Origin of the sequence: Arabiibacter massiliensis (assembly GCF_902386925.1) — a bacterium.
GTDB classification, from domain to species: Bacteria; Actinomycetota; Coriobacteriia; order Coriobacteriales; family Eggerthellaceae; genus Arabiibacter; species Arabiibacter massiliensis.
Genome location: NZ_LR698996.1, coordinates 1,029,757 through 1,087,146, shown reverse-complemented (window position 1 = coordinate 1,087,146; position 57,390 = coordinate 1,029,757). Strand labels below are relative to the sequence as shown.

Annotated in this window: 45 protein-coding genes, 2 tRNA genes and 1 pseudogene (2 of these 48 cut by a window edge); 34 read left to right on the top strand and 14 right to left on the bottom strand. The window is 68.2% G+C overall.

The genetic code is table 11. From position 1 onward, the window contains the following. Positions 1–453, bottom strand: the 5' portion of a protein-coding gene (locus FX134_RS04730; RefSeq protein ID WP_080798346.1) for a hypothetical protein. The gene continues 201 nt to the left of window position 1, outside the view; 453 of the gene's 654 nt are visible here — the first part of the coding sequence; its start codon is at positions 451–453; its stop codon lies off the left edge, out of view. Between the two features lie 282 nt (positions 454–735). Here FX134_RS04730 and FX134_RS04725 point away from each other — a divergent pair, with 282 nt between their 5' ends. The 4 genes from FX134_RS04725 to FX134_RS04710 all read left to right on the top strand — a co-directional run bounded on the left by FX134_RS04725 (position 736) and on the right by FX134_RS04710 (position 5,226). Then, the gene (locus FX134_RS04725; protein WP_172623389.1) at positions 736–2,337 is read left to right on the top strand and encodes a molybdopterin-dependent oxidoreductase; all 1,602 of its coding nucleotides are present in this window, start codon (positions 736–738) and stop codon (positions 2,335–2,337) included. 13 nt (positions 2,338–2,350) lie between these two features. Beyond that, entirely contained in the window at positions 2,351–2,851 is a 501-nt protein-coding gene (locus FX134_RS04720; protein ID WP_080798340.1) for a molybdopterin-binding protein, read from the top strand. Positions 2,852–2,918: 67 nt separating this feature from the next. Next, positions 2,919–3,482, top strand: coding sequence for a molybdopterin-binding protein (locus FX134_RS14770; RefSeq protein WP_232050841.1), 564 nt, complete (start codon positions 2,919–2,921; stop codon positions 3,480–3,482). A 358-nt stretch (positions 3,483–3,840) separates the two neighbouring features. Continuing rightward, positions 3,841–5,226 carry a TrpB-like pyridoxal phosphate-dependent enzyme gene (locus FX134_RS04710; RefSeq protein ID WP_080798334.1) on the top strand — a complete coding sequence of 462 codons (1,386 nt, stop codon included), beginning with the start codon at positions 3,841–3,843 and terminating at the stop codon, positions 5,224–5,226. A gap of 602 nt (positions 5,227–5,828) precedes the next feature. Here the strand turns inward: FX134_RS04710 and FX134_RS04705 are convergent. Further along, the gene (locus FX134_RS04705) at positions 5,829–9,518 is read right to left on the bottom strand and encodes a S8 family serine peptidase (RefSeq protein WP_080798331.1); all 3,690 of its coding nucleotides are present in this window, start codon (positions 9,516–9,518) and stop codon (positions 5,829–5,831) included. Positions 9,519–9,725: 207 nt separating this feature from the next. Between FX134_RS04705 and FX134_RS04700 the strand changes: the two genes are divergently transcribed. Beyond that, entirely contained in the window at positions 9,726–10,571 is an 846-nt protein-coding gene (locus tag FX134_RS04700; RefSeq protein ID WP_080798329.1) for a LytTR family DNA-binding domain-containing protein, read from the top strand. A 454-nt stretch (positions 10,572–11,025) separates the two neighbouring features. Here FX134_RS04700 and FX134_RS04695 read toward each other — a convergent pair whose 3' ends face one another. Then, positions 11,026–12,204: an IS110 family RNA-guided transposase gene (locus FX134_RS04695; RefSeq protein WP_080798323.1), complete on the bottom strand. Its 1,179-nt coding sequence runs from the start codon at positions 12,202–12,204 to the stop codon at positions 11,026–11,028. A gap of 994 nt (positions 12,205–13,198) precedes the next feature. On the opposite strand from FX134_RS04695, the gene FX134_RS04690 reads away from it, so the two are divergent. Continuing rightward, positions 13,199–16,663, top strand: a complete 3,465-nt coding sequence (locus FX134_RS04690; protein WP_080798320.1) for a S8 family serine peptidase — start codon at positions 13,199–13,201, stop codon at positions 16,661–16,663. Next, complete coding sequence (locus FX134_RS04685; RefSeq protein ID WP_080798316.1) at positions 16,660–20,418, top strand: lectin like domain-containing protein; 3,759 nt, start codon at positions 16,660–16,662, stop codon at positions 20,416–20,418. Before FX134_RS04690 ends, FX134_RS04685 begins: the two co-directional genes overlap by 4 nt. Here FX134_RS04685 and FX134_RS04680 read toward each other — a convergent pair. Beyond that, positions 20,393–20,665 (bottom strand): hypothetical protein, encoded by a 273-nt coding sequence (locus FX134_RS04680; protein WP_143412136.1) that lies wholly within the window; start codon positions 20,663–20,665, stop codon positions 20,393–20,395. The two genes, FX134_RS04685 and FX134_RS04680, sit on opposite strands and share 26 nt — an antisense overlap. Next, on the bottom strand, positions 20,652–20,969 hold the full coding sequence (locus FX134_RS04675; protein WP_080798307.1) for a hypothetical protein: 318 nt from the start codon (positions 20,967–20,969) through the stop codon (positions 20,652–20,654). The genes FX134_RS04680 and FX134_RS04675 overlap by 14 nt, the downstream gene beginning before the upstream one ends. 133 nt (positions 20,970–21,102) lie before the next feature. On the opposite strand from FX134_RS04675, the gene FX134_RS04670 reads away from it, so the two are divergent. The 4 genes from FX134_RS04670 to FX134_RS04655 are packed head-to-tail and all read left to right on the top strand — an operon-like array spanning position 21,103 to position 24,127. Next, positions 21,103–21,798: an ABC transporter ATP-binding protein gene (locus tag FX134_RS04670; RefSeq protein ID WP_172623388.1), complete on the top strand. Its 696-nt coding sequence runs from the start codon at positions 21,103–21,105 to the stop codon at positions 21,796–21,798. Then, on the top strand, positions 21,795–22,601 hold the full coding sequence (locus FX134_RS04665; RefSeq protein ID WP_080798300.1) for an ABC transporter permease: 807 nt from the start codon (positions 21,795–21,797) through the stop codon (positions 22,599–22,601). Before FX134_RS04670 ends, FX134_RS04665 begins: the two co-directional genes overlap by 4 nt. A gap of 27 nt (positions 22,602–22,628) precedes the next feature. Further along, complete coding sequence (locus FX134_RS04660) at positions 22,629–22,955, top strand: hypothetical protein (protein ID WP_080798297.1); 327 nt, start codon at positions 22,629–22,631, stop codon at positions 22,953–22,955. Positions 22,956–22,987: 32 nt separating this feature from the next. Continuing rightward, a complete protein-coding gene (locus FX134_RS04655; protein WP_080798293.1) occupies positions 22,988–24,127 on the top strand; it encodes a histone-lysine N-methyltransferase in 1,140 nt (379 codons plus the stop codon). A gap of 61 nt (positions 24,128–24,188) precedes the next feature. On the opposite strand, the gene FX134_RS04650 is transcribed toward FX134_RS04655, so the two are convergent. Beyond that, positions 24,189–25,778, bottom strand: a complete 1,590-nt coding sequence (locus FX134_RS04650; protein ID WP_080798290.1) for an InlB B-repeat-containing protein — start codon at positions 25,776–25,778, stop codon at positions 24,189–24,191. A gap of 264 nt (positions 25,779–26,042) precedes the next feature. Here FX134_RS04650 and FX134_RS04645 point away from each other — a divergent pair, with 264 nt between their 5' ends. From FX134_RS04645 to FX134_RS04625, 5 genes are all read left to right on the top strand, one after another. Next, on the top strand, positions 26,043–26,678 hold the full coding sequence (locus tag FX134_RS04645) for a DAK2 domain-containing protein (RefSeq protein ID WP_080798286.1): 636 nt from the start codon (positions 26,043–26,045) through the stop codon (positions 26,676–26,678). A 78-nt stretch (positions 26,679–26,756) separates the two neighbouring features. Beyond that, on the top strand, positions 26,757–27,755 hold the full coding sequence (locus FX134_RS04640) for a dihydroxyacetone kinase subunit DhaK (RefSeq protein WP_080798282.1): 999 nt from the start codon (positions 26,757–26,759) through the stop codon (positions 27,753–27,755). Positions 27,756–27,874: 119 nt separating this feature from the next. After that, complete coding sequence (locus tag FX134_RS04635; RefSeq protein WP_080798279.1) at positions 27,875–28,720, top strand: class II fructose-bisphosphate aldolase; 846 nt, start codon at positions 27,875–27,877, stop codon at positions 28,718–28,720. Between the two features lie 207 nt (positions 28,721–28,927). Next, complete coding sequence (locus FX134_RS04630; RefSeq protein ID WP_080798276.1) at positions 28,928–29,251, top strand: VOC family protein; 324 nt, start codon at positions 28,928–28,930, stop codon at positions 29,249–29,251. A 266-nt stretch (positions 29,252–29,517) separates the two neighbouring features. After that, positions 29,518–30,804 carry a BspA family leucine-rich repeat surface protein gene (locus FX134_RS04625; RefSeq protein WP_172623387.1) on the top strand — a complete coding sequence of 429 codons (1,287 nt, stop codon included), beginning with the start codon at positions 29,518–29,520 and terminating at the stop codon, positions 30,802–30,804. A 9-nt stretch (positions 30,805–30,813) separates the two neighbouring features. Here FX134_RS04625 and FX134_RS04620 read toward each other — a convergent pair whose 3' ends face one another. Continuing rightward, positions 30,814–31,227, bottom strand: coding sequence for a YbaN family protein (locus FX134_RS04620; protein ID WP_080798270.1), 414 nt, complete (start codon positions 31,225–31,227; stop codon positions 30,814–30,816). Between the two features lie 11 nt (positions 31,228–31,238). Here FX134_RS04620 and FX134_RS04615 point away from each other — a divergent pair, with 11 nt between their 5' ends. The 5 genes from FX134_RS04615 (at position 31,239) to FX134_RS04595 (ending at position 34,329) form a co-directional block, all read left to right on the top strand. After that, positions 31,239–31,511, top strand: a complete 273-nt coding sequence (locus FX134_RS04615; protein ID WP_143412135.1) for a hypothetical protein — start codon at positions 31,239–31,241, stop codon at positions 31,509–31,511. Positions 31,512–31,824: 313 nt separating this feature from the next. After that, the gene (gene infC, locus FX134_RS04610) at positions 31,825–32,418 is read left to right on the top strand and encodes a translation initiation factor IF-3 (protein ID WP_172623386.1); all 594 of its coding nucleotides are present in this window, start codon (positions 31,825–31,827) and stop codon (positions 32,416–32,418) included. Beyond that, on the top strand, positions 32,411–32,608 hold the full coding sequence (rpmI, locus tag FX134_RS04605; protein WP_080798263.1) for a 50S ribosomal protein L35: 198 nt from the start codon (positions 32,411–32,413) through the stop codon (positions 32,606–32,608). The genes infC and rpmI overlap by 8 nt, the downstream gene beginning before the upstream one ends. Positions 32,609–32,632: 24 nt before the next feature. Next, positions 32,633–32,986, top strand: a complete 354-nt coding sequence (rplT, locus tag FX134_RS04600; protein ID WP_080798260.1) for a 50S ribosomal protein L20 — start codon at positions 32,633–32,635, stop codon at positions 32,984–32,986. A 155-nt stretch (positions 32,987–33,141) separates the two neighbouring features. Further along, the gene (locus tag FX134_RS04595) at positions 33,142–34,329 is read left to right on the top strand and encodes an IS110 family RNA-guided transposase (RefSeq protein ID WP_080798256.1); all 1,188 of its coding nucleotides are present in this window, start codon (positions 33,142–33,144) and stop codon (positions 34,327–34,329) included. Positions 34,330–34,750: 421 nt separating this feature from the next. Here the strand turns inward: FX134_RS04595 and FX134_RS04590 are convergent, their stop codons facing one another. After that, positions 34,751–35,107 (bottom strand): NifB/NifX family molybdenum-iron cluster-binding protein, encoded by a 357-nt coding sequence (locus FX134_RS04590; protein WP_080798253.1) that lies wholly within the window; start codon positions 35,105–35,107, stop codon positions 34,751–34,753. A 100-nt stretch (positions 35,108–35,207) separates the two neighbouring features. Between FX134_RS04590 and FX134_RS04585 the strand changes: the two genes are divergently transcribed. From FX134_RS04585 to FX134_RS04575, 3 genes are read left to right on the top strand one after another with little or no spacing between them, the layout of a single operon-like run. Continuing rightward, positions 35,208–38,150, top strand: a complete 2,943-nt coding sequence (locus FX134_RS04585; RefSeq protein WP_080798250.1) for an FAD-dependent oxidoreductase — start codon at positions 35,208–35,210, stop codon at positions 38,148–38,150. Next, positions 38,150–38,521, top strand: a complete 372-nt coding sequence (locus FX134_RS04580) for a DUF1667 domain-containing protein (RefSeq protein ID WP_080798247.1) — start codon at positions 38,150–38,152, stop codon at positions 38,519–38,521. Before FX134_RS04585 ends, FX134_RS04580 begins: the two co-directional genes overlap by 1 nt. A 29-nt stretch (positions 38,522–38,550) precedes the next feature. Continuing rightward, positions 38,551–38,793 carry a hypothetical protein gene (locus FX134_RS04575; RefSeq protein ID WP_080798244.1) on the top strand — a complete coding sequence of 81 codons (243 nt, stop codon included), beginning with the start codon at positions 38,551–38,553 and terminating at the stop codon, positions 38,791–38,793. A 140-nt stretch (positions 38,794–38,933) separates the two neighbouring features. Here the strand turns inward: FX134_RS04575 and FX134_RS04570 are convergent, their stop codons facing one another. The 3 genes from FX134_RS04570 to FX134_RS04560 form a co-directional block, all read right to left on the bottom strand. Beyond that, a complete protein-coding gene (locus FX134_RS04570) occupies positions 38,934–40,424 on the bottom strand; it encodes a DEAD/DEAH box helicase (protein ID WP_080798240.1) in 1,491 nt (496 codons plus the stop codon). Positions 40,425–40,684: 260 nt separating this feature from the next. Beyond that, entirely contained in the window at positions 40,685–42,220 is a 1,536-nt protein-coding gene (locus FX134_RS04565) for an FAD-dependent oxidoreductase (RefSeq protein WP_080798236.1), read from the bottom strand. Positions 42,221–42,266: 46 nt separating this feature from the next. Next, complete coding sequence (locus FX134_RS04560; RefSeq protein WP_172623384.1) at positions 42,267–42,692, bottom strand: cytochrome c3 family protein; 426 nt, start codon at positions 42,690–42,692, stop codon at positions 42,267–42,269. Positions 42,693–42,814: 122 nt separating this feature from the next. On the opposite strand from FX134_RS04560, the gene FX134_RS04555 reads away from it, so the two are divergent. Continuing rightward, positions 42,815–43,030 carry a helix-turn-helix domain-containing protein gene (locus tag FX134_RS04555; protein ID WP_172623383.1) on the top strand — a complete coding sequence of 72 codons (216 nt, stop codon included), beginning with the start codon at positions 42,815–42,817 and terminating at the stop codon, positions 43,028–43,030. 305 nt (positions 43,031–43,335) lie between these two features. Here FX134_RS04555 and FX134_RS04550 read toward each other — a convergent pair whose 3' ends face one another. Then, entirely contained in the window at positions 43,336–44,727 is a 1,392-nt protein-coding gene (locus FX134_RS04550) for an MGDG synthase family glycosyltransferase (RefSeq protein ID WP_080803745.1), read from the bottom strand. 134 nt (positions 44,728–44,861) lie between these two features. Here FX134_RS04550 and FX134_RS04545 point away from each other — a divergent pair. The 5 genes and pseudogenes from FX134_RS04545 (at position 44,862) to FX134_RS14765 (ending at position 52,303) form a co-directional block, all read left to right on the top strand. Beyond that, positions 44,862–44,936 (top strand) — tRNA-Glu (locus FX134_RS04545). Between the two features lie 191 nt (positions 44,937–45,127). After that, complete coding sequence (locus tag FX134_RS04540; RefSeq protein WP_080798226.1) at positions 45,128–46,042, top strand: LysR family transcriptional regulator; 915 nt, start codon at positions 45,128–45,130, stop codon at positions 46,040–46,042. An 81-nt stretch (positions 46,043–46,123) separates the two neighbouring features. Beyond that, positions 46,124–48,979, top strand: a complete 2,856-nt coding sequence (locus FX134_RS04535; RefSeq protein ID WP_232050839.1) for a PD-(D/E)XK nuclease family protein — start codon at positions 46,124–46,126, stop codon at positions 48,977–48,979. Further along, a pseudogene (locus FX134_RS04530) lies at positions 48,976–51,504 on the top strand (UvrD-helicase domain-containing protein); the annotation flags it as partial. The gene FX134_RS04535 and the pseudogene FX134_RS04530, both read left to right, overlap by 4 nt. After that, complete coding sequence (locus FX134_RS14765) at positions 51,395–52,303, top strand: PD-(D/E)XK nuclease family protein (protein ID WP_232050987.1); 909 nt, start codon at positions 51,395–51,397, stop codon at positions 52,301–52,303. The pseudogene FX134_RS04530 and the gene FX134_RS14765, both read left to right, overlap by 110 nt. Before the next feature lie 455 nt (positions 52,304–52,758). Here FX134_RS14765 and FX134_RS04520 read toward each other — a convergent pair whose 3' ends face one another. Further along, a complete protein-coding gene (locus FX134_RS04520) occupies positions 52,759–53,730 on the bottom strand; it encodes a glycosyltransferase family 2 protein (RefSeq protein ID WP_080798220.1) in 972 nt (323 codons plus the stop codon). A 186-nt stretch (positions 53,731–53,916) separates the two neighbouring features. Between FX134_RS04520 and FX134_RS14555 the strand changes: the two genes are divergently transcribed. The 3 genes from FX134_RS14555 to FX134_RS04505 are packed head-to-tail and all read left to right on the top strand — an operon-like array spanning position 53,917 to position 56,788. Continuing rightward, positions 53,917–54,564 carry a hypothetical protein gene (locus FX134_RS14555; RefSeq protein ID WP_172623382.1) on the top strand — a complete coding sequence of 216 codons (648 nt, stop codon included), beginning with the start codon at positions 53,917–53,919 and terminating at the stop codon, positions 54,562–54,564. Continuing rightward, on the top strand, positions 54,561–56,372 hold the full coding sequence (locus tag FX134_RS04510) for an ATP-binding protein (RefSeq protein ID WP_232050838.1): 1,812 nt from the start codon (positions 54,561–54,563) through the stop codon (positions 56,370–56,372). Before FX134_RS14555 ends, FX134_RS04510 begins: the two co-directional genes overlap by 4 nt. After that, a complete protein-coding gene (locus FX134_RS04505; RefSeq protein ID WP_080798218.1) occupies positions 56,369–56,788 on the top strand; it encodes a GtrA family protein in 420 nt (139 codons plus the stop codon). The genes FX134_RS04510 and FX134_RS04505 overlap by 4 nt, the downstream gene beginning before the upstream one ends. A gap of 154 nt (positions 56,789–56,942) precedes the next feature. On the opposite strand, the gene FX134_RS04500 is transcribed toward FX134_RS04505, so the two are convergent. Then, positions 56,943–57,018 (bottom strand) — tRNA-Arg (locus tag FX134_RS04500). A 69-nt stretch (positions 57,019–57,087) separates the two neighbouring features. Here FX134_RS04500 and rlmD point away from each other — a divergent pair. Then, a protein-coding gene (gene rlmD, locus FX134_RS04495; protein WP_172623381.1) for a 23S rRNA (uracil(1939)-C(5))-methyltransferase RlmD crosses the window boundary here: on the top strand, positions 57,088–57,390 show its beginning. It continues 1,041 nt past the right edge of the window; the window shows 303 of its 1,344 coding nt (coding positions 1–303); its start codon is at positions 57,088–57,090; its stop codon lies beyond the right edge, outside the window.

Sequence of the window (57,390 nt, the reverse complement as noted above, 5' to 3'; positions counted from 1 at the left end):
TTGGCTTCGGAGCTCGGGATGCTCATCAAGTATGTTGAGGTAGGCTTTGTCGGCGTCGACGCGCACCATCGAGGGCACGTCCTTCGGTGCCTCCTCCCAATCGTCCTCGTTCCAGGTGGTGGCACCATAAATGCTTGCGGTCGCTTTCGTGCTGTAGTTGAACACTGTATAGAACTTCGCGTATCGTTGCGACGCGAACAGGTAGGACCACGAGGGCACATTGCCGCCGGGCACCGCGTACGAGTTCATAACGGTGGAGACAGGGAACGCGTCAACGTCCTTTTCTGCAATAGCCGCCATGGTTTGCTCGTGCACTGCCCCCGAAAACGCCGGTTGCGGTCCGTCGGACCCTTGCATGTTCCCGGCGCATCCTCCGAGCACCACTGTTGCGGCAAGGGCGATGGCGACCCCGGCTGTGAGCTTCGATCTGAGCGTTTGTGCGAGTGTGAGCATGATCCCCCCGATCCTCTCCGGTGTCCTCCCATGCTACCGACTCCTCGGTTTTTGGCATCAACAATCACGGTCTAATAACTGACTAAACGATTTTTGACGAGAAGTGATGACGGCTTGATGAGGGGAGGTTTCATGTCCTTGAAAGACCGCCTCAAACCGTCGATGCGCTCAACTTCGCTTTCCTTTAGGGTGCGGCTATCCCCGCTTAACGAGAAAGGGGGTGCAAAATCGCAAGGGGACGGTAGCAAACGTACGAGTTGGATATGGAGAGGAGAGGACGATATGCAAACCGAGGAAACGGCCGAGACGCGCCGCCCATCGAAGAGGATGCTGATCGCCGCGCTGTGCATCGCAGCGATGATCGCGGCCACGCTGGCCGCAGTCGGATGCGCGCCGCAACAGCCGGCTTCGCAGCAGCCGGATGCTTCCGGCGATGCTGCGACGGAGCAGAATTCCACTGAGACGGTCGCCTTAGAGGGCACCAACATAAAGCTGAACGACTTCCAGCAGCGCGATGCGGGGGCGCTGCCTGACGACTACAATATTTCGGCTAAGGTCAACTGGGGGAGTCGAGGGTGCGATGCGTGCCACGAGGATCTTCAAGCGACGATCAAGGACATCGCGCCTACGGTGCACATCATGACAACTGGTGCCATCTTCGGCAAGACGGTTGATTGGAACGATTGCGAGTCGTGCCATTCGATGCATGATACACGCGGCGGCGTGTATCTAGGTGATTACATGCATGCGACGCACTTCAGCAGCGCGACGTTCACGGATGCCGACAACGGCAACTGCTGGAGCTGCCATGCTACTAAGAAGAACGGCGAGATCGTCATGTGGGACGAGTATTGCTACGAAGAGCAGCTGAGCGGCTACACGGCGAACACGCCCGCTTCGGAAGCCTTCTTCCACATGCGCGGCTACGATGCCGATACTTCCATCGGCATATCGACGCTGGCATCGGACGAAGTCGATCTCAAGGTTGAGCTCGACCAGGAGATGACCGACGAATCCCAGCGCTACGAGGCGGTGAACTTCGACATCCCCGAGTGGACCGACGAAGACTTCGCCTCCTGGAGCATCGAGGTCAAGGGCGTGAAGAACCCCATGACGCTCACGCTCGCCGACCTCGAGGATCATTTCGAGAAGCACACTCAGCAGGTCACGCAGGAATGCCTCGTCAACGGCGTGAACTCGTCGCTTGAGGACAGCTTCGAGGCTTCAGGCTACTTGTTGAGCGATATCATCGAGTATTGCGGCGGTATCGACGAGGGGGCTGTGACCGTGAACGGCATCGCTGATCCTGAAGAGGGTTGGAACTTCTGCGTGGAGCTCGACGACGCCTTGAAGAACGGCGCGTTCGTCGCCACCGAGTACTACGGCCATGAACTGACAGAGATGCAAGGCGCTCCCGCCGTGCTCGTGCAGCCCGGCTTCCCTGGTGGTACTTGGGTCAAGTACCTTAAGACCATCGAGTTCGGAACTGAGCCCGTCACCGCCCCGGTCAGAGTCATCGCCGGCGACGATTTCTATGATGGAGCCGAGGATCCGCATTTGTACGGGTGCAACTCGGCATGGTTCAACCCGGCGACCGACGGCCAGGTGTTCAAGGTCGGCGAGGCTATCGACCTTGAAGGCTTCGCGTGGGTGTGGAACGTGGACGGCCACAGCACCAAGCAAGTGCAGTTCAGCTGGGACTATGGCAAGTCGTGGATCAATGTGGATGTGGCGGCCGATGCGGATCCCAACAACTGGCAGCGCTTCCATGCGCAATGGACGCCGACTCAGCCCGGCACGTATTGTCTGAAGGTGCAGGCTGTCGATGGGAAAGATTGGCATCAGAAGAAACCTGCAAGCGTCATGGTCACGGTAGAAGGGTAGCGAGGTGGCATCGATGAATGAAACAACTACGAAGGTTGCCGGAGCGTTTGCTTCCCTGACGCTTTTGGTCGGAGCAGGTGCGGCCGTCGCCGTCCCTGCGATACAGGACGGCGCAGACGAGGCCGTTCGTGCGGGCGTAACGGCGGAGGATGGGGCCGCAAGCGAATCGCCGCTGACAAATGTCTCGCGGGTTGTGGGGAATTTCTCCTTCGACCAGGGTGTGCTTTCGTCGAACGAGGAGATATCGAACGTGTTTTGCAAGGCTGCTGCGACCTTGTGCTCGTCGTTGCCCGGGTACGGCATCGAGCGGATGCAGTCATCCATCGACGTCTCGGGCGATGTCGGCAATGCGTTCTCTGCGACCGTAGACGAGATGAAGGGCGAGAAGGGCGCGGCTTCCCATGTCATGGCGTGCGCATGCGCGTCGAACGTGGCGGGCGGCGGCGCCATCGCCAACGCCGAGGTCGAAGGTGTGTCGCTCGAGTCCATCGCCGAGATGGCCGAAGCCAGGTAGCGAAGCACTGCCGGCGCCCATCGCGCATAGCGGGGCGCCGGCTTCGATTTCGGGAGGCGATGAGGGTATGGAATGCAACACGGTCACATTCACGGCGGCTGACGGCAAAGAGCTGTCGCTTCCTCTCAAGGCTCTCGTGGAGCAGGGGGCGATCGTCGCTTCGAAGGTGAACGGCGAGGATGTTCTGTCGGTGATGGGGGCTATCAACCAGCTTTGGATTCCGCAGCTCCCCGCGAAGTTCTACATCCGCGACATCGTCGGCATCCGATTCACGCGTGAGGACGACCCTCCTTTGCTCGATTCGTTCGAATACGATGGGCATGACTTCGCGAACCGCCCTAACGTGTCGGTGAAGGCTCCATACGTCGCTCGGGTTGGCGAACCGCTTCCCTTCGAGGGTTACGCCTCCGACTTCGATTGCAGCATCGCGGCGATACAGTTTTCCCTCGACCAAGGCGAACATTGGACGACGTATCCGGTTGAGCGCGCCGATGCCGAGCGATGGGTGTACTGGCGCTTCGCATACACGCCGAACGCCCCTGGGGCCTATCGCCTTAAGGTTCGTGCGGTGAACGAGAAAGGCATCTGCTCTCCGTCGCCGGCGGTGCATGCGTTCGAAGTGTTTGACTGAGGCTGGCTTTAGGCCGTGTTGCAGCGGCCTGGGATCCGGGCGGGCGGGAGCGATCTGAAATTCGCCCCTTCCCAAAAGCGGGGCGGGCGTGCTATGCTTCGTCCGACCCGGAAACCGATTCAGAAGGAGCCCTTTGCCCGCAACCGCCAACACCGCAGCTTTCGCCGACCTCGTGTTCTGCACGTTGCTCGTCGGCGCGTGGTGGTGGAATAGAAGGCATTGATCCCGGGTCTCGCATAGGCTTCTGTTCCGCGCATACATACACAGAAGAGCCCTCGGAGATCCGGGGGCTCTTTTTCGTGTGCGGACGGAGGAACGACCGGCGGCGGGGACGCCGCAAAACGTGAAAGGAACCATCATGACCGACAACGCGCCGCATCGCCTGTACCTGCGAGAAGACCAGATTCCCACGCAGTGGTACAACCTGCGGGCCGACATGCCGGAGAAGCCCGAGCCCATCCGGCTGCCGAACGGCGCCGTGGCGCGCCCGGAAGACCTCGCGCCCGTGTTCTGCGACGAGCTGGTGGCGCAAGAACTCGACGACGACACGGCCTACTTCGACATCCCCGAGCCCGTCCAGGAGATGTACCGCATCTACCGCCCCTCGCCGCTCTGCCGTGCGTACAACCTGGAGCGCGCGCTCGGCACGCCCGCGCGCATCTACTACAAGTTCGAGGGCAACAACACCTCCGGCTCGCACAAGCTGAACTCGGCCATCGCGCAGGCCTACTACGCCAAGGCGCAGGAGCTCACGGGCATCACCACCGAGACGGGCGCGGGCCAATGGGGCACGGCGCTCGCCGAGGCGGCCGACCACTTCGGCTTGAACCTCGACGTGTTCATGGTGAAGTGCTCGTATGAGCAGAAGCCGTTCCGCCGTAACATCATGGAGACGTTCAACGCCAACGTCACGCCCTCGCCGTCGGACACCACGGCCATCGGGCGCAAGATGCTCAGCCAGCACCCCGATTCCACGGGTTCGCTCGGCACGGCCATCTCCGAGGCGGTGGAGCGCGCGCTCAACATCCCCGAGAACAAGGGGCGCTACACGCTGGGAAGCGTGCTCAACCAGGTGGTGCTGCACCAGTCGGTGATCGGTTTGGAGAGCTACGCGGCCTTTGAAGAGCTGGGCGAGTACCCCGACGTGGTGATAGGCTGCGCGGGCGGCGGGTCGAACCTGGGCGGCCTCATCGCGCCGTTCATGCGCGACAAGCTGCGCGGCGAGAAGCCCGACACGCGCTTCGTGGCCGTGGAGCCCGCGAGCTGCCCGAGCCTTACGCGCGGGCGCTTCGCCTACGACTTCGCGGACACGGGCCAGACCTGCCCGCTCGCCAAGATGTACACGCTCGGCAACGGCTTCCAGCCGAGTCCCGACCATGCGGGCGGCCTGCGCTACCACGGCATGAGCCCCATCGTGAGCAAGCTCAAGCACGACGGCTACCTGGAGGCCGTGGCCGTGAAGCAGACCGACGTGTTCGCCGCCGCCGTGGAGTTCGCGCGCCTGGAGACCATCCTGCCCGCGCCCGAGAGCGCGCACGCCATCTTCCAGGCCATGGAGGAGGCGAAGGCCTGCAAGGAGACGGGTGAGGCCAAGACCATCCTCTTCGGCCTCACCGGCACCGGCTACTTCGACATGAAAGCCTACGACGCCTTCAACAAGGGCGAGATGTCCGACCACGAGCCCACCGACGAGGAGCTGGCCGCCGGCTTCGCCACCATCCCGCACATCGAGGGCTTGCAGTAAGAGGGACCGCCGCGGCCGGGGAGGGCGTGCCTCCCCGGCCGCAACATCTGCGGATGCACGAAATTTGCGTCTGTGCGAGCTGTTTGCCATAGCTAACTCGCAAACTTCAGCACACAGGCTCTAGCGACCAGGCATTATGCTGAACGCATAAGCGAAACCGTGAGTTAACTGTGGCAAACAGCTCGCACAGACGCAAATTTCGTGCGTGTCCTCCCGGAGAACCGCCTGCGGGCTCGGATCGGCGGAGCGACGCCCCGGTCTCCCGGCCGCGCTGCGGTTTCCGCCGGGCCGCGCGCCAGGGTCGTCGCGCTGCGCGAGGATCCCTCCCTTCGACCCGGGAGCCTTGACGCCGAAACGAGGGGCTGCTGTCAAAAAAGAGGCGGTTTGGCAATCGGCTGCGCGCCGCCGAACATGGCGACCTGGGCTTTCTCGGGCCGGCTCGCCGAGAGGCTCCTCGAAATGCGCCCGAGGATTGCCAAACCGGCTCTTTTTTGACGGGAGGGGCGAAATCGGCGGCAGGTCTCGGCCACCGCGGGGAACCCGCCTGCCGAGGGCATGCTTTCTCCAAGGCGGTGCCGCCCGAGTGACCGGGCGGCTCAAGACTATTCGCGCTTGCGGTGCGCCGCCATCGCAAGCGCCCCTGCGGCCAGCGCGCAGGCGAGGAGCACGGCGGCGGGGGCGAGGGGGTCGCCAGTGCGTACGAGCGCTGCCGGCGAGCCGCCGTCCGCGGCCGGCGTCGTCTCGGGTTCGGGCTCAGGCTGCGGATCGGGTCCCGGCTCAGGTCCCGGCTCCGGCTCAGGCTCCGGACCTGGCTCCGGCACGTCGCCTGCTTGCGGGAGCGTCTCCATCGGGGTGGCGCGCAGCACGAAGCCGCCTTCCTCCTGGTTGGACGATCCCGCCACGTACAGCCAGCCGTCGTAGGCCGTCGCGCGGGGGTTGTACAGCGGCGCGGCGGACGCGCGCGTGCCGAGGCCCTGGAAGGAGGTGCCGCCGCCCTCCAGATCGAGCAGGAACGTGTCCTCGTCCAGCACGGCGTCGGCCCTCTTCGCATCCGCCATGCCCGTGATCCCCGTCAGCACGAAGCCCTTCTTCGCGCTTGCCAGCGAGGGGGAGAAGGCGTAGCCGGGCGCGAGCGCGGGCAGCGCGTCCGTGATCTCCTTTCCAGCGTAGGCGCCGCCCTGCTTCGTCACGCGCTCGATCTTCTGGAGGATGGAGGCCTTGCCGCTTGAGGTGTACTGGGTTCCTCCCGCCACGAGGAGCTCCGAGCCGCGGACGGCCACCTGGGGCGTCGCGCAGGGGACGGCGAGCGTGCCTGCCACCTGGACAGCACCCGTTTCGGGATCGTAGGAGACGATGTTGTCTGCGGTGACGTTCCGCCACTTGCCGTTCTTGAACTCCGCCGCTCCCACGAACAGCAGCGTCCCGTCGCAGTTCGCGATGGTGGTGTCGAGGGGCAGGCCCGACGCGTCGTGCTCCTGCCACGCGTCGGCGGCCGGATCGTAGCTGAGCAGCAGCGGCCTCGCCTCGGCGTCGGCGCCCGTCTCTCCGTAGAGGAACAGATTGCCGTCGTACGTGGTGACCGAGACGTTGTTGTTGGGCGTGACGGGCAGGTCGGCGCACTGCGTCCACGACGCCCCTCCCTCGTCGTAGCGCCACAGCTGCGTGAAGGGCCGGTATTTCTCGGAGAACACGGGCAGCACGTACAGGGAGCCGCCCAGCCCGATGGGCAGCAGGACGTCGACGTTTGCGGAAAACCCCTCTTCAAGGGTGGGAAGCGGAATGGTCTTCTCGAACACGGGGGTGGAACCCGCAGGGGAGTGCGGCACGTCCAGCAAAAAGCCCTTCGTGCCCGCACGTCCGTTCGCGGTCGTCACCTCCACGGCGAGCACGCCGCTTCTCGCGTCCTTGGGGCACGTCACGGCGATGGAAGAGTCGGACCAGGTCTCCACGGTTGCAGAAAGCCCGCCGACGCGCACGCTGCCCTTATCGGCCCCGAAGAAGCTGCCCTCCACGACGATGCGCACCTGGTCGCCGTCGGCCTCCACGCGCGCGTTCGACACCACCGGCGTGCGCATGGCGGGCTGCTGCGCGACGGACAGATCCACGTGCCCGCCCGAGCTGCACAGGCCCTCGAACTCCTTCATGGGCCGCACCGTGCCCTTCACGAGCGCCGCCAGCCCGGCGGCCCGCTCGGCCGGCGCCATCCCTTCCAGGGAGGCGTCGCCGGCCAGCACCAGGGCGGCGCCGGTGACCATGGGGGTGGCCATGGACGTGCCGCTATTGTAGGCGTATCCGGTCGACGCGCCGTCCGCGCCCACGCCCACGGCGTCGATGGCGAAGTCGATGGGATCCTCCGCCAGGATCATCAGCTGCACCAGCAGCCTGCCGTCCTCGTAGGCGAGCTGCTCGCCTTCCTTGAGAAGCGCCTGCGTGTCGATGGACACCGTCCCCCAGCCGTTTTCGCTTTGGGTCGGGCCTTTAAGGGCGACCCAGTCGACGCCGCGGGCGGTGTTCGCTTTGACGGAGACGGTCACCATCACCCCTTCGTGCGGCCAGCCCAGGCACTTCAGGCCGATGTAGCGCACCTTGGGAAAGTTCTCCTCGCTCACGGGAATCGACACGGCCGCAAAGGAGATGCCCGGAATCGGCCCGTTCAGATCGGTGGATTTGACGGTGAGCGCCCCGCCTGCGGCGTCGTAGCGCGTCGCGTCCTGCACAGCCTGGCCGGGCACGGGTTCGGTCACCTCCTCTCCCCTCGCGTCCATCCCGAGCAGCTGGACGCCCTCGCCCTTGCCGTCGAACGTGTCGAAGCTCAGACGGCCCGCGTCGGCCTCGGGCAGGTACGCTCCCGTGCCGACAGGGACGGGGGACAGGATATTCACGCCGGGCGCGAAGACGTCGGTGCTCGTCAAGCCGAAGTTGCTGAAGGAGGCGACGCGTCCGGCGATGTCGGAAGCGTTCACCGTCACCACGTAGGGGTTGTGCGCGAGCGCGCCGGCCATCGAGGGGTTCTTGTCCAGGTCGGCGGATTCGTTGCCCGAGCCCATCACCGACACAACGCCCTTCTCGCCGAGCTTGGTCACCGCGAGGGAGAACGATATGGCGTTGTCCGCGCCGCCCCATGAGTTGCTGATGACCTTGAGGTCCAGGCCGCCTTCCACGGCGTTGGCGAGGTAGCCGTAGCCCAGCAGGATGGCCGATAGGGGCAGGCTGCGCTCCTCGTTGTCAGCCTTGACCGCGACCAGCTGCACGCCCGAGGCGACGCCGCTCGTGCCGAAGCCGTTCCATTCGGCCGCGATGATGCCGGCGCAATGGGTTCCATGGTGGTAGTTGTCCGTAAGGTCGGTCTCGTCGCCGCCCGTGAGCGCGGCGAAGGCGTTGAACCCGTGCTCGCCGCCGAGCGTCGTGTACTGCGTCATGTCGCACATGATGTTCTTCAGGTCGGGGTGGCCGACGTCGACGCCGGTGTCCACCACGGCCACGACGCCGGAGGCGTTCTGGGCCCCTTCGACGTTCCACGAAGGCGGGTTGATGTCGAAGTCGTCGGGGCGGGTGACGGACTCGTCGACCAGCGTGTCGCCGCTGCTGTCGCAGCCCCACTGGTAGGCGGTCAGGTCGAGCACGTCCGCGCCGGCGCCGTTCGCAGCGGCCGGGGCGCCCGGGCCGTTCGAGCCGTCCGCGTCGACTGCGGCATCCATCCCCAGCGCCTCCTGGACGGCGGCCAGGCGCGCCTCGTCGGCATCCTCGCCGGGATCGACGCTGAACAGGTAGTTCGGCTCCGCGGCGAGCACGCGCGGGTCGTCGGCGAGCTGGCGCAGCAGGTCCTCGGTGGAAGCCCCCTCCTGCCGCACGAGCGACACAGTCACGGCGTCTTCTTCCGGCAGAGCCGCGCGGCTTCGCAGCACCGTAGCGCCGTTCTCGGCCGGCTCTTCAAGAGGAAGGCTCTCGCCGGTGGCGCTCGCGTAGGTCTCGCCCGACGCGTCCATCAGGGGCTCGGCCGAGGCCAGCACGTCGACGCTGCGCGAGCGTAGGCCGTATCCGGCCGCGGTGTTGTCCACGATGACCACCGCCTCGCCCTGTGCGTAGGCGCCTACGGCCAGCTGCTGCGCCACCTCGTCGGCCCCGCCGCCCGCGTCCGCTCCCTCGTCGGCCCGCGCGCTCCCGGGCGTCACCAGGGGCGCGAGCGAGAGCGCGAGCAGCGCCGCCAGCGCCAGGCGCAGGACGCGCCCGCCCGGCCCGCCGCCTTCCCTCGAGCTTCCGGCGCCTTCGCAGCTTCGGGTGGATCCAGCCATGGCGTTCCTCCTGTGAACCGTGAATCGGAACCTGCACGCACCATTTTACGGAACGCGCGCCCGCTCCCGTGCCGCCGTCGTCCGTCCGCGAGTCGACGCGGCACGAACGCGCCCCGATTCGGCACGAGCGTCGAAAGCTTTCGAGAACCGGGTCGGTTGCAGGTATACTTTCCTCGAGATGATCTTCACGGGCGAAGGGAGGCGCGCATGGCGAAGGAAGCGACGGAGGGCCGCGGCGCGCCGGTGCCGGAGTGGAAGGAGCAGGTGCTCATCGACCTCTCGCGCCAGACGGCGGTCGCCTTCGACGTCACCAACGACGAAGAGGCGGCGTTTCGGTGGGTCGCGGACGACGTCGAGTGGTTCGGCCCCTTCTCATGGCAGGCGATGGCGGGGGTCGATTCGATTCGCGAGGCGTTCGTTTCCGACAAGGGGGAGGGGACGCTGTCGCTGTCAGATGAGCACTGGCACGCCCGGCGCGTCGGAAGCGCCTGGGTGGTGATCGGGTCGTGCATGCTGGCCATCGACGTGCCCGAGCTCAAGGAGACGCTGCGGTTCAAGCAGCGGATGACGTTCGTGTGGGGACGCCGGCCCGAGGGGCCGCGCATCGCCTGCGTCCACTGCTCCCATGCCATCGACGGCGGCGTAGGCGGGCCGCCCGCCTCCACTGCGAACAGCGACATGCTCCGCTTGCTGCGCGAGCACTTCGGCGAGGAAAAGGACGACGGCAAGCTTGCGTTTCGCGACGTCGCCGGGCACATCCACTACCTCGCGCCCGACGAGGTGCTGTGCGTGATCGCGGAAGGGCCCCATTGCCGCGTGCGGAGCATCTGGGGCGGGGACGAGGAGTTCCTCGTGCGCGAGGGCATCCAGAAGATGGAGGGGCGGCTCCCCGACGCGTTCGTGCGCGCGCACCGTTCGTGCGTGGTGAACGTGGGCCACGTCGCGCGGATCGAGCAGCAAAGCCTGCTTCTGGACGACGGATCCACCTGCCCCCTCGCGGTGCGCCGCCGCCAAGCCGTACGCGCCCGAGCAGCGCACATGATGTCATCCTGAGCGAAGGCGGCGAAAGCCGCGCAGCTTGTCATCCCGAGCAAGCGAAGCCCCCAGCTTTGTCATCCCGAGCAAGCGAAGCCTCCCCCTTGTCATCCTGAACGAGCGAAGCCCCAGCTTTGTCATCCTTATATGACCCGAACCGTGTCAAGAGGCAATAAAGGACCGGTCCTTTCCCGTCGGATAAGGATCGGCCCTTCTCTATGAACATCTCCCTGCAAAGCCCGCCGAGCATATGCGCCGTCTTCTTACACGGCGCTTTCTCATACCTTAAATCCGCGGACACCGCGGCAGATCATGCGGCCCGCACTCCAATTGTCCTTTGTTCGGGCTATCCGCCTATGAGAGAGAAAACTAGTCTGAGTACGCGCACGCCACACGACCTTTGGTGCGCAAGGATGACGCGCGGGCTCCCGAACGGACTTAGACGGCGGGCTTGCCAGGGGGGATGCCTCTGTCAGCTCTCCTGCGCCTGGCTGGCGGCCGCCTGAGCCCTCTGGGCGGCACGTCCCACGGCCCACACCTGTCGGGCGAGCTCGGCGGCAGCTGCCACCTTGGCCTTGTTGGAGCCCTTCTTCGCCTCGCAGGTGAGATGGTGGAAGCGCTCGAGCACCCGGCGCGAGGCCTTGCGCGCGCAGGCGAGCACGCCCGGATCGACCTTTTGATCCTTGCGCAGGGCCTTGAAGGCTTCGGTTTGGTGCGAGAGCGTCTGGGTCGCTTCGACGAGGGCGGCCCGGACGTAGTTGTCCCCCGCCTTGTCGATGCGCCCGCGGCTCACCGAATCGTCGCTCGAGGACTCGCAGGGGGTGAGCCCCGCCCACTTGACGACGGCGCCCCCGCCGCCGAAGCGCTCGAAATCGCCGTACTCGGCTGCCAGTGAAAAGGCGCTCTGCACGTCGATCCCCTTCATGGCCGAGAGCGCATCAACCACGGGCTTCCACCTCGGGGTCTGGGCGAGGGCAAGCGTCTGCTTTGAGATGCGCGCAAGGCGCGCCTGCGCCTCGTCCGCACACAAGACCAGGAAGGCAAGCGCGTCTTGTGCCCCGGTTCCTTCCAGACGCACCTTCGAGAGCCACTCGCGCCACTCGCGCGTCCAGGTCGCCTTGAGGTTTCCCGCAGGAGTCCTCTCGTTCCAGATAGCGCCGTGGGTGAGCAAAAGCGAGGTGACGCGCTGCTTGGCGGCTTTGGCGTCGCGCGCGGCGCCAAAGCGCGCCCGGGCGAGGTTGCGCGCGGCCTCGCACTCCGGATCCGGGCACCACACCGCCGAGAGCGTGGAGACGGGGTTCAAAAGCTCGAAGAGCAGCCTTGCGGCGTCACGCCGGTCGTTTTTGTGCAGCTTGTCGTCGGTCGAGCGCGCGATGGACGAGACGGCGATCACGTCGCAGGCGGCGCCGAGTGCGCGCAGCTCCCGGCACAGATGAAAGCCGGTGCACCCCGACTCGTAGGCGGCGTAGAAGGGCTCCTCGAAGTTCGCGCGCATCCAGCCGATTACCTCGGCGGGAGCCGGGCAGCCGCCGAGCTTGGCTATCTTGGTGCGCCCGGTCGCGCAGTCGAAGCCCTTGATGGTGATGGAGCGTGCGTGCACATCCATCCCGAAGATCGAGCGGTACTTGGTGTTGATGGTATACTGCGCCATGAGAAGACCCCTTCCAATGCTTGTGGTACGCCCTTGCGCACCGATGGCCAGATACCTGCAAGTGTAGCGGGGAATAACCCACGATAGAGCCTTCAAGGCCGTCAGTATCTTCGGGGTCTTCTCTCTTTTTCACTCGCAGGTGCATCGGTTCGGGTCATATTGTCTGAGCGAGCGAAGCGAGTCGAAGGATCCCCTGCGGCGCCAGCCGAAAGCGCCACGGCTGTCGCCGCGCGGGATCCTTCGACTCCGCGCTGCGCGCTCCGCTCAGGATGACAAGCGATACGGCCTACGCGCTCCGCTCAGGATGACAAGCGATACGACCTGCGGCCTCCGCTCAGGATGACAAGCAACACGGCCTGCGGCCTCCGCTCGGACAGCCGACGCGACATCACGCACGACTCGTTCACCGGCGGCTGAAGGCCTTGTCGCCGAAACGGCGTCAGTACAAATGCTCTGGCTTTCCGCTTAACGCATGATCCGGCGGCCGCGTCCTCTTGCAGGCGAAGCGGGCCCTCCCGACACGAAAACCCTCGACGTGAAAGGTCCGAAGGCGGAAGAGGGCGGCCATCGGCTCCCCAGAGCGAAGGGCCCTCGGCGTTTTCCCAGGTCGCGTAATCCCGGCGCCCGCACGGATCGCCGGAATCCTTTCACGTCGAGGGTTTTCGTGTCGGGAGGGCTCGAACCGCGTGCACACCCTCCCCTGAGCTCGATTGTGCGTCATAGGGGGAGCCGGAACAAATGTTTCACGTGAAACATTTGTTGAGTTGAAGCATCATGGACAGGATCGGCCTTCGGGCGGGTGTTCTTGCGTGCGCGACCGAGCGGCCGGGGTTGCGCGTCGAGCGGCGCGCGGGGGAGGGGTGCTTCGACGTTCGTTCGAGTTTCGGGCGCGTTGGTGCGAGGCGGGGCGGACGTTGCGCGGAGCCGCAGGTCGGCCGGCCAAGACCCCGGTAAAATACCCGTAGGTATACTCACGCTCGCAGGGGGGTCTTGCATGAAACGTCTTCTTTCCCTGGTTCTGGCTCTCGCGTTGTCGCTCATGGCGGTGCCCGCGCTCGCCGAGGAGCCTCCCGCCGCCTCCGACGGCAACCCGCGCGTCGGCTCCGGCGAGGGCGCGCGCACCCTCGAAGAGCTTTTGGGCGCGGGCGACTACGAGCAGGGGCGCGTGCTGGCCCGCGTGACCGACGAGTTCGCCCCCGTGTCTTCCTACTCGAACGACGCGCCCGCCTGGTCGGCCGAGTCCCTCTACTCCTACGGCGCCGCTCAGCAGCCGGCGTCCGGCGCGCGCAGCTTCGCAGCCCAGAGCGCCGATCAGGTGCTGCTCATCGAATCGGACGAGCTTTCCACCGAGGAGCTGCTGCTCAGCCTGGCCGACGTCCCGGGCGTGGTGTGCGCCGAGCCCGACTACGTGGTCCGCCTGGACGATCCCGAGCCGTCCTCCGAAGGCGAAACCGCCGCCGCCGCCGCGCCGGCGGCGAACGCCGCGCAGGCCACCACGAACGACCCTTTGCTGGAGCGCCAGTGGCAGCTCTCCTCGAACGGTGACGTCGTCGGCGCCACGAACGCGCGCGAGCTGTGGGCGCAGGAGGGCTTTCCCGGCGCCTCCCATCTGCGCGAGGTGGTGGTGGCCGTGATCGACACCGGCGTGGACTGCACCCATCCCGACCTGGTGGACTCTCTCTGGGTGAACGACCCCGATCAAACTGGGCTTCCCGGCGTCCACGGCTACGACTTCTTCCACGGCATGGACGACCCTCGAGACGATGACGGACACGGCACGCACGTGGCGGGCATCGTGGCCGCCACGGCGAACAACAACGAGGGCGGCGCGGGCGTGGCTCCGAACGCGAAGATCATGGGGCTGCGCATCGCCAACGAGGAGGGCGGGCTCGTTGATTCGCTGGCCATCGACGCGTACTCCTACATGAAGCAGGCGGCCGAGGCGGGCGTGCCGTTGGTGGCGGCTAACAACTCGTGGGGAGGCGGCGGCGTCAGCTGGCTCTTGAGCGACGTGATGGAAGATCTCTACCGCACCGAGGACATCGTCTCCTTCTGCGCCTCAGGCAACTATTCGATCGACCACGACCTCGCCTCCGACATGCCCTCCAGCGGAACGTCCGAGGGCATCGTCGCGGTGGACGCCGCCGGCCGGGACGGCGCCCTCTCGTCGTTCTCCGACTACGGCGCGGCGACCACCGACATCGCGGCCCCAGGGGTGGGCATCCTTTCCACGGTCCCCGCTGCGCTGGGGATGGTCGACCCCGAAGACGCCGGCACGACTCCCGTCAGGGACGACTTCGAGGACGAGCCCGGCTTGTTCTCGTTCGAGGCCGAAGGCGGCGACGGCGTGACGACGGCCGCCGTGCGGACGGACGCCGCATGGGCGGGCTCGGCCGCATCCGGCCACAGCGTGCGCTGGACCGTGAGCGGGGCGCACGAGGGCCAGAAGGCTTCGCTCGTGCTGCGCACGCAGCCGGGGGCGGTCGAAGTCGCTGCGGGCGGCAGCGTGGACGACCTGCGCTTCCTCGCCTTCAACGCGAAGGTGGCCGATTCCAAAGAAGAGAGCGGCAACCGCCTGATCAGGGTGTCGTTGCGTGCGACGGACGGCGAATGGCTCGACATCACGCCCAAGGACCTCGACGCCAACTACGGCGCGTGGAAGACGTCCGTCGCCCCCATTCCCGACGAGGTGCGCGGCCAGGTGGATTGGGGGAACTTCGCCGTGAAGCTCTCGCGCAACTTCACCGCCTATGACGAGGGGCTCGACCTCGAGTTCGGCATCGACGATGTATCGCTTTCGAAGACGACGGTTCCCTACGACTTCTACGACGGGACCTCCATGGCCTCGCCGGCGGCCGCAGGCGCCTATGCCCTGCTGGCGGGCGTGTTCGCGGACGAAGACGCGGAGACGCTGCGCGCCCGCCTCCTCGGCGGCGTGCGGCGCACCGACGCGCTTTCGGGCACCTGCACCACCGACGGCATGGTGGACGTGATGCGGGCGGCGACGAACCCCTACCCGGTGGTGGATGCGCTCGAATGCGCGGCGGACGGGTCGCTCGAGGCCACGGTGCGGGGAAGCTGGTTCGGATCCCAGGAGGGGCGCGTGCTGCTGGATGGCGAGGAGCTTTCCGTGGCGCAGTGGGGCGAGGACGAGATCCGGGTGACGCTGCCCGCCTCGCTCGAATCCAAGCGGCGCTACGTGGAGGTCGTGCGCGCGGAGGACGGCGAGACGGGCCGCCGCCAGGTGCTCGTGGGCAGCGAGGAGGGGGAGGGCTTCTACGAGAGCCTTCCCGCCCCCGACTTGGAGAGCCTGGGGCTGGCAAGGGGATTGGAGCAGAATTACCCCTGGAAGGTGGCGGCGGCCGGGGGGAAGGTGTATGCGGCGTGCGACGGCCTGTGCCGCAGCGACGGCCAGCGGCTCGTCCCCTTCTACGGCCTGCTGGTCTACGATCCCGCCGACCGTTCCTGGGCGCTCGAGGAGGCCCTGGAAGACAGGATAGAGGATCCGTTTCTGCTCTGCTCGCACGGCGACGTCCTGTACGTCATGACCTCGACGGTCGATAACCTCGTCTACACCCTGGACACGTCCACCGGCGCGGTGGGAGGGCCGATCGACGGCAGCGCTCTGAACCAGTACGGCCTTGAGTGGTTGGTTCTGCCCACTGCCTCCTCCTTCTGCGATGGCCGTACGTTCTGGGTGTGCGGCGGCGGCGTCCCATTGCTCGGCCTCGAGGCGGCCCCGCTGTTCGCGAGCCTCGACTTGGAGACGGGGGAATCGACCCCTCTGCCTCCCCTTGGCGACGCGCGCTTCGCCCCCGCCTTCGCCGTGCTCGACGGCGTGCCGACCGTCGCAGCTGGAAACTCCGACGCGGAGGCGAGCATCTTGGTGGGCACGGTGGAGCGGCTCGTGAACGGCGCCTGGGAGCAGGGGCCGCTGCCCTCGTCGCTGATGGCCGGCCAGTACGGCCAGGCCGCCTGGGGCGTGCTGCCCGCCGGCTCCACCGTGGAGGGGGCGAAGGCGGCGGGCGAGCGGCTGGTGATCGCGGGCCTGAACGAGGAGGGTCTGGAGGGCTCCGACACGTGGGTGTACGATCCGACGGCCGACTCGTGGCAGGCGCTCTCCACGCGCCTGGCGGCGACGAAGGTGTCCTATGCGGGGGGAGCGGTGCTGGGGGACGCGTTCTACGTGCTGGGCGTGGACGCCATCGAGGGGCGCGACGTGTTCAAGCGCCTGACGTTCGAGCCCGCGCCCGAGGAGCCCGGCGGGGACGAGCCCGGCGGCAAGGATCCTGCTGCCGACGATCCCGCGGATGGGAAGGATGAAGCCGGCCGGCAGTCGCCCTCCACGCTCGCGGACATGGGCGATGCGATGGGCGGCGCCGCGGCGCTGCTGGCCGCCGTCGCCTGCCTCGCCATCGGGGCTTCAGCCGCCTCGCGCCGCAAAGGAGGAAGACGATGAGGGAAACCACGCGCCCGCGTTTCGCGTCCGTCCAACTGCCGAGGATCCTGCTCGCGGCGGCGCTCGCCTTGGCCCTCGCGCCCATGGCGGCCCTCGCGCCCGCAGTGGTCCCCGCGCACGCCGACGAGCCCTCGCCCGCCTCGCGCGTCGTCGACCAGATGCTGGCCGCCAACAGGGAGGCCCTCGCCGAGTTCGAGGCCACGGGAAGCATGCGCGCCCTCATGGGCTATGACGCGTACGGCTCTGCGGATGGGGCGGCGCCGCTCGATAACGCCTTGCTACCCTCCGCATACAGCCTGGTGGACGAGGGCGTGGTGACTCCCGTCAAGTTCCAGAACCCCTGGGGCACCTGCTGGGCGTTCGGCGCCATCGCCGCGTCCGAGACGAGCATCCTCTCCGAGCTCAAGGCGCGCGGCGAAGCCGTCGACCTCTCTAAGTTCGATTTGTCCGAGCGCCATCTGGCGTGGATGTCCAAGACGCCGCTTTCCGACGGGTCGTCGCAAGACGGCGAGGGCATCCACACCTTCTCAGACGACCCTTCGATCGACCCTCTGGATCCCTCCCTCGTCATGAACACAGGCGGCACGGCCTTCCAGGCGACGTCCGTGCTCTGCTCCGGGATAGGACCGGTGCCCGAATATCTGGCCCCCTACCAAAACGACGAGGGCATTAAGGATGCCGACGGCCGGTACTACGCGGAGGAAGGCACCTGGGCGGTCGACCAGAGCTTGCGGTTCTCGCAGTCTTTCCAGTTGGAAGAAAGCTCTATCCTGCCGCCGCCCGAGAACAACCGCCCGGAGGGCGTCACGGCCATAAAGGAAGAACTGCTGGCCGGGCGCGCGGTGGAGATCTCCTTCTGCGCGGACACCTGGAGACCCGGGAAGCCCGGCACGGCGAAGTACCTCGATACCGACACCTGGGCGCACTATACCTGGGATGACGCCGGAGCCAACCATGCCGTGTGCGTCGTGGGATGGGACGACGCCTACTCCAAGGACAACTTCCTGGCCGACCATCAGCCTTCGGGAGACGGCGCGTGGCTGGTGAAGAACAGCTGGGGTGCCAACAATCAGGAGTTCCCCAACAAAAACGAATGGGGCGTGGACGGCAACGGGTACTTCTGGCTCTCGTACTACGACAAGAGCCTCGTGTGCGCGGAGACGTTCGACTACTACACCGTCGATCCAAACCCCGAGGCGGAATACTGGATCGTGGCGCAGTACGACTTCATGCCCTCGCGAGGGGCCCTGCGGATGCCGCAGACCGAGCCCACCTCGATGGCGAACGTGTTCACAGCCGAGGAACGCATGAACCTGACCGCCGTGTCGTGCGAGACCGTGGCGCCGGGGTCGCAGGTGGCGTTCGACGTGTACCTGCTCGACGACGGATGCGCCAACCCTGCGGACGGCCGGCTGGCGGCTCATTTCGAGAAGACGTACCGCTATGGCGGCTACCATCGCGAAAAGCTCGAGTCGCCCATCGTGGTGGAGGCGGGCAAGGCGTATAGCGTCGTGATCACCGTGCAGGCGGAGGATGGATACGATCTTCTGACGCGAATGGGTGTCAATAGGGACGGCGTGGACTTCGTCAACCAGTCCCAGCCCGAAGGCCGGCTGCTCTCGTGCTATGAGGAAGGGGTCATAAACCCCGGGGAGAGCCTCCTGTGCTTCGGGGGCGGATGGGGCGATTGGGCCGAAGTCGTCGAGTCTTTACATCAGGAAGCCGCCGAGATGGGGGAGGACTTCTTAACCTACGACAACTTCGGCATCAAGGCCTACGGCGATCCCGCACCTGCACCTGTTGAGGGCGTGACGCAGGTGGCCGTCGTGCAGGGCACGCTTCCCATTGGCGACGAAGCGTCGTATGATGCGAGCCTGATGTCCTCGGGCTACACCAAGGCCGCGGCTGCGCGGGCGCTCTCGGACGTCGCTGCGGAAGGCGCGGCGGGCGATCCCGCGCTCGTGTGCGGCACTCCTTTCATGGAGCCCCTGCCCGAGGGCCTTTCCTCGGACTCCGCGAACGCGCTGGCCCTCGATGGCGAGGACGGCGGCCAGTCCAAGACGATCTACCAAGTGGGCGACGTGCGCACGTTCTTCGCCACTGGCCGCGAGGCGGAGGGCTTCAAGGCCCGGGTGGTCGCCACAGGCGGCACGTACACGATTTGGGAGGAGGAGGGCTACGATCTGTTCGCCCCTGCCGACCTGGAGACGTTCGCCGCCGAGCTCGATGCCGCCATCAAGAAGGTGTACGCAACGTTCGGCGACGCCGCGCGCTACGACGTGGACGGCGACGGCAAGGTGGCATTCGTGTTCCACCGGTTCGGCGAGAGCATGGATTACGCCGCCGGGTATTTCTCGAGTGTAGACCTGTTCTCGAAGGAGGATCTCGAGCCGATAGAACCGGAGCTTGCGGGCTTCACAAACCACATGGACATGCTGCACCTTAACACGGTGAACGCCCGCGCTGAAGAAGGAGGGCTGTACTTCGATAAGGACCGGGTCATGTATACCCTCGTGCACGAGCTGCAGCACCTCGTGAACTACGCCCAGACAGGCGGGCATCAAGACACGTGGCTCAACGAGGTATTCTCCGAGGCTGCGGTGGCCGTCGCGGGGTACGGGGCGACTGTAAACTCAAGGCTGGACTTTCTGCACACGCTCCTGCACTTCGGCGTGGGGGTGCCGTTCGTCTTCGAGGGCGAGTATGCGCCGAATGACGTGTATGGCAGTGCGTACTACGCCCACTGGTACCTGTTCTCGCGCTACCTCGCCAACCAGACGCGGGGGCTCTCGAGCGGCGACGGGAGGCTGCACGGCGGCGACGGGCTGTACAGATCCGTGTTCGACCTCGAGCGCGACGACCGAGGCTTCGGCTCCTGCACGAAGGAAGCCCTGGTGAAGACGCTCGAGGCCCTGGGTTACCTCGGCGAGGGCGCGGGATGCGCGGCCAAGGATTTCGACGAGCTTCTCCTCAACTACAACACGGCGCTTCTGGTGCGCGACAAGGAGGGCCCCTGCAGCCTGACGAACGACCCGTCCGCCGACCCGTCCGTGATCGATGGCGCGCAGATCAGCCTTTTGTCGGTGGTGGAAGGCTTCGTCCCCGAGGCCGTCTACGGCGGGGGAGCGGCGGTGTACGTGGAGCTGGACCGCGCGCAGCCCACGGCCGGCGCGGGGGAGGGCGTGCAGGAGCGCATCGTGGATTCCCCGCTGCCGCTCGACTACGCCATCGAGGCCTCCCCGGCCGAGGGCAGCGCGCTGCGGGACGGCGACCCTATCTCGCTGGACTCGCCGCAGCTCGACATGGTGGACGGCTCGCGCCTCGAGTACTGCGCGATGTCGTATGAAACGTATGAAGCGAACAGACGGGGCGAATGGGTCTACCAGGAGTACGACGGGCCCATCGCCTTCGACCCGGACGCGCCGGTCATCGCCGCTCGGTTCGCCTGTGATCGCGGCGCATCAGCGCACTCCCTCTTCATCTACGAGGTGGACGCCTCGCAGCCCGAGGAGCCCGATCCTGCGGAGCCCGAAAAGCCGGAAGCCCCCGGGAAGCCGGACGCGCCGCCGCCCGCTACCGACGGGCCGCCAGCGGCCGGCGGCGGAGACGTGTCGGAGGCCGCAGCGCTCGCGCCCACCGGCGATGCGCTCGCGGGCGCGCCGGCGGCCCTCGCCGCGCTGGCGTTTGCCGCAGCCGCCGCAGCCGCCGCAGCCCGCCGGCGACGCGCGCTCAATAAGCCTCCCGCTCGTGCATGAGGCCGATCATGCGCGCTTCGTCTCCCTTGAGTTCGTATATCAGAAGGAAGGGGGACACCACCGCCTTCCTCACGCCCTCCCCGTATTTCTCGACGATGGATGCGGGGAGGTTCGTGCTCCCGAGGACGGGCATGTCGGCGATGAGCCGCGCGGCCTCGATCACCTCCCTGCGCTTCGATGCGCGCTGCACCTTCATGGCCACGTCGCGTTCGAATCCGTAGGTGAACAGCACCCTAGTCTTCTTCATCGGAAAGCCCCATCGACGTGCGCATGGCCTCGATCGCGTTCAGAGCGTCCTCGGGGCTTTCGTGGAAGCGGCCGGAGGAGACGTCGTCGCGTCCGCGCGCGAGCATCTCGTCGAGGCGCGCGGCGAAGGCGGCGTCGCGCGCGGTCTGCTCGAGCGCGTCCATGAAGATGTCCTCGGAGCAGAACACGTAGGCGGCCGAGCCGTTCTCCGTGATGCGCACGATGCCTTCCCGAGCTGCTTGCTTGAGCTCGCCTTGCTTGCGCTGCATGGCCGATACAGGGTATATCTTCTCGAAGTTCAACATCGAATGCTCCTTCGGTTCATATGTCGAATATGCAGTATATAATACGTATGAAACAACGCATAAGCAAGCGGCGCAATGAGGACGGTTGGCAACGGGGTCGCTACCGATGGCGAAACGGTGCTACCATGGTCGCATGAGCCTTTTCCGAGCCGAGCATATCGCCTTGTCCTACCGCCGCGGCGGCGAAGCCGTGCCGCTCGCGCGCGACGTGTCGTTCGCGCTCGAGGCAGGGGCGATCTACGACCTCGTGGGCCCCTCCGGCGCGGGGAAGTCCACGCTCCTGCGCGCGTGCGCCCTCATGATGGCGCGCGATGCGGGCGAGTTCTACCTGGACGCCCTGCCGTCGGCGGGCTTCAAGCCCGTCGAGTGGCGCCGCCGGGTGTGCCTCGTGCCGCAGCAGGCGTCGCTTGTGGCGGGCACGGTGCGCGACAACCTGGTGCTCCCTTGGAAGCTCAAGGTGAACGCGGATACCCGTCCGCCCGCCGACGAGGAGCTCGCGCGGCTGCTCGAGGCGGCCGAGCTCGGCGACGTGGAGCTTTCCCGCGACGCCTCGCAGCTCTCCGGCGGCCAGGCCGCGCGCGTGGCGCTTCTGCGCGCGTTCGCCACGCGTCCGCGCGTGCTGCTGCTCGACGAGGTGGACGCCGCGCTCGACGACGCCTCCGCGCTCGCGGTGGGCCGCCTCACGCGCAGCCTCGTGGACGAGCGCACCGCCTGCCTGCGCATACGCCACCGCGCCTCCGACGGCTTCGCGGCAGGCACGTTCACGCTGGCCGGCGACGCGCTCTCGTTCGCACCCGCGCCAGCGGCGACGGGGGAGGAGCGCCCATGACCGACGGCGTGGTGGACATCGGCTACGTGGAGCTCTTCTCGGCGAGCGCGCTCATGCTGGTGGCGGGCCTCGTGTCGTGGCGGCTGGAGCTGGGGCAGACGCGGCGCATAGCCGTGTCGTCGGTGCGCTGCTTCGTGCAGCTTCTGGCTGCGGGCTTCCTGCTCACGTACCTCTTCGAGTTCCAAACGTGGTGGCTCGTGCTGCTGGTGCTGGCGGCCATGGTCATCGCCGCCACGCAGATCGCCACCTCGCGCGTGAAGAGCCGCGTGCCCGGCCTCGCGGGCGCCGTGTTCGTATCGCTGTTCGTGTCGTCGTTCGCCATCGGGCTCATCGTGGTGGAGGGCGTCGTGCACGCCGAGCCGTGGTACAACGCGCGTCAGCTCGTGCCCATCACGGGCATGATCATGGGAAACGCCATGGCGGCCATCGCCGTGGCCATCGATAGGCTGTTCGCGGACATGGACGCCCGCGCGCCCGAGATGTTCTCGCTCGTGGCGCTCGGGGCCACGCCGCACGAGGCGGCCGCACCCTCGCTCAAGGCCGCCATCGGGGCGGGTATGACGCCGATCCTCGCCAACATGTCGGCTGCGGGCATCGTGACGTTTCCCGGCATGATGACCGGCCAGCTGCTCGCGGGGGCCGACCCGCTCGCGGCGGCCAAGTACCAGATCGTGGTCATGCTCATGCTGTCGGCGGCCAACACCATCGCCATCGTGTCGGCATGCTACCTCACGTACCGCAAGCGCTTCGCGCCCGATGGATATTATTTGGACAGGGGCATCCGCGACGATAATCCTCTATAATCGCAGACGAGGCGAAAGGAACATCCCGTGGCCCAAGACGAAGCCAAGTTTTCCCATATCACCGTGACGTCCGATGACGAGGACGACGTCGTCATCCAGGCCGGCATCCGGCAGCCCGCGCAGCCGGCCCCCGCTCCCGCCGAGGAGCCGGAGGCGTTCGAGCCTGCGCCCGAAGCGGCGCCTGCGACGGAGCCCGAACCCGCCCCCGCGCCCAAGGCCGCGCGCGAGGACGGCTACCGCGCGACGACCGCCGAGGACCTCGAGTCCGCGCCGATGCCGATCATGCAGAAGGCGCTCGTCGTCATCGCCGTGGTGCTCGTCGTCGTCATGGTCGCCTACATCGTCACCCACTAGCTTCGCCGCGCACATCCAGGAAGGTTGAAACGATGCCCAAACATGCCGCAAACGTACCCGATGGCTCCGCTTTCGATCCCTCGACCGATCCCGCGACGGACGATCGCATCGGCCTGACCGAGGCCTTCGCGCCCGTGGGCGGGCAGGACGGCCCCGACGGCGAGGGCTCCCTCGGGCTCACCGAGGCGTTCGCCCCGATCCCCGCGCGTCCCGGCGCCCATGCGGGCGGCTTCAGCTACCGCGGCGACAACGACGACGAGTATCCCGACGCGTTCGAAAGCCTCGAGCCCGTCGACGCGCCGCCGCTGCTGTTCGGCGACGACGTCGTGCCCGCCGGGACGGAGGAGCCCAAGGCCCGCCACGGCAAGAAGCAGAAGAAGCCGCCCATCCCGCCGCACCAGCGCAAATCACGCCGCATGCGGCGCATCCTCATCGCCATCGTCGTGCTGCTGGTGCTGCTCATCGGCGCGCTCGGCTATGTGGCCTGGCTCTGGTTCCAGGAAAGCCAGCTGATGGCCACGCAGCAGGCGCAGCAGCAGCAGGGCTCCCAGGAGGTGGACGCCATGCAGGAGGCGGACACCAAGGACGCCGCCACGGCCACCGCGAAGAAGACCGACGTGCCCGATCTGGCGGGCGTGCTGGGCATGACGCAGGACGAGGCCGTCGCGGCGCTTCAGCACGGAGCCACCGTGACGAAGACCGAGGAGGTCAACGAGGAGGGCAACCCCGTCAAGACGAACGCGACGGTGCTGCTCACCGACGAGCCGGCCGACACGCGCTCCGGCACGCCTACGGTGTACCTGGGCCTGAACGAGGACGGCGCGGTCGTGCAGGCGGGCTACTCGGCGGCCACCGCGTCGCTCGGGTACGGCTCCCTCAGCTTCGTCGACGCCGTGCAGAACGAGCGCATCGTGGAGAAGACCCTGCAGGAGGCCGGCATCGACGTGCCCGCAGGCTCGGCCAAGCTGCCCGAGGACAAGACCGCCTACTCCACCTACGCCTCCGACGGCACGACGCTCGTGAAGGAGAACTGCTCGTTCTCCGGCACGGTCGAGCTCGACGGCGCGGAGCACGAGTGGTCGTCGGTGCTGCTCTACGACTACGCCACCGCCAACATGTCCGGCAATCTGGCCGACACCATCCGCATCATCTACGTCTACATCAACGCGTAACAGGCGCGCGGAAAGGGTCTCCTCGCCGCGCCCCGGATCCCGCGAACGGGACGGTCTCCCGCTACCTCTCGCGGCGCCTTCCGCGCACGGCGGCGACGGCCGCCCCTGCGCCGGCGAGGGCGGCGATGCATGCGAGCGTGCCGACGGCCGTGCCGCTGCCGTCGCCCGTCTTGGCGAGCCGCTTCGCCTCCGGGCGGTCCTGCGCATGCGGGTCCTCGCCCGTCGAAGCGTCCGGATCCACGCGGGTGCCCGGCTCGGGATCCCACGTGGCCGTGTAAGAGCGGTCGCCCGTGGAGTTGGCGGGGATGACGGCCTGCGCAGCGGCACCCGCGAGCCCCGTGCCCGTCCAGCCGGCGAACACGTAGCCCGTCCGCGTCGGATTCGCCAGCGTGATCGGCCCGTCGAAGTAGGTGTACGCCGCGGGGTTGTCCGCGCCGTCCGGCAGCGTCCCTCCCGCCAGGTCGTAGGCTATGCCGTACACGCGCGGCACCACGGCCCCGGAGTCTTCAAGCGCGCCCTGCGGGTTCTGGGAGTAGATGCTCCCGTCGAAGAACGCGGACACGTCGGCGTCGAACGTGCCGCCGGTGACCACGAGCCGGCCCTCGGCGCCCATCTGGCAAAGCGGAGGCGGGGTCGCGCCGCCCTCGGACACGAACAGGCCGCCGGAGAGGGACGCCCGGGCGTTGGCGCTGTCGTAGTACCCGCACGCGCCGTCCACCACCACGTTGTAGCAAGCATCCACGACCGTCGCGCCGTCGCCCACCTTTCCGCCGGCGTCCCCCGTCGTGACCACGGTGCCGCCCGTCATGTTCAACGTGCCGCCGCGCATGAGGATGCCCACGCCCCCGTGCGAGTACACGGTGCAGCTGGAGACGTCCAGCGTGCCGCGCTGGGGATGGTAGATGCCGCAGGCGAGGTAGCCGTCGGTTTTGGAATGGCTGATGAGGGCCCCGCCGTCTATTGCGATGGAGGTGCCGCCGTACTCGGCGCCCTCGGTTCCGCTGCCGCCGACGGCCGCGCCGTCCTCGGAGATGATCACGCAGCCTCCCGCCTTGAACGTGGCGCCCTCGCCCTCCACGCCCACGCCGCGCTGCGAGCCGTGGACGTACGCGCGGCCGACCTCGAGGGACGAGCCGGCGTTCACGAGCGCCGCGTCGCCGCCCTCGGACTCCACGATGCCGCTCTCGATGACGGCCGAGCCGCCGTTGCGCACGCGCAGGGCCTTCGCGCAAGGCTCGGCCGTGGGGGCTTTGCCGAGGATCTTGCCCGACGCGTACGGGTAGATGTCGCCGTAGTCCTCATCCACCACGGGGCCGAACGAGGGCGCTGTGGCGTCCCGGACCGTGAGCGCTCCCTCGACCACGACCGTGTCGCGGCGGTAGGTCCCGTCGGCATCGGCCGCTCCGGCGACGATCTTTCCGTTCAGGTCGAGCACGACGTCCGTCCCCGCGCCCACGACGACGTTCTCCTCGACATCCTGCAGCACCGTGACCTTCTCGCCCGGCTGCGCGGCATCGATGGCCTCCTGCAGCGTGGCGTATTCGACGCCGCCCGCCTGCGCGACGCCGTTTCCAGCCGCAGGCTCGTCGCCCAGGGCGATCGCGGGGGCGCAGAGCGCCGCCATTGCCGCCGTCATCAGGAAAACGAGCAAACCCCGGGCGCCTTTTTTCATGCTGTTGCCTTTCCTCTGCGTTTTTACGCTGCCGTCCGCGCTGGCAGACGTGGCGTCATCATAGACACCGCGCGTTCCCGCCGTCAACGAGTTCGCTGCTGCTTTGGGGCTGTCGATGCCCGCAGGCGACGCCCGTGGCGTATTCGGCGTCGTTCGTGTCGGCGGAACTCCCTCATTGACCTCGGGCGGGGGAGCGGGTAGAGTTTGCGTTAGGCGAATTTCCGGCGCGGGAAAGGGGCTTCCATGATCGATCGGGAAACGTTCAAGGGGATGCTGCGCGAGAGCGCGCGGCTCATGCTGGAGGAGGCCGACCGTTTGAGCGACATCGACTCGAAGTTCGGCGACGGCGATCACGGCATCACCGTGACGAAGATCGCGAAGGTCATCCAGGAGCAGGCAGGCGCCTGGGACGACGGCCAGCCCGTCAAGGACTTCCTCGACGACGTGGGCATGGCCGCCATGGCCGTGCGCGGCGGGTCGGCGGGGCCTTTGTACGGCACGCTTATCGGCGGCCTGGGCGTTCAGCTGGGCGATGAGGAGGACGCCATCGGAGCCGACGCGGCGCGCCGCATGTTCGCCGGGTGCCTGGCCGAGATGCGCGATATCACGAACGCCCAGGTGGGCGACAAGACCATGATGGACGCGCTCATCCCCGCCGTGGAGGCCGCGCAGGCGTGCGACGCTGCCGACGACGACGCGGCCGCCGTGTTCGCCGCCGCGGCCGATGCCGCCGAGACGGGTGCCAAGGCTTCCGAGAGCTTCGCCTCGAAGTTCGGCCGCGCGCGCAGCTACGGCGACGCCACCATTGGCACGCCGGATGCGGGCGCCGTGTCCACATCGCTCTTCCTGCGCGGGCTCGCCCAGGGCTGCGCGCAATAACTAAGGGGATCCGAGCCTGCTGCAGCGCGCGGCGGGCCTTTTTCGTCCCACCCATCCGTCCGACAAGGAGGAAGCACCATGCAGATGAAGAAGTTCATCAACAACCCCGACGATCTCACCGCGGAGCTCTTGGAGGGTTTGGCCATGGCCAACCCCGACATCATCGAGCTGGGTGAGGATAACATGGTCATCAACAAGGGCCTGGCCAGCGCCGACCGCGTGACCATCGTCACCCAGGGCGGCAGCGGCCACGAGCCGGCCATCGAGGGGTTCGTGGGCGAGGGCATGGTGGACATCGACGTGGTGGGCGACATCTTCGCCGCGCCCGGCCCGCAGGCCTGCGTGGATGCCATCAAACTGGCCGACAAGGGCAAAGGCGTGCTCTACATCGTGCTCAACCACGCCGGCGACATGCTCACGGGCAACATGACCATGAAGCAGTGCAAGAAGCTGGACCTGAACGTGGTGAAGGTGGTCACGCAGGAGGACGTGTCGAACGCCCCGCGCGAGAACGCCGACGACCGCCGGGGACTCGTGGGCTGCATCCCCACGTACAAGATCGCGGGCGCCGCGGCCGCCGAGGGCCGAAGCCTCGAGGAGGTGGCCGCCGTCGCGCAGCGCTTCGCCGACAACATGGCAACGCTCGCCGTGGCCGTGCGCGGCGCGACGCATCCGCAGACGGGAACGCTGCTCGCGGAGCTCGGCGACGACGAGATGGAAATCGGCATGGGCCAGCACGGCGAAGAGGGCGGCGGTCGCCAGCCCATGAAGTCCGCCGACGAGACGGCCGCCATCATGGTGAACGCCCTGGTGAAGGATATCGGCATCGAGCCGGGCGAGAAGGTCATGCTTATCATCAACGGCTCGGGCGCCACCACGCTCATGGAGCAGCTCATCGTGTACCGCGCCGCCGTGAAGGAGCTCGCCAAGCAGAACATCGAGGTGGTGGCCAACTTCGTGGGCGAGATGCTCACCGTGCAAGAGCAGGCCGGCTTCCAGATGTTCATGGCCCGCATGGACGACGAGCTCCTGCGCCTCTGGAACGCCCCCTGCACCACGCCGTACCTGAAGAAGTAAAACAGTGTCGCGCCTGTCGGCGCTCCCCCTCTTGTCATCCTGAGCGGAGCGCCGAAGGCGCGGAGTCGAAGGATCCCGTGCGGCGGCGAAGCCGCGACGCATCTCCCGAAAGGAGCGCCATGCTCGCATCAATGAACACCGTCCTCGCCTGGGCGGAGGAGCGCGGCTGCGCGGCCGCGGCCTTCGACACGCCCAACCTGGAGCTTCTGCTGGCCGCCATCGCCGCCGCCGAGGCGCGCGACGAGCCCGTCATCATCCAGCACGCCCAGCTGCACGAGGAGGAGACGTCCATCGACGTGATCGGCCCCATCATGGTGGCCCGTGCCGAGGCGGCGAGCGTGCCGGTGTGCGTGATGCTCGACCACGGCGAGGACCTGGACTACGTGCGCCGCGCGCTCGACCTGGGCTTCTCGGCCGTCATGATCGACGGCTCGCAGCTGCCCTACGGCCAGAACGTGGCGCTCACCCGCGCCGCGGTGGAGCTCGCGCACGACTACGGCGCCGACGTGGAGGCCGAGATCGGCTTCACCACCGGCCACGAAGGCCTGGAGAACGCCGACGACGACCGCGCGAACGTCTACACCGACCCGGCCGAGGCCGCGCGCTTCGTGGCCGACACCGGCATCGACGCGCTGGCGGCCAGCGTGGGCACGGTGCACGGCTTTTACAAGGCCGAGCCCAAGCTCGACTTCGACCGCATCGCCGAGCTCAAACGCGTCTGCGGCGTGCCGCTCGTCATGCACGGCGGAAGCGGCCTGTCGCGCGAGGACACGCGCGCGGCCATCGCGGCCGGCATCCGCAAGATCAACTACTTCAGCTACATGTCCAACGCGGGCGTGCGCGCCGTGGAAGAGCTCATCGCCCGCGAGCATCCCAAGTACTTCCACGCCCTTGCCAACGCCGCCACCGCCGCCATGCAAGCCGACGCGGAGGCAGCGATGGAGGTGTTCAGCATGTCATCCTGAGCGGAGGCCGCAGGCTTCCCCTCTGTCATCCTGAGCGGAGGCCGCAGGCTTCCCCCCGTGTCATCCTGAGCGGAGGCCGCAGGCCGGAGTCGAAGGATCCCGTGCGGCGCCAGCAGCAAGCGCCGAGGTTGTCACCGTTCGGGATTCTTCGACTCCGCTCACTGCGTTCGCTTCGCTCAGAATGACAAAAACAGAAAGGAGCGCCACATGACCGCAACCTATATGCATATCGGCATCCCCATCACGGAGAAGAAGCCGAACATGACCTACAACGAGGACATGAAGTTCTGGGTGTCCAACGTCGACGACTACGACTACAAGATCGAGTACCTCAAGTTCGAGGAGGGCACGCCCTTCCCCGAGGAGCTGCATCGCCGCTGGCACGTGGCCTACGCGGTGGACGACCTTGATCATTACGCCGACGATGCCGACCGCGTCATCTGCGGCCCGATGGACGCCGGCCCTGGCGTGCGCCTCGCGTTCGTGGTGAAAGACGGCGCGGTCATCGAGCTTTACGAGGACAAGAACTAGCGGCGGCGTCCCGCCCACCCTCGTTTGATATACTGACCCCACTGCAGCGGCGGGCGCGCATGCCCGCCGAAAAGCCTGCGCTTGTCTTGCAAGCGGGAGGGGAGGCGTCTCTCATGGCGACCGACGGTTGCGGTTTCGGGGAACGTGTCCGCGCTCGCATTGGCCGGCCTGTCCGGCCCGCCTCCCTTCCCCTGCTCGCCGCCCTTCTGGCGGCCGCCCTCATGCTGTGCGCGCAGGCGGCGCCCGCGTACGGAATCGACGGAGACGTGACGGCTGACGTCTCGTCGGCCGCGACCTCCCAGAACCTTGCCGCAGGCATGTGGGGCACGTGCGCCTGGGAGCTGTCGGGCGACGGCGTCCTCCATCTGCTGGGAGGGGCCGGCGCCGACACGGGCGGCGATTCCCCTTGGACCGGCTGGGAGGAGTCCGTCGTCTCCATCGCCTTCGATGCGCCGGTGGCCGCCCCCGCCGAGTGCTTCTCCCTGTTCTCCGGTTTCAAGAACCTGACCTCGATCGAGGGCCTTTCGAGCCTCGACACGTCGAACGTGGAGGACATGTTCGGCCTGTTCAGCGGCTGCTCCTCGCTTGTCTCCCTTGAGCTCCCCAGCACCTTCGACATATCGAATGCGAAGGACATGGCCTGCATGTTCTCCGATTGCTCCTCGCTCGAATCCCTCGCGCTGCCCGAGAGCTTCGACACCTCGAGCGTGAAGGACATGTACGGCATGTTCTCCGGCTGCTCCTCGCTCGCCTACCTTGATCTCCCCGGCGTCTTCGACACGTCGAGCGTGGAGGATATGTACGAGATGTTCCTAGACTGCTCCTCGCTCGAGGTTCTCGAGCTCCCGGACGCCTTCGATACGTCGAGCGTGGAGGACATGTGCGATATGTTCTCCGGCTGCTCGAGCCTCGCCTCACTCGTTTTGCCCGCAGCCTTCGACACCTCGAATGCGATGGACGCGGAAGGCATGTTCGCTGGTGTGGACTCGCTCGTGCGCGTGGAGCTGAAAGGCGAGGGATTCACGTTGGAGGATGCGTTCCCCGCGCCCGGCGTGGATGCGGCCGACGGCGCGCACACCGGCCGCTGGCGCGCGGTGGGGAACGGGAGCGACGCGAACCCGCTCGGCGAGGCGTACGACGCGGTGCCCCTGCGCACGGCGGGCGTGTTCGTGCCCGAGCTGGTGCGCCATACGGTTGCCTGCGCGCTGCCCGACGGCTCGGCGTACGACGCGCAGGAGGTGAACCACGGGATAGCCGCAATGCGCCCCGCCGATCCTGCGCGGGAAGGGTACCTGTTCGCCGGGTGGAAGCTTCTCGACGGCTCGGCCTACGACTGGGACGCGCCCGTGGTGGCCGACGTCTCGCTGGCGGCCGCCTTCGAGCTGCCCGTAAAGGAGAAGGCGCAGAATCCCGAGGACGGCTCCGCGCTCGCCCCCACAGGCGACGCACCCGCGCCCTCCGCGCTCGCGGCCGTCGCCATCCTTGCGGCGGCGTGCATGGCGTTCGCGATCAAACGGCGGCTCCGCGGCGACGATGGGAGCCTGCGCCGCTAGGGAGCTGGTCTACTCCGCTTCCTCCAGCTGGCGGATCATCCGCACGTGCTCGGGCGCGATGGTGGGGATGCGCACGAACATGAGCCAGAGCAGAAACGCCGACACGGCCGCCAGGACGGCCCAGACGACGGGCTTGCGCACGAACCAGGCCGACAGCCCCATGACCGCGAACGACACGGCCAGGATGCGCGCCTTCGTGCCGAGCGGGATGCCGCCGGCCTGCTTGAACGCCGCCACGTAGGTGCGGTACACCTTCGTCTGCACGATCCACGCGTGGCAGCGCGGCGAGGACTTCGCGAACAGGAACGTCGCCAGCAGCAGGAGAGGCGTGGTGGGCAGCACGGGGATGAACACGCCCACGCATCCGAGGATGCAGGCGATCCAGGCGCCGGCGAGCATGAGGATGCGGGAGATACGGCTCATGGTGTCCTTCCGTGTCGGTGGTGCTGGCGAGTATAGCAAACGGCGCGCGCGTCGCGTCCCGATGGAATCGGACGGCCGGGTTTTCCCCGAGCCCTCAGGCGCGCTTTCGCGCAGTCTATCGCATGACGCTACGTCGCGCGCAAGCGCCTTTCGCCGAGCGGCGCCGCGTGCTACGAAAAGCGCTCGGGAACGCATCGAATGACGGTTCTGCGCAGGATTTCGCCATGCGGCTCAAAGCGTTGATGGGGTTTGCCCAGGTCGCGTTTTTACTGGAGGCCGCGTAGCCCGTGATCGTTCTCCAATCGTGTTGTAAAAACAACAAAATCCTGCGCAAAACCGTCATTCGATGCGCCTTCTCGGGGATTCTGCGGCGCGGCCAGCGCCCGCCGTCGTCGGCATGTAGATTTTCCTTGCATCCAGCGCATTCCGTGATACACTATGCAAGCTGTTTACTCAAGCGAGGGTTTCCGCCCTCCACCTGCATCGGCGCTTCGGCTGCTGACGGGTCGCTCGAATACCGGCCTTCCGGCCTTATGCGAATGCGACGCCCGCGAGCCCTCGAAGCCCGCGGGTTTTTTGTATGCGCAAGGAAGGAAGGTGAGCGCGATAGCTGCTCAGGAGCCCCGGCTCAACGAACAAATCACCGTCCGCGAATGCCGCCTCATCGGCTTCGACGGCACGCAGATGGGCATCTACGTCACGGCGGAGGCCCAGCGGGTTGCCGACGAACAGGGCCTCGACCTCGTGGAGATCGCCCCCATGGCCGAGCCGCCCGTGTGCCGCATCATGGACTACGGCAAGTTCAAGTACGACCAGGCCATCAAGGCCAAGCAGGCTCGCAAGAACCAGAGCAAGATCGAGACCAAGGAGATGAAGTTCCGCCCGAAGATCGACGTGGGCGACTACACCACCAAGAAGAAGCACGTGCTGCGCTTCCTCGACGCCGGCAACAAGGTCAAGATCACCATCATGTTCCGCGGCCGCGAGATGGCCCACCCGGAGCTGGGCCTGACCATCCTCGAGCGCCTCGCCGACGACCTGAAGGACATGGCCGTCATCGAGAGCCAGCCCAAGATGGAAGGCCGCAACATGCACATGCTCATCGCCCCTCTGCCCTCGGCCGTGGCGGCGAAGAAAAAGAAAGAGAACGAGAAGAAGAACGAAGAAGGGAAGGACGAAGGCAATGCCTAAGATGAAGACCCACCGCGGCACCGCTAAGCGTTTCCGCGTGACCGGTTCCGGCAAGATCATGCGCTCCAAGGCGTTCAAGAGCCACATCTTGACCAAGAAGAGCCCCAAGCGCAAGCGCAACTTCCGCCACGAGACCGAGGTCGCCAAGGCCGACCAGAAGGTCATCGGCCGCAACCTCGGCATCCGTTAGTCTTAAAAGGAGCAGTGATCAAACATGCCTCGTGTTAAGCGCGCAGTCAGCGCCCATAAGAAGCGTCGCACCGTCCTCAACCGCGCGAAGGGCTACTACGGCGCGAAGTCGCGTTCCTATCGCGCCGCCAAGGAGCAGGTGCAGCATTCCCTCCAGTACATGTACCGCGACCGTCGCAACAAGAAGCGCGAGATCCGCCGCCTGTGGATCACCCGCATCAACGCGGGCGCCCGGCTGAACGGCTTGAGCTACTCCGTGCTGATGAACGGCCTGAAGAAGGCCGGCGTGCAGCTGGACCGCAAGGTGCTCTCCGATATGGCCGTGAACGACCCCGCCGCGTTCGCCGCCGTGGTCGAGGTGGCCAAGAAGGCCCTGTAACCCCTCAGGTTGACGAAGGCCCCGCGAGCGCTCGCGGGGCCTTCGTGCGTGATGAGGGCGTGACAAAGACGATATGCCCATCGAGTGACGGACAGGCAAGGAAGCCCCGCTTGTTATTTCGCTTTGCCTCTTAGGGCACGTGGATTAACATCGGGATGGTCCAACAACCTGGCTGTCAGAGCCACAAACAAGAGAGGGGCTTCCCGATGGGCAAGTATACAACGTATGTGGGCATGGATGTGCATGCGCGTTCAATCGACGCACAGGCAATGAACATCGAGACCGGCGAGCACTTCAGGAAGACCTTCACCGGCTGCCCGAGCGCCGCAGACGTCGCCGAGTGGCTCGGGACACTCCCGCAGCCCGTGTACAGCGCCTACGAGAGCGGCTGCACGGGCTTTTGGATGGCGCGCGAGCTCACCGTGCTCGGCTTCGCCTGCGACGTCATCGCGGTATCCACGCTGCCGAAATCGACCAAGGACAAGCAGCACAAGTGCGACAAGCTCGACGCCAAGGCGATCTTAAGAGAGGTCGCCAACCCCGCCTCCGACTACACGACCGTCTGGATCCCCGATGAGAAGACCGAGGCGGAGCGCGATCTCGTGCGCGCCTACCGCGCCGCGGTCGACGCCGCCAAGCATGCCAAGCAGCGCCTGCTCGCCTTCTTGCAGCGTCACGGACGCGTATGGTGCGAAAAGACGAAGGCCGGCAGGGCCAAGAAAGCCTGGACGCGGGAGTTCGATGCATGGCTCAACAACATAGCATTCCAGGAGATCTCCGCTGAAAAGACCTTCGAGGCCTACAGGCGGCAGGTGAGGGACGCATGCCGAGAAGTCAAAGAGCTCAAGGCGCTCGTGCGCGAGCTGGCCGGGAGCTCCGAGCACAAGCCCTACATCGACGCGCTCACTTTGCTCAAGGGCATCGAGGTGGAAAACGCGATGCTCGCACGTGTGGAGTTCGGCCTCTTCAGCCGCTTCGACACGGGGCGCAAGACGTCGTGCTGGCTTGGAACGATCCCTTCAAACGGCTCAAGCGGGCCTGCGGAAAGCCACGGCCACATAACGAAGGCCGGCAACAAGCACTTAAGACGAGCGCTTATAGAGGGGTATTCGGGGATCGCCGCATGGAAGTCCGGTCGCAAGGCGGTGCCCGAGGGGATAGGCGTATCGGGCGCCGTGCAGGCGATTGCGGCCAAGGCAAATGCCCGTCTCTATGAGCGCTACACTCACCTTCGAACCTGCGGCGCAAACGCCAACAAGGCCAAGGTCGCCGTCGTAAACGAGCTTGTCCGCTGGATCTGGGTCATAGGATGCGCGATCGAGAAAGAGCAGGCGAATGCGTAGCGCCGACATGCGGCGCATTCTCTAAAGACATCCCATCTGCTTGGAGCACGGACTCGAACAGGCACAGGTAACTCGCGACCGTCCCGCGCATCGAAAACATGCGGACAAAGACTTCCCCGTAAAAGATAAGCGACACTGCCTGACACAGAAGAATCGAAATATGAGCGGCTGCATAGCCGTATTCAAGGATATGAGAGTGAACCCGTTTGAGCGTCCGTATGATCGAGAGCCAAAGCTCCCGCACGCAGGATATGCACATGTCTTAAAGCCTCAAGCAGATTCGATGAGGCCTACCTCAGGAGTAGCTACCTGAGGTAGGCCGACCTATGTCAAAATTCGCACTTGACAACTCGATGGGCATATGAGGGACGGGGATATCGTCACGTTCTCGGGGGAGCGTGACGATATCCCCGTCCTTTTGTCACGCCTCGCAGACGTTGCGGCCTTCTTCTTCGCCGTGCCATTCGTCCGTGCCTGTGAGGGTGCGCGCGAGGAAGGCCTCGGCGGCCGCGCGGGCGGTGCCCTTCTCGTTGGGGATCACTTCGATGCTCTCGGCGCGCAGCGCGTCGGCCGCCTCGCGCTCGATGGAGCCCGCTATGAGCACGCGCACGTCCAGGTCGCACAGGACCGCCGCGAGCTTGGGGGAGGCCAGGCCCGGATTCGGCATGTTCTGGCATTCCACGATCATGCCGCGTTCAATCTTGTAGCAGGTGAAGCTGGAGCAGTGTCCGAAATAGGGGGATACCTTCAGCCCCTCGCTAGCCACCGCTATCCTCATGTCGATCCTTTCGTCGCTTCGTTGCCCCTAACGATACTCCGCTTCGCTGTTTGCGTGTGCACCCTTTCGCCCAACGGGGATAAATAGTAAGCTGAACGACATGGATACGAACATGATGCATGCGGCCGACGTCGTGGTGGCGGGCGCCGGCGTGGCGGGCGCTGCGGCGGCCCGCGAGCTGGCGCGCTGGCGCCTTTCCGTCACGGTGCTCGAAGCGGGAAACGACGTGGCCTGCGGGGCGTCGCGCGCGAACTCGGGCATCGTCCACGCCGGGCACGACCCGCTGCCCGGCACCCTCAAGGCGCGCTTCAACGTGGAGGGCTCGCACCTGTTCCCGCGCTGGGCCGACGAGCTGGGGTTCTCCTACCGGCGCAACGGCTCGCTCGTGCTGGCGTTCTCGGACGAGGAGCTGGCCAGCGTGCGCGCCCTCGTCGCGCGGGCCGCGCGCAACGGCGTTGAAGGCGTGCGCGAGATCGACGCGGCCGCCGTCCGCGCGCTCGAGCCGCACGTGAGCCCGCTCGTGCGCGGGGCGCTCTTGGCCGAGACGGGGGGCATCTGCGACCCCTACGAGGTGGCGCTCTTCGCGCTCGAGCAGGCCGCGGTCCACGGCGCCGACGTGCGCTTCGGCGAGCGCGTGACGTCTATCGCGCGCCTCTCGGCCGCCGAGGCCGCCGCGCTCGAGCCCGCCGCCGCCAGCGCCCAGGACGCGCCGCGCGTCCCGCTGCGCTACCTGGTGTCCACGTCCACGGGCCGCCGGTTCGCCGCGCGGGCCGTGGTGAACGCGGCTGGCGTCTTCGCCGACGAGCTCAACAACTGCGTGAGCGAGCGCAGGCTGCGCATCGTCGCGCGGCGCGGCGAATACTGCCTCTACGACACCGACTTGGGCGCGCGCTTCGAGCGCACGATGTTCCAGGCGCCCTCGTCGGCCGGCAAGGGCGTGCTCGTCACGCCTACCGTGCACGGCAACCTCCTCGTCGGCCCCAACGCGGTGGAGCAGGCGAGCAAGGCCGACGTCTCCACGAGCGCCGAGGGCCTGCGCTTCGTGCTGGAGGAGGCGCGCCGCACGTGGCCCGAGGCGGGCTCGCGCGGGCTCATCACGAACTTCGCGGGCCTGCGCGCCTCGGCTGCCGAGGGCGGCGACTTCGTCATCGGCGAGCCCGACGACGCGCCGGGCTTCTTCAACATCGCCTGCTTCGACTCGCCGGGCCTCACGTCGGCCCCGGCGGTGGGCGCGCATGTGGCGGCAAGCATAGCAGAGCAGCTGGGCGCGCGGGAGAATCCGGGGTTCGAGCCGCGCCGCGAGCGCGAGAAGCCCTTCTGCGACCAGGCTGAAGGAGAGCGCGCCGCAGCCGTGGCGGCCGATCCGCGCGCCGGGCGCATCGTGTGCCGCTGCTGCGAGGTGACCGAGGCCGAGATCGTGCGCGCCCTGCACGGGCCCCTGCCGGTGCTCTCGCTCGACGCGCTCAAGTGGCGCACGCGCGCGATGATGGGCCGCTGCCACGCGGGGTTCTGCTCGCCGGAGATCGCGCGCATCGTCGCGCGCGAGGCGGGCGTGGTGCCCGACCGTTTGGACAAGCGTCTGCCGGGATCGCCGGTGGTGGCCGCCGCGCGTCCCGACTACGTGGAGCTGGCCGGTCGTGCCGCGCATCCGGAGCGGGCGGCCGAGGACGGCTCCGAGGCCGAGGACGGCTCCGAGGTCTACGACGTCGCGGTGGCCGGAGGCGGCGCTGCCGGCATCGCCGCGGCCCAGGCGGCGGCCGTCGAGGGCGCGCGCGTGGTCTTGATCGACCGCGAGGCGCGCCTCGGGGGCATCCTCAAGCAGTGCGTGCACAACGGCTTCGGCCTGCACCGTTTCGGCGAGGAGCTCACCGGCCCCGAGTACGCCGAGCGCGAGATCGACGCGCTTGAAGGCGTCGACGTGCTGCCGAGCGCCTCGGCCGTCTCGCTCGAGGCCGCGCCGCAGGAGGGCGGGCCCCTCGTCGTCCATGTCGTGGACGAGCACGGCGCCCGCGCGATTCGCGCTCGCTCCGTCGTGCTGGCCACCGGCTCGCGCGAGCGGGGTCTCGGCGCGCTCAACGTGGCGGGCAGCCGCCCGTCGGGCGTGTTCTCGGCCGGCAGCGCGCAGAACTTCATGAACCTGCAGGGATGCCTGCCCGGACGGCGCGCCGTCATCCTGGGCTCGGGCGACATCGGCCTCATCATGGCGCGCCGCCTCGCCTCGCAGGGCGCCGAGGTCGAGGGCGTCTACGAGCTCATGCCGCACCCGTCGGGCCTGCGCCGCAACGTCGTGCAGTGCCTCGATGACTTCGGCATCCCGCTGCACCTCAGCCGCACGGTCACGCGCCTGGAGGGCGAGGGGCGCCTTTCGGCCGTGTACGTGTCCGAGGTGGACCCCGACACGATCCAGGTGATCCCCGGCACCGAGCGCCGCGTGCCCTGCGACGCGCTGCTGCTGTCAGTGGGCCTTCTGCCGGAGAACGAGCTGGCGAAGACGGCAGGCGTGCCGCTTGACGCCGTCACGGGCGGCGCGCGCGTGGACAACCGCCTGGAGACGGACGTCGCCGGCGTGTTCGCCTGCGGCAACGCGCTGCACGTGCACGACCTGGTCGACCACGCCTCCGAGGAGGGCCAGCGCGCGGGAGCCGCGGCGGCCGCGCACGCGAGGCGAGTCGCGGCGGGCGAGGGGGCCGGAGCGCGGGCGGCCGTGCCCGTGACGGCCGGCGAGGGCGTGCGCTACGTGGTTCCCCAGGCCGTGGACGCCGCGACGCCGGCCGACGAGTCCGTCACGCTGTCGCTGCGCGTCTCGCGCGCCGTGCGCAACCCGCGCTTCTTCGTGGAGGGCGTCGACGAGGCCGGGCGCGTGCGCGAGCTCAAGCGGGCGAAGACCATGGTGGCCGTCCCCGCAGAGATGGTGCAGATCAAGCTCGCGGCCGGTGAGTTCGCCGGGCTCGCCTCGGCGCGCGTGCGCGTGGAGGGCCGCGACGAGGCGGTCGCCGCGCGCCCGGCTGCGGCGACGGGCATGGCCGGGGGAGGTGCCGAGTAATGCAGTTCGCAACCGACGTGGCAACGTTCACCTGCATCTGCTGCCCGCTGGGCTGCTCGATCGAGGTGTCCTTCGACGAGTCCGGGGCGGTGGCCGAGGTGAGCGGGCACACGTGCAAGCGCGGTGCCGACTACGCCGCGCAGGAGGCCGTGGCCCCCGAGCGCATGGTGACGGCGGTCGTGTGCGCGGCCGGGTGCCTCGAGCCCGTGAGCGTGAAGACCGCCCGTCCCGTGCCGAAGGACCGCATGCGCGACGTGCTGGCCGCCATCGCCGCGCTCCGGCCGGAGGCGCCCGTCGCCGCCGGCGAGCGGCTGATCGAGGACGTGTGCGGAACCGGCGTGCCCGTCATCGCCACGAAGAGCGTATCCTGAGGCGGAACCGAGGGGAAGGGGTGCCGGGTATGGAGGAGATCGGGCGTGAGGAGGGGCGCGGGACGCGCATCGCGGTCACGGCTTCGATCGCCGTTTTGGCGGTGGCGCTGCTGTTCGCCGCGTCGGCCGTGCTGTTCTTCCTGATCGCGGAGCTTCTGCAGGGCGAATGGCTGCTGGCCGGCAGCGCGCTCGTGGTGCTCGCGGGCCTCTACGCCCTGGCCAAGCGCTTCCTGCGCGTGGCCGCCAACCAGAACAAGAACCCCTTGGGATAGGGCCCCTTGTCATCCTGAGCGAAGGCCGAAAGCCGTAGTCGAAGGATCCCGTTTGGCACCAGCCGTGACGCTTCCAGCTGGCACCGCACGGGATCCTTCGACTCGCTTCGCTCGCTCAGGATGACAAGGGGAGGCGTAGGCTACCTCCGCTTGCCGCCGCGGTTGCGCTGCTGGTCCTTGGCGGCGCGCTGGGCGCGGCCGGGGCGCAGATCGGAGCCGCCGCGCGACTTGGGAGCCGCGGCGGGCTGGCCGGCGCCCTGCTTCCTCGCCTGCTGAGCGGGACGCGGGCGGTTGGCAGTCGCGCCCTGCACGCCGGCGGGCTTCTTCGGGCTGCGGCGCTTCTTGGCCCCGGCGGCGGGAGCGGCCGGCTCGGCCTGCGCCTGCTCGCGGGCCTTCGCCTTCTTGCGCTCGCGCGCGGCCTGCTCCTTTGCGGCCTGCTTGATCTCCGGGTCGCGGCGCGCCTCGGAGCGCTGGGTGCGCGCAGCGGCCTCGGCGGCGGCCGTCTCGGCGTCGAAGGAGGCCAGCTCCATCTCGGGGATGGGGCGTTTGATGAGCTTCTCGATGTCGGCGAGCGCGTCGGCGGTCTCGGGGCTCACGAACGACACGGCGAAGCCGGCCGCGCCCGCGCGCCCCGTGCGGCCGATGCGGTGCACGTAGTCCTCGGGCTGGGTGGGCAGGTCGTAGTTCACGACGTAGTCCACTTCCTCCACGTCGATGCCGCGCGCGAGCACGTCGGTGGCCACGAGCACGTTCGTGCGCCCGGCGGCGAAGTTGTCGAGCGCACGCCGGCGCTGGTTCTGGCTGCGGTCGGAGTGGATGGCCTCCACGGTGAAGCCCGCACGCTTGAGGCGTCGGCACGTGGAGTCCGCGCGGCTGCGCGTGCGCGCGAACACGATGACGCGCTCGGCGCCCTTCTCGGCCAGCAGCGCTTTCAGCAGGTCGGGCTTGAGCGTCTGCTGCGTGTGGATGACGTACTGCTCCACGGTGTCGGCCGTCTCGCCCTTGTGCGCGATCTCCACCATGGCGGGGTCGTGCAGCAGCTTGCCCACGCTGTCCTGGATGGAGCGGTCGATGGTGGCCGAGAACAGCAGCGTCTGGCGCGTGGCGGGCGTGGCGCCGATGATCTTCTTCATGGCCGGCCAGAAGCCCATGTCCAGCATGCGGTCGGCCTCGTCGAGCACGAGCACTTCCACGCTGCCCAGGCGCACCGCGCCCTGCTCCATGAGGTCCACGAGGCGCCCCGGCGTGGCGATAAGCACGTCCACGCCGTGTTTGAGCTTGGAGATCTGCGGCTCGTAGGACAGGCCGCCCACCACGGTGAGGATGCGGTGGTGCGTGGACACGGCGATGGCGCCGCATACCTCGCCGATCTGCTGCGCGAGCTCGCGCGTGGGGGTGACCACCAGCATGAGCGGGCCCTGGCCGCCCTTGGCGTGGCCGAGCCTGTCGAGGGAGGGCAGCGAGAACGCCGCCGTTTTTCCGGTGCCGGTCTTGGCGGCGGCGATGAGGTCGCGGCCAACGAGTGCGAGCGGGATAGCCTGCTCCTGGACGGGCGTGGGCGCTTCGTAGCCCAGGCGCGCGACGGCCTGGAGGGCCGCCTCGGATAGGCCGAGTTCGTTGAATTGCTTCATTATGTCTCTGTTTTCTGTGTCGGGGCGGCGCGCGGGCGCGTCGCGGATTGCAGATGCGGGGTTCGATCCGCCGCGTCGTGCATCTTCGGAAGATCGAGGCGCGGCAGCGGGAGTCCCGCCGAGCGCCGAGCAGCCATTATACGCGTTCTGCTGGGAATTTCCCCGACAAGCGCACAAAGAGCAAAACCGCCCCGAGCGGAGGGGCGGCTGCTGAGCGTAGGGAATGGCGGCGCCCGTTTCCCAGGGCGCCGCCGCTCGTCCTACAGCTCCGACGCCTCGCGTGCGGAAACCTCGGTGCCGCACACCATGCCGAAGGCTCCGCAATCGGGACACGAGCAGGCGGTGAGTCGCTGCGCGCCATGCACGCCCCCGGTTGCCTCGCCTGCAGCATAGAGCCCGTCGATGGGGCTGCCGTTCTCGTCAAGAACCTGCCCCGACACGTTGATGCGCACGCCGCCCGGCGTGTAGTTGTTGTTGGGGATGAGGTTCATCCCGTAGAACGGCGGCTGCTTGAGCGCGGCTCCGTTCAGGGCGGTCATGTCCTTGCCGAAGTCTTCGTCCACTCCCTTATCGATCATCTCATTGTAGCGGGCTACTGCGTCGGCGAGCACTTGCTTGTCATAGCCGAAGTGCTCGGCCATCTCATCGATGGTATCGAAGGCGTACATGCTGCCGTTCTTGAAGTTCCTGCCGGCCAGCGACATCTCTAAGCGCTGTTTGTCGCGGAACAGCTCGATGCCCTTTGAGTCGTACATGAGCAGCGGGGGCTTTCCTTCGTGCTCCAACATCTCCTTCAGGATGATGACGCCCAGGTCGTTGCGGCTTCCCAGCTCATTTACGAAACGCTGGCCGTCGGGGTTCACCAGCATGCCCCAGCACACGTCCTCGGTGGGGATGGGGTAGGACAGGCGGAACAGCGAAAGGTTCACCGCCTGCGCGCCGTGGGACACGAGCATCTTCATAGCGCCCGAGGTGGCGCCGGGATTGGTCATGGAATCGGCTTGCGCCAGGATAGCGCTTTCGGCGCGTAGCAGGTTTTTATCGCGTGCATAGCCGCCGGTCGCGAAGATGACGCCCTTGCGTGCCCCGATGCGCCGCGCTTGGCCGCTCGTGTTCTCCGCATCATCGGTTTCAGGCGCGCTGTAGTCAAACGAGTAGTTCTGACGTGCGACCACGCCCACTACCTTACCGTCGCGCATGACGAGATCGTCCACCTTGCAGCGCGTTCTGGCCTCGAGCGTGTCGGAGAGGTTCTGCGCGGCATGCTCGTAGAGCGGGTCGAGCAGAAAGCGCCCGCCGCCAGCCCAGAGGATGCGCTTCACGCTGTGACCGCCGCCGTTCTTGAACTTCTTGAAGGTGACGCCTCGTTCGGTGAGGAAGCGGTAGAACTCGACGGACTTCGACGTGACGATGCGCGCGAGTTCGGGGTCGCCGTAGTCGTCAGCCACCTTCCTCATGTCCTGATAGAGCAGCTCGGGGTCATCCTCTATGCCTTCGGCGGCCTGCTCCTCGCTTCCCGTGCAGGCGAAGTTCAGCCCGCTCACGGATGAGGTACCGCCAAGCTGGTCCATCTTTTCCAAAAGCAGGGTAGTGCTGCCGGCCTCTGCGGCGGTGACGGCGGCAACCGTGCCCGCCAGGCCGCTTCCCACCACGATGACGTCCACAACCTCATCGAAGCCTTCTTCACCCGTTTTCTCTGTCTCGGGTGCGGCAAACGCCTGTCCAATTCCGACAAGAGAGGCGGCGGCAGCGGCGGTGGCCACGAGGCCGGTTTGCAGGAAACGCTTCCTGTCCATGTGATTCTCCTTCTCGTATCGACGTGCTTCTTTTCGCGTCGTGCGGCTAGGGGATGTCGTTCATCCAAAGATCCGCGTCGTGACAGCTGGAGCACAGGTTGACGGACTCGCCGTGGCTTTTGTGGCAGGTCGTGCATTCGAGCTGCATGTCGTAATGGAAGTTGTCGTGGGGGTTCACGCCCTCGCCGATGCCTGCCGTCCTCTCGGCAACCTTCTCGCGGCTTCCGTGGCACGACAGGCATTTCTCGCTAGAGACGGCATCGACTCCTTGTGCGGGATCCTCCTCGTCGTGGCATGCCGCGCATTTCATGTTGCTCGACGCGTGCTGGACGTTGCTGAGCGGATAGGCGGCCGCCAGCTCCTCTTGGCTCGTGGCTGAGGGCTGCGCCTTCTCTTGACTAGGCGCGCATCCCAGACCGAACGCCCCTGTAGCGAGCGCGGCGACAGCGAAAACGATCAGTAGTTTCCTCAACTGGTCCTCCTTCTCTTTCGACCATTGCCGAACTGCGTCGGTCATGTGCCGACGTCCCCTCTGTTCGGTAATAGTCATCCTATAGGATGACCAATAATACACGTGGAACCTATGCTTGTCCAATGGGAATCGAGCAGAGAAAAATGATCGGCAGGAGCGTTCGCGCGCTCCGGCGCGAGCGCGGTCTGACGCAGGGGCAGCTTGCCGCGATGATCGGCAACAGCAGCAAGCAGTACATATTCGCCATCGAGAACGGCGACAAGAACGTGACGATCGACGTCCTGTGCCGCATCGCGGAAGCGCTCGATGTGCCGGTGCGCGATCTCATTGATTTCTAGCGGCAGGCGAGGAGCGTTCTGCGCTTGAATCGCGCACTGCCGAAGTGAAAGTGGCAGGATTTTGCGGCTGTGGCGCGGATTCGGCCTCCGGAGAGCGGCTTCGGTGATCCCCGCGCGGCGTTTCCCCAGGTCGCGTTTCGAGATCGCGGGTCGCCCGTGCCACAGCCGCAAAATCCTGCCACTTCTCCCGGAGACGGGGCGCTGCAACCCCCATCTTCGCTCCTAAAACACGCCTCGTGCGCTGGAGCGTGTTTTAGGAGCGAAGATTGGGGGGGGCGAGGTTTGTGCGGGCGCGCCGTCGTCCCCTAGCGGATGTGGGCGGGCTTGCCTCCCCAGTAGAACCACAGCAGGTGCTTGCGGTAGCGCGGGTCGGCCGCATCCTTCGGGGCGGCGACCAGGCGCAGCGTGGCGGCGGCGACATCGCGCGCGGCGTCGGGGCGGCGCAGGAAGCCGCCGTTCACCAGCATGGCGTGCTCGCTCTCAGGGTTGGCGGCGATGTGGCGCAGCGCGTCGAGCAGCTCGCGCGCGGTGGTCACGTGCAGCGCGGCGCCGAGCGAGGTGAGCATGCGCACGTTCACCTTCTCCTGCCCGTAGGCGCGGCCGAGCAGGATCATAGGCACCTGCGCGCACAGGCACTCGGTGACGGTGAGGCCGCCGGACTTGCAGATGACCAGGTCGCTCGCGGCCATGAGCGCGGCCATGCCCTCCACGTAGTCGAGCACGGTGACGTTTTTCAGCCCCAGCTCGGCGCACGCCTGGCGCAGATGGCGCGCGTAGTCGGCGTCGCTGCCGGCCACGAACACGAAATGCAGCTCCTTGTCGAAGGTGTGCAGGTAGGGCAGCAGCTTGTCGAGCGCGGTGCGGAAGTGCACGTAGGGACGGGGCAGGTACGCGCCGGCCAGCGCCAGCACTACGCGCTTGTCCTTCGGAAGCCCCAGCTCGTCGCGCGTGGCGTCGCGGTCGTAGGCGCGGCGGAAGTCCTCGCGCGTGGGGATGCCCGTGATGAGGATGCGGTCCTCGGGCACCTTGCGCGGCCTGAGCGTCTCGGCCATCGACTCGTTCGCGACGCAGAACAGGTCGGTCCCCTTGTGCGGCCAGAGGCCCTCCGTCTCGTAGTCGGTGGGCACGCACACGATGGGGAAGCGCTGCCCGGTGAGCATGCGCGCGGCCACGGCCACGTTGGCGGCGGTGATGTGCGTGCACACGACGGCCACGGGCCGATGCTCGCGCACGTAGTCGGTGAACTTGGAGTACATGAGGTGCGACCAGATGGAGCCGCCGCCCCACAGAAGGCGTCCGGTGAGCGTGAAGCGCCAGGTGAGGTCGTAGATGGGCCGCGTCGCGCCGGTGAAGAGCGAGGCGGCCTTGTTGCCGTCGAACACCACGCGCCCGAAATCGAGCACGTCGAACACCTCCACCTTGAGGTCGGCGGGAACGGCGGGCGCGTCCGCGAGCGGGCCGTCGGCGTCGGCATCGGCGTCGGCCGCCGCGCGCTCCTCGCGCATGAGCTCGAAGGCCTGCGCGATGGCGTTCGCGGCGCTGCGATGGCCCGAGCCCACCGAGGCGTGCATGACCACGACCGTGGGCGGCTCGGGTTCGGCCTCAGGCCCGACGACGGCCATGGCGGCCGGGCCGTCCTCTGCGGAGAGGCCTGCGTCGGCGGGGGATGCGATGATGTTGAGCTCTTCAGAATCCATGGGGCCTATCATAGCGCAGCTTGGGGCCGGAGGGGGGAGCCGTCTCGGGCCGCCCGCTGAAAAAACGCTTGCAATGCCGTGCGCGCTTTGCAATAATGTTCAGGCTGCTTTTCCGGAGGGAAGGCGCAGGACACGTCCCCATAGTCTAGAGGTTAGGACGCGGCCCTTTCAAGGCTGAGACACGAGTTCGATTCTCGTTGGGGGCACCACTGAAACCGCAGGCCAGGAGCTTAAATGTTCCTGGCCTTTCCATTGTCCCGGAACCTGCCCGCCCGCGCGGGCGAAAGCCCCTGCTTCAACTTCCCCTTGAACGCAGCCCCTTCGTGCGTTCCGGCCGCGCGTTCCACGGTAGAATGCCCAAGATCGTCTGTTCCATTCGAGAGCCGAAAGCAGCCGGGATGTGAAGATCAAACAGCTCAGATACTTCGTCGCCGTCGTTGACCACGGGAGCCTCTCGCGTGCGGCGAAGGCCCAGTACGTCACCGTGCAAGCCGTCTCGAAGGCCATCGCCGACCTGGAGGGGGAGCTCGGGCGCGCCCTGTTCGAGCGCGAGAGCGACGGCATGCACCCGACGCCGTTCGCCCGCGCGTTCCATGTGCGCGCCGAGCGGGTGCTCGCCCGCTTCGACGAGCTCGAGTCCTTCGCGGCCACCTTCGACGGAAGCGGCGGCAAGCTGGCCCGCCTGCGCCTCGCGCTCAACACGCCGGCGTTCAACGGCAACGAGATCGTCCGCGAGAACACGGCGGCGTTCCTCACGGCGGCGCTCGGCATCGAGTGCACCATGGACCTGGCCACGGCCGGGCGGGGCCTCGAGGGCCTGCGAAGCGGGGAGTTCGACGCGCTGGTGACGATGGGCGCGTACGCGCATCCGGGCATCGAGAGCCTGCCGCTGGGAACGGTTCCGGCCGCGGTGTTCATGAAGCGCGACCATCCGCTGGCTGCGAACGACGTCGTCTCGCTGGCCGATGTGGCGCCGTATCCGGTGGCCCTCTCCGGCTGGTTCCACGAGGCGAACGAATCCGTCGTGTCGCGCTACCGCGAGATGGGCGCGGACCTCCGCTTCACCGACGTGCCGCTCGACGGCGTCATGGACCACCTCGCCGCAGGCGGCGTGCTGTTCACCGCGGCCATCTCGAAGCTCGGATCGATGTACCCGATGGCGGCTCTGCGCCCGCTCAAGGCCGACGAGGCGGTGCCCGTGCCCATCTGCCTCGTGTTCCCGACCGCGCGCCGCGCCGCCGTGCTGGCCACGGTGGAGCCGTTGTTCGACCAGCGGCTCCCGTTCCTGTCGCCCGAGGGGGCGTCCTTCAACTAGGCCGAGGGGGCGTGACGAAGGCGTAACAATTACCCCGTCCCTTCGTCGCGCGATGAGGGTACAATAGGCTCCATGCCTTTCATGCACGACATATGCGACAACGCGGACGCCGCCCTCGACGCGGCGCGCTCACGGCTTGCCGAGCACCTCTCGGCAGGCGCGTCCCCCGTGCTCCTCGTCCCGTCGCCCGCCGCGGCGCTGCGCGTGCGGCGCGCGCTCGTGGGCGGCCCCGGCTCGCTCGGGGCGCGGGTGGAGACGTTCGACGCATGGGTCGCCGACCGCTGGGAGCTTTTCGGCGACGGCCGCCGCATCGTGGAGGAGAGGACGCGCGCGCTGCTCGTGCGCCGGGCGCTGGAGGAGCCCTCTCCGGGCGCGGTGGAGCTGGCGGCCGCCCTCGCCCGCGAGGCGCTTCCGCAGCTGCTTCTCGCGCGCGGCTCCGAAGAGGCGCGCGCGCTTCTCACCGACGCGGAGCGCGCCCTGCTCGACGCGCTCGCCCGCTACGCGGCGCTGCTCGCCGAGCGCGGGCTCATCGAGGCTTCGGAGGCGGCCGACGCGCTGCCCGATCTGCTGGAGCCGCCGGACCCGCTGCTGATCCTCGGGTTCGACGAGCTGCCCTGCGCGCTCGAGCGGCTGGCCGGGGCCCTGTCGGGTCGCGCGCCCGTGGAGCGCTTCGACGACGGCTGCCGCGCCCCGTCCTGCGACCCCTCGCGCGCGCCGGAGCTGCAGGCCCTGCTCGGGCGGCTGTACGCGGCGGGGGAGCCCGTGGAGCCGACGGGCGCCGTGCGCTTCCTGCTGCCGGCGGGCCGCTACGCCGCGCCCGCGCTCGTGCTGCGCTGCGCGGCCGACGCCGCGGCCCGCGAGCGCGCGGCGGCCGCGTCGGAGGGCCGCGCGCCGCTTCCCGTGGCGGTGGCCGCGCGCGACCCCCGCGCCCTCTTCGACGACGTGGCGGCGGCCCTGCTCGCGCGCGGGTGCCCCTCGGCCGTCTCGGCGCGCAGGGCGTTCTCCGAGACGGCCTTCGGCCGGACCCTCCTCGCCCTGCTCTCCTTCGACGCCGAGGGGGCGTGCCGCGTCGCGCAGGCCTCCGACTTCGCGCTCAGCGCGTTCTCGGGCATCTCGGCGCGCGCGGCGGCCAGCCTCGACGCGGCGTGGCGGGCCGACCGCACGGTTGACGCCGCGCGCATCCGCCGCGACCTGTCCTCGGCGAGCGAGGCGGCCGCCGAGGCCCTCGCGGCGCTTGCCGAGGGCGATCTGGACCGCGCCGTCGAAGGGCTCGAGCGGCGCATCAGGGCCAGGGCCGACTTCGACCCTGCGTTTCGCGCCGAGCAGCTGGCGGCCGCGTCTTCGGCTCGCGCGTTCGCCGCGGCGTGCGCCGAGGCGGGCACGGCGTTCTCGGACGCGCTCGCGCACCTGGAGTGCGCTGCGGTGCCGGCCTCCGCGCGCACCGGGGCCGACCGCGCGCCGGAGGTGGTGTTCCTGTCGCTCGCCGAAGCGGCCGAGCGCCCCGCGTGCTCGTGCGCGTCCCTCCTGCTGTGCGACCTCGAGGCGGGCTCGTACCCGGTGCGCGCCGTGGAGGACGGCCGCACGCTCCTTTTGGAGAAGCTCGGGCTGCGCCGCCCGGCCGACGCGCTCGCCGATGCGCGCAGGCGGTTCTTCCGCGCGCTCTCGGCCGCCCGCGACGAGGTAGCGTGCGAGCGCGTGCTCAACACGGCCGACGCCGACGAGGCGTACCCGGCCGTGATGCTCGAGGAGCTGCTCGACTGCTACCTCCCGCCCCAGGCGGGGACGGACGGGCGCGCCGGCATCGATCGCGCGACGGGGCTGCCCGCGCGCCTCGTCCCCTTCGCCGAGGCCGCCGGCGAGGAGTCGCTGCAGACGGGCCTTGCCCTCGCGCCCGCAGCCGGCCGGCCGCTCTCCTGGGACGTTCCCGCGTCGGGCGCGGTGAGCGAGCAGGGGCGGCCGCGCATCGTGCTGCCGCCGCCGAACGCGCCCGCCGGCGCGCCCGCGACGCTCTCGCCCTCGGCGGTGGAGACGTACCTCGAGTGCCCCTACAAGTGGTTCGCCCTTCGGCGTCTGCGCGCGTCGGAGCCGGACGTCGAGTTCGGCCCGAAGGAGAAGGGCAGCTTCTCGCACGCGGTGCTCAAGGGCTTCTACGAGCGCTTCCGCGAGGCGGGATACGCGAAGGTGGGGCCCGAGAGCCTGGGCGCGGCGCGCGCGGTGCTCGACGAGGTCTTCGACGAGCGGCTGGCCGCGCAGCCGGGCCTGCGGCCCAAGGAGAACCCGCTCATCGCCCGCACGAAGCTCGAGGAGGCCGAGATCGACGACCTGCGCCGCAAGCTCGCCACCTTCGTGGAGCGCGAGCCTCTCCTTCTGCCCGGCTTCGAGCCGAGGTTCTTCGAGCTCGACTTCGGCGCGGCCGAGCCGTTCGAGTACGGAGGGTTCCTTCTGCGCGGCAGCGTCGACCGCATCGACGTGAATGGGCGGGGCCAGGCCGTCGTCATCGACTACAAGGGATCGCTCACGCCCGACCACGCCCTCGGGTCGGCCTCGCCCGCGGCCCAGGCGAACGGGCAGCTGCTGCCGCACAAGGTGCAGACGCTCATGTACGCCCAGGTGGCAAGGCGCCTGCTCGGGCTCGACGTGGTCGGCGCGCTCTACGTGTCCTACACGAAGCCCAAGGCGGCCGGGGCCGTGGACCGCACGGTGCTCGGCGAGGGGGCCGTGCCGGGGCTCTCCATCGAGAAGTGCGGCGCGCCCGGACCTGCGGCCGAGGCCCTCCAGGCCGAGGGCTTCGGGCAGCTGGTCGACCTCGTGGAGGAGCGCATCGCCTCGGCGGCGGCGCGCCTTCTGGAGGGCCGCATCGATCCCGGTCCGCGCGGCAAGGACCCGTGCGGCTACTGCCCGGTGCTCGCCTGCGAGTCGAGGAGGGACAGGCAATGAACCTGGACGCCTGCACGCCCGGCCAGCGCGACATCGTCACGTGCACGGACCGCCCGCTGCTCGTGTCGGCCGGCGCCGGCTCGGGCAAGACCTTCACGCTCACCCAGCGCATCGCCTACGCGCTCATGGACGAGAGCGGCCCGGCTGCGGCCGACATCGACGAGGTGCTGGCCATCACGTTCACGGAGAAGGCCGCCGCCGAGATCAAGGCGCGCGTGAAGCGCACGCTGCGCGCGGAGGGCGGGCGCTTGGCCGAGCAGGCCCTCAAGGTGGACGGCGCGTGGATATCCACCATCCACGGCATGTGCGCGCGCATCCTGCGGGCCCACGCGCTCGATCTGGGGATAGACCCGGCGTTCGGCATCCTGGGGGAGGCCGAGCGGACGGATATGCTGGCGGCCGCCATCGACGGGGCGCTCGGGGCGGACGACGACCTCGTGTCGCACGGGCCCTGCGCGCGGCTGTTCGACGAGTACGCGGCGCGCGCGTCGGGGCAGGGCGGCACGTCGGTGGCCGGCATGCTCGATGCGCTGCTGTCCGAGGCGTCCAACGTGCGCGGCGGCCTGGACGCCGTCGGCTTCGGGCCCGCGCCGGGACGCCCCTCGGCGCCCGCGCGCGAGCTTCTGCTCGCCTACGAGGACGCGGCGGCGGCCATCGCCCGGGCGAATCCGAGCGCCGCGTCGGAGAAGGCGGCGCTCGACGCCGAGAAGGCCGTGCGCGTGCTGCAGGCATTCCTCGCCGAGCGCGGCGGCGCGGGGCCGGACGCGTGGCGGGATTTCGCCGACGTGCTCGATCGCTGCGAGCTGCTGCCCCGGACGTTCGGCAACGCCGAGGTCAAGGCGTGCGTGAAGGGCTACCAGGAGGTCCACGGGCGCGTGGCCCGCCAGGCCGCGCTCGCGCTCGCCGCGCCGGCGGCCGAGGAGCTCATGGGGCTCGCGCGCAAGGTGGCGCGCCGCTACGAGGACGCCAAGCGCTCGCGCGGCGTGCTCGACAACGACGACCTGCTCGCGAAGACGCTTTCGGCCTTCGAGGCGCGCCCGGACATCGCGAAGCGCTACGAGCGCCGCTTCAAGCTGGTGATGGTCGACGAGTTCCAGGACACGAGCCAGCTGCAGATCGACATGATCGCGCGCCTGGCTGGCGAGGGGTTCGCGCATCTGTGCACCGTGGGCGACGCGCAGCAGTCCATCTACCGCTTCCGCGGCGCCGATGTGAACGTGTACAACGAGCACAAGCGGGCCATGCGCGCGCCGGGGACGGGCGCGCGCTACGTGGAGCTCTCCAAGAACTTCCGCAGCCACCGCGACGTGCTGTCGTTCGTCGACCGCGTGTTCGAGCAGCCGCACGTGTTCGGCGAGGGGTTCATGTCGCTTGAGCCGCACGAGGAGCGTCCGAGCTGCTGGCGGGGGAGCGTGCCGCGCATCGACGTCGTGCTGGCGATGCAGCCAGCGGGCACGAAGACGGGCGTGGGCGTGGACGACGCCAAGCGCACGGCGGCGCGCGAGCTGGCCCGCCGTTTCGCGGCGCTGCGCGCGGACGGCCATGCTCCGGGAGAGATGGTGGTGCTCCTCGGCGCCATGACGCGCGCCGACGTGTACGCCGACGCGCTGCGGGCAGAGGGCTTCGAGTGCGTGATAGCCGGGGGCTCGCTGTTCGCCTCCGCGCCGGAGGTCCACGTGGTGGCGCGCCTTCTGCAGGCCGTGGCGAACCCCGCCAACACCGCGGCGCTCTTCGAGGTGCTCACGAGCGACATGGTGCGCCTTTCCGCCGACGACTTCCTGGACCTCTCCACTGAGGAGGACCCGCAGACGGGGCGGATGCGCCGCCGCGACCTGGACCGCGGGTTCGCGCGCCTGGCCGAGGACGCGGATGCGCTCGAGCCCCGGCTCGCGCACGCCGTGCGCCTCTTCGCCGACGCCCGGCGCGAGGCGCGCACGCTGCCGGCCTCGAAGGTGGCGCTGAACGCCATCGTGCGCTCGGGGTGGCTGGAGCGGCTCGAGCGCGAGGGGGCCTGCGGGCTGGCCGTCGCGGCTAACGTGCTCAAGGCCGTCCGCCTGGTGGAGTCCGTCGAGCGCGAGCGCCACCTGGGCTTCGCGTCCGCGGCGCAGGCGTTCGCGCGCGAGCTCGAGGTGGCCAAGGAGGCGCCGGGCGCGCTGGCCGGCGCGGGCGGCGGCGTGGTGAAGATCATGACCATCCACGCCTCGAAGGGCCTCGAGTTCCCCATCGTGGGCCTGGCGGAGTTCGCGGGGTCGGGCCGCTCGGGCAAGCTCGTCCTGGAGACGTGCGGCCCCTGCGCCCGCGCCTCGCTCGAGCCGGGGCGCTCGCTGGAGGATCGGCCGGGCCTGTGCAAGGCGGCGAAGAAGTACGACGAGGCCTGCAAGGCGTCCGCCGCGTCCGGCGAGGCGGCCGACGCCGATGCGGAGGCTGCGGCGCGCTTCGTCGAGGGCGACGCGACGGCCGCGTGCACGACGGCCGCCTACCGCGCCGCGCTCAAGGCGCGCGCGGCGCGCGAGGAGCTGGCCGAGGCCCGCCGCAAGCTCTACGTGGGGCTCACGCGCGCGAGCGAGGCGCTCGTGGTGGCGATGGACGCGAAGGAGCCGTCGAAGGGCGGGTCCTACCCCGACCTCGTCGACGACATCCGCAGCGCGCTTTTCGGGGACGGGGACTTCCCGGAGGGCGCGGCTGCGGTGCCCTACGGCGGCACCGAGCCGGCCCGCTTCGAGCGCGTGCAGGTGGAGCCGCAGGCAGAGGGCGCTCCCGTCCGCCGCTGCGGCGGAGGGGAGCGCCGTCGCGCTCGGGAGCGCCTTCCATCGCGCCGCTCAGTTCGCGGCGCAGACGGGCCGCGCGCCCGATGCCGCGCGCATCGACGCCCTCGCGCGCGCCTTCGGGCTCGCCGACGCGCAGCGCGCCCGCCTCGCCGGCGCGTGCGCGCGCTGGTTCGCCAGCGACACGTGCGCCGAGGCGCTCGCCTGGCCGCTTCGCCGCGCGGAGGCGCCGTTCTTCGTGCGCGTGGGCGACGCGTTCATGGAGGGGGAGATCGACCTTCTGTGCACGGAGGGCCCCGAGGCGGCGGGCCGCGCTCTCGTGGTGGACTACAAGACGGGCGGCTCGGACGACGAGGACGCGCAGGCCGTGCGCGCCAAGCACGAGCTGCAGGCGCAATGCTACGCCTACGCGCTGCTCGAGGAGGGCTTCGACGCCGTCGAGCTGCGCTTCGCCCGCGTCGAGCGCGAGGAGCCCGACGGCCGCATGCAGGAGGCCCGCTACACCTTCGCCGCAGACCAGAAGGACGCCCTCCGGAATCGCATCGAAAGCGCACGCTGACCTGCGGTATGTCATCCTGAGCGGAGCGAAGCCTCCCTCTTGTCAGCGTCTGAGCGAGCGAAGCCTCCCTCTTGTCATCCTGAGCGGGCGAAGCCTCCCTCTTGTCATCCTGAGCGAGCGAAGCGAGTCGAAGGATCCCGTGCGGCGCCAGCAGTAAGCGTCACGGCTAACGCCGCAGGGGATCCTTCGACTACGCTCCCTTCGGTCGCTCCGCTCAGGATGACAAAAGGGGCAAACCTCTAGTATCGCAGACGCTGCCGTGCGTTGCGGGCCATGAAACGTTGCCGCTTCAACGAACGCTGGAAGCAGCCCTGCCGAGCGCGTTGCTACGATGATGCCGACGGGACCTGGACGAGGTGAAGCGCGTGACGGCCGCCGCCTGAGGTCGCAGGCCCCTCGATGCGCTCGAACGGCGCGATGCCCGATCGGGCAGGCCGTGCCGTTCGAGCGGTAGCCTACGGACGGCGGAAGCGCTCGTAGGCCTCGGTCACTTGCAGCTCGTACTGCTTGCGCGTGCCCTTCACCACGGTGTCCAGGATGAGACCGCACGTGAAACTGAGGATCCCGATGAACACCAGCGCCACGGCCAGAAGGGCGCTCGGCAGACGCGGCACCAGGCCCGTCTGCGCGAACTCCCAGATGACGGGGATGCCCGCCACGAGCCCCAGCACGCAGAACAGCAGCGCCAGCCAGCTGAAGAGCACGAGCGGCCGGTAGTCCTTGAACAGCGACAGGATCATGAGCAGCACCTTCATGCCGTCCGAGAACGTGTCGAGCTTGGACTCGCTTCCCTCGGGCCTATCGCGGTAGTCGATCGGCACCTCGGCGATGCGCCAGCGCTTGTCCACCGCGTGGATGGAGAGCTCCGTCTCTATCTCGAAGCCGGGCGAGAGCACGGGCATGGTCTTGGCGAACACGGCGTTGTAGGCGCGGTAGCCCGTCATCACGTCGGAGAACTCGAAGCCGTAGATCCACTTGATGAGCACGCGCACCAGGTCGTTTCCGAAGCCGTGGAAGGCGCGGTCGTTCTCGGCCCCGTACGTGCCGTTGGAGAGCCGGTCACCCACCACCATGTCGGCCTCGTCGGCCAGAAGGGGGGCCAGGAGCGCGGGCGCGGCCTCGGCGGGGTAGGTGTCGTCGCCGTCCACCATCACGTAGAAGTCCGCATCGATGTCGCGCATCATCTGGCGCACGACGTTGCCCTTGCCCTGGCGGCGCTCAGTTCGCACGACCGCGCCGTGCTCGGCCGCGATGGCCCCCGTGCCGTCGGAGGAGTTGTTGTCGTAGACGTACACGACGGCCTCGGGCAGCACCCGCCTGAAGTCGTCCACCACCTTGCCGATGGTCACGGCCTCGTTGTAGCAGGGCACGAGCACGGCCACGCGGGGCGCGGCGGGGCGCGCGGAGGGGTCGGTAGTCTGTTCCACGGATGGGCTCCTCGTTCTCGGTTGATGCGCCCATCCTACCCGAACGGCGCGCCGCGCGCCAGCGGCCTCCGTCAATTTCCAGATGGATCGCGGTGAATGAGCCGTTGACTCGTGGTAAGGATGCGTGCGGCGGCGCGTGGTAGAATGCCGAAGGCCGTGACAAGCAAGGTAGGTGGCTTCATCCGTATGGAATTGGTGAATCGCGCGCGCGAACGCAGGAGCCTCGCGCTGCTTGCGCTCGTCCTCGTCCTCGCGCTCCTGCTGGCCCTGGGCTACACGGTGATCTCGTCCCGAACGGCGACCGACGCGGCGGTGGAGTCGATCAGCGAGGTGTACCTCCAGGAGCTGAGCGACCAGGTGATCGAGCGGTTCAACGCCAGCGTCGACGGCAGGTTCCATCTGGCCGAGGCCGTGGGCGCCTCGCTCTCGCTCATCGACGACCCCACCGAGGAGCAGGCGCGCCGGCTGCTCGCCCGACAGCAGGAAGAGGATGGGTGCGCCTACCTCGCGCTGCGCACGGACGACGGGCGCGTCCTCACGGCGGACGGCGCGCTCGCCGACGGGGCGGGCGGCGGCGCCGGGGCGGGGCCCGGGGGGGGGCCGTCGGGTTGGGGCGCCCGGGGGGGCGGGGGCGCCCTCTACGGCCCCCCCGGCGGGGCTTTCGTCGGCCACGGACCCGTTGACCCCCGCCGCGGCACGGTTACCTCGGGTGCGGCGGGGCGTGCGGCGCCGGGGCGGGCCCGGAGGGGGCGCTGTCGTATGAGGACGCCGAGGGGCGCGAGGTCGCCCTCTACGGCCCCACGGCGGAGCTTTCGTGCGACATCGATCCTGTGACCTGCGACGGCGTCACGTTCACCTCGGTCGTGGCGGGCTTCGAGGCCGACAGCCTCACCGACCAGATCGAGCTCGGGCTGTTCGACGGATCGTCCCGCTCCAGCATGGTGCGGCGCGACGGCACCTGCGTCATGGCGAGCGGGGAGGGCGGGCTCGCGTGCGGCGAGAACGTGTTCGACCTGCTCGAAGAGCACGCCGGCCCCGAGGGAGGCGGCGGGGTCGAGCGCGTGAGGCACAGCGTCCAGCAGGGCGATTCGTGCCTCGTGCCGTTCTCCGCCGGCTCGCGCCACGAGTACCTCTACCTCAGGCCCATGGCGAAGGGCGACTGGTACCTGTGCACCGGCATGCCCTCCGACCTGGTCGACGGCAGCATCGCGTCGCTGAGCGGGCTGCTCATGATGAACGCCGTGCTCATGGGCGGCGTGATCGCGCTCGTCATCGGCGCGTGCTTCCTCGTGTACTCCCGCTTCGTGCGGCGCAACACCCGCCTGCTCGCCGAGGAGAAGAACCGCGCCGAGGTTGCCTTCGAGCAGGCCCAGCGGGCGAACCTGGCGAAAAGCGAGTTCCTCTCGCGCATGTCCCACGAGATCCGCACGCCGATGAACGGCATCATGGGCATGACGTCCATCGCGCTCGATCGGATGGGCGACGACGCGAAGGTGCGGGAATGCCTCGAGAAGGTGGCCGTCGCCTCGCGCCACCTGATGTCGCTCATCAACGACATCCTCGATATGAGCAAGATCGAGAGCGGCAAGATGGAGATCAAGCGCGCGCCCTTCGAGTTCCGCCCGCTCGCCGACGCGCTCGACGCCGTGTTCGGCACGCAGGCGGCCGAGCGCGGCATCGATTTCTCCATGGAGGAGGGCGAGGGCATCCCCGCGCGCCTCGTGGGCGACTCGCTCAGGCTCAACCAGGTGGTGTACAACCTGCTGGGCAACGCGCTCAAGTTCACGCCCGAAGGCGGGCGCGTGGGCCTGCGCATCGAGCGCATGGAGCCGCCGCCCGAGCGCGCTCCGAGGCGCGCGGGGTCGTCGCCGTCGGGCGGCGGCGAGCCGGTGTGGCTGCGCATCGCGGTGAGCGACACGGGCTGCGGCATCAAGCCCGAGCACTTCGGGCGGATATTCTCGTCGTTCGACCAGGGCGACGAGGACACGGGGCGCGTGTTCGGCGGCACGGGGCTGGGGCTGGCCATCACGAAGCGCTTCGTCGAGATGATGGGCGGGCGCATCCGCCTGGCGAGCACCGTGGGGGAGGGCTCGACGTTCACCGTGGAGGTGCCGCTTGTCAGGGACGAGGACGGGCGCGCCCGCGCGGGGGAGGGCGGCAGCGCGCCGTCTGAGAGCCTTGCGGGCCTCGGCTGCGGCGCCCGGGACTACGACTTCTCCGGCGTGCGCATCCTCGTGGCCGAGGACAACGAGCTCAACCGCGAGATCGCGATCGAGGTGCTGGCCATGGCGGGCGCCTCGGTGGACACGGCGGCCACCGGCGCCGAGGCCGTGCGGGCCTTCTCCCGCGCGCCGGTGGGCGGCTACGACCTCGTGCTCATGGACGTGCAGATGCCCGAGATGGACGGCTTGGAGGCCACCCGCGCCATCCGCGCGCTCGATCGCGCGGACGCGGCGCGCGTGCCCATCCTGGCCATGACGGCCAACGCGTTCGTCGAGGACGAGGAGCGCAGCCGGGAAAGCGGCATGGACGGGCATCTGAGCAAGCCCCTTGATATCCGCCGCGTTTATGCCACAATAGACGGGTTTCTGAAACGGCCGCCCGAGCGCGGCGAGGAGGGGCGAAAGGTTGGCCGGCAGTGAAAAAGCTCATCGCGCAGATCATGAAGTTCGGCATCGTGGGCGCCGTCGCGTTCTTCATCGACTACGGCCTGCTGGCGCTCCTCACCGAGGTGTTCGGCGTGAACTACCTGGTGAGCGCCACCATATCGTTCACCGTGTCGGTGGTGTTCAACTACGTGGCGTCCATGCGCTACGTGTTCAAGCACAAGGAGGGCATGAGCCGCCGGCGCGAGTTCGTCATCTTCGTGGTGCTGTCGGTGATAGGCCTGCTCATCAACAACGGCTGCATGTGGGCCGGCGTAGAGCTTCTGGGCGTGCACTACCTGCTGGTGAAGATATTCGCCACCGCCGTGGTCATGGTGTGGAACTTCGTCACGCGCAAGATGTTCCTCGATGCCGGCGACCAGCCCGGCGAGATCCTCTCCGACATCGAGTAGCCGCGCCGGCGGGCTCCGGCGAGCGCATCTTCGCTCCGAAAACACGCTTCAGCGCACGAGGCGTGTTTTCGGAGCGAAGATCGGTTTCGGCCGCGCGCCGCTGAAAGCGAAACGAGGCCGGAGCATGGCTCCGACCTCGCATGATTCCCGGAAATGGTGCCCTTGACAGGATTCGAACCTGCGGCTTTCTGCTCCGGAGGCAGACGCTCTATCCCCTGAGCTACAAGGGCACGGCGCAGACGATTATACGCTATCATGGCGCGAACGGAAAAACAAAAAACGAGAATCGGATGCAAACGATGGAAGAAACCATAACGGTGGAGCGCATGGGCTACGGCTCGGAGGCCGTCGGCCGCCTGTCGAGCGGAAAGGCCGTGTTCGTGGAGGGCGGCGCGCCCGGCGATGTGGCCGAGGTGGAGGTGGTGGAGGAGAAGCCGGCCTTCGCCCGCGCCCGCATCGCGCGGCTCGTCGAGCCCTCGCCCGTTCGCGTCGAGGGCCGTTGCGGCGCGGGCGAGGCCTGCGGCGGGTGCCCGTGGCAGCATGTGGCCTACGAGGCGCAGCTCGAAGCCAAGCGCGCCAACGTGGCGGCCGCCCTCGAGCGC

Excerpts from the sequence above, each read along its gene's own strand:
- FX134_RS04670 (WP_172623388.1), top strand. The coding sequence starts at position 21,103 with ATGAGCCTTTTCCGAGCCGAGCATATCGCCTTGTCCTACCGCCGCGGC.
- FX134_RS04710 (WP_080798334.1), top strand. The coding sequence starts at position 3,841 with ATGACCGACAACGCGCCGCATCGCCTGTACCTGCGAGAAGACCAGATT.
- FX134_RS04665 (WP_080798300.1), top strand. The coding sequence starts at position 21,795 with ATGACCGACGGCGTGGTGGACATCGGCTACGTGGAGCTCTTCTCGGCG.
- FX134_RS04595 (WP_080798256.1), top strand. The coding sequence starts at position 33,142 with ATGGTCCAACAACCTGGCTGTCAGAGCCACAAACAAGAGAGGGGCTTC.
- FX134_RS14765 (WP_232050987.1), top strand. The coding sequence starts at position 51,395 with ATGCGGAGGCTGCGGCGCGCTTCGTCGAGGGCGACGCGACGGCCGCGT.
- FX134_RS04570 (WP_080798240.1), bottom strand. The coding sequence starts at position 40,424 with ATGAAGCAATTCAACGAACTCGGCCTATCCGAGGCGGCCCTCCAGGCC.
- FX134_RS04640 (WP_080798282.1), top strand. The coding sequence starts at position 26,757 with ATGCAGATGAAGAAGTTCATCAACAACCCCGACGATCTCACCGCGGAG.
- FX134_RS04675 (WP_080798307.1), bottom strand. The coding sequence starts at position 20,969 with ATGTTGAACTTCGAGAAGATATACCCTGTATCGGCCATGCAGCGCAAG.
- FX134_RS14770 (WP_232050841.1), top strand. The coding sequence starts at position 2,919 with ATGGAATGCAACACGGTCACATTCACGGCGGCTGACGGCAAAGAGCTG.
- FX134_RS04585 (WP_080798250.1), top strand. The coding sequence starts at position 35,208 with ATGGATACGAACATGATGCATGCGGCCGACGTCGTGGTGGCGGGCGCC.
- FX134_RS04695 (WP_080798323.1), bottom strand. The coding sequence starts at position 12,204 with ATGGCGCAGTATACCATCAACACCAAGTACCGCTCGATCTTCGGGATG.
- FX134_RS04705 (WP_080798331.1), bottom strand. The coding sequence starts at position 9,518 with ATGGCTGGATCCACCCGAAGCTGCGAAGGCGCCGGAAGCTCGAGGGAA.
- FX134_RS04725 (WP_172623389.1), top strand. The coding sequence starts at position 736 with ATGCAAACCGAGGAAACGGCCGAGACGCGCCGCCCATCGAAGAGGATG.
- FX134_RS04590 (WP_080798253.1), bottom strand. The coding sequence starts at position 35,107 with ATGAGGATAGCGGTGGCTAGCGAGGGGCTGAAGGTATCCCCCTATTTC.
- FX134_RS14555 (WP_172623382.1), top strand. The coding sequence starts at position 53,917 with ATGGAATTGGTGAATCGCGCGCGCGAACGCAGGAGCCTCGCGCTGCTT.
- FX134_RS04535 (WP_232050839.1), top strand. The coding sequence starts at position 46,124 with ATGCACGACATATGCGACAACGCGGACGCCGCCCTCGACGCGGCGCGC.
- rpmI (WP_080798263.1), top strand. The coding sequence starts at position 32,411 with ATGCCTAAGATGAAGACCCACCGCGGCACCGCTAAGCGTTTCCGCGTG.
- FX134_RS04655 (WP_080798293.1), top strand. The coding sequence starts at position 22,988 with ATGCCCAAACATGCCGCAAACGTACCCGATGGCTCCGCTTTCGATCCC.
- FX134_RS04645 (WP_080798286.1), top strand. The coding sequence starts at position 26,043 with ATGATCGATCGGGAAACGTTCAAGGGGATGCTGCGCGAGAGCGCGCGG.
- FX134_RS04550 (WP_080803745.1), bottom strand. The coding sequence starts at position 44,727 with ATGGATTCTGAAGAGCTCAACATCATCGCATCCCCCGCCGACGCAGGC.
- FX134_RS04630 (WP_080798276.1), top strand. The coding sequence starts at position 28,928 with ATGACCGCAACCTATATGCATATCGGCATCCCCATCACGGAGAAGAAG.
- FX134_RS04580 (WP_080798247.1), top strand. The coding sequence starts at position 38,150 with ATGCAGTTCGCAACCGACGTGGCAACGTTCACCTGCATCTGCTGCCCG.
- FX134_RS04635 (WP_080798279.1), top strand. The coding sequence starts at position 27,875 with ATGCTCGCATCAATGAACACCGTCCTCGCCTGGGCGGAGGAGCGCGGC.
- rplT (WP_080798260.1), top strand. The coding sequence starts at position 32,633 with ATGCCTCGTGTTAAGCGCGCAGTCAGCGCCCATAAGAAGCGTCGCACC.
- FX134_RS04575 (WP_080798244.1), top strand. The coding sequence starts at position 38,551 with ATGGAGGAGATCGGGCGTGAGGAGGGGCGCGGGACGCGCATCGCGGTC.
- FX134_RS04565 (WP_080798236.1), bottom strand. The coding sequence starts at position 42,220 with ATGGACAGGAAGCGTTTCCTGCAAACCGGCCTCGTGGCCACCGCCGCT.
- FX134_RS04685 (WP_080798316.1), top strand. The coding sequence starts at position 16,660 with ATGAGGGAAACCACGCGCCCGCGTTTCGCGTCCGTCCAACTGCCGAGG.
- FX134_RS04720 (WP_080798340.1), top strand. The coding sequence starts at position 2,351 with ATGAATGAAACAACTACGAAGGTTGCCGGAGCGTTTGCTTCCCTGACG.
- FX134_RS04620 (WP_080798270.1), bottom strand. The coding sequence starts at position 31,227 with ATGAGCCGTATCTCCCGCATCCTCATGCTCGCCGGCGCCTGGATCGCC.
- FX134_RS04700 (WP_080798329.1), top strand. The coding sequence starts at position 9,726 with ATGGCGAAGGAAGCGACGGAGGGCCGCGGCGCGCCGGTGCCGGAGTGG.
- FX134_RS04690 (WP_080798320.1), top strand. The coding sequence starts at position 13,199 with ATGAAACGTCTTCTTTCCCTGGTTCTGGCTCTCGCGTTGTCGCTCATG.
- FX134_RS04680 (WP_143412136.1), bottom strand. The coding sequence starts at position 20,665 with ATGAAGAAGACTAGGGTGCTGTTCACCTACGGATTCGAACGCGACGTG.
- FX134_RS04555 (WP_172623383.1), top strand. The coding sequence starts at position 42,815 with ATGGGAATCGAGCAGAGAAAAATGATCGGCAGGAGCGTTCGCGCGCTC.